Source organism: Terrabacter sp. RAF57, assembly GCF_052113925.1.
Classification (GTDB): domain Bacteria; phylum Actinomycetota; class Actinomycetes; order Actinomycetales; family Dermatophilaceae; genus Terrabacter.
In genome coordinates, this window is record NZ_JBFRDT010000012.1 from 1 (window position 1) to 57200 (window position 57200).

Below are 57200 nucleotides of genomic sequence, written 5' to 3' on the forward strand. Positions count from 1 at the left end.
GCCTCGGGCAGCCTCGGGCACGGCGGGCTGGCGCTCGCCGCCGCGACGCCCGACGACGTCGCCGGCCTGGACGCCGCGCGCGACCGGCTGCGGGGCGTCGACCTCGTCATCGCCAGCGACGTCGACTCGCCGCTGCTCGGCCTCAAGGGGGCGAGCGCGGTCTTCGGCCCCCAGAAGGGCGCGTCCGAGGAGGACGCCCAACGGCTGGAGAACGCGCTGGGCCACTTCGCGAGTGTCRTGGCCCGGGTTCGGCCGCCGGCCAGGGACCTGCTGACCGGCACCCTCCTCAAGCCGGAGCGCGAACCCGGAGCCGGAGCAGCAGGTGGGCTCGGCTACGCCCTGCACCTGCTCGGTGCGCGCCGCGTGTCCGGGGTCGAGGCGGTGCTCGACGCCGTCGGGTTCGTCGACCTCGTGGCCTCCGCCGACCTCGTCGTCACGGGCGAGGGCAGCTTCGACTGGCAGTCGCTGCGCGGGAAGGTCGTCGTCGGCGTCGCCGAGGCGGCCGCGCGCGTCGGTGTGCCGGTCATCGCCGTCCCCGGTCAGTCGCTCGTCGGCCGGCGGGAGGCCATGACGGCCGGCCTCTCCGGGGTGTATGCCGTGGCGGAGCGTCCCGACCAGGTCGCCGCCGCCCTCGCCGAGCCCGCCGCGCGCCTCGCGGACCGCACGGCACGCGTCGCGCGCACCTGGTCGCCGTCCACATCCTGAGCCGCCGGACGGGGGGAGGATGCACGATTCGGGTGGGGGGCGACGTATCCTTGGAGACGTCGGGAACACATCCGGCGCGGCATGGGTTCTCTCTTCCGACCCATGCTCCACGACGTGAAGGACCAACACATGAGTGTCGAGACGAACGCATCTCCCGCCGAGGTTCAGACCGAGGCTCCCGCCCACGGTGTCGTCCTGACGGACGTCGCGGCCACGAAGGTCAAGAGCCTGCTCGAGCAGGAGGGTCGTGACGACCTCCGCCTGCGCGTCGGTGTCCAGCCCGGCGGATGCTCGGGCCTGATCTACCAGCTCTACTTCGACGAGCGCAGCCTCGACGGTGACCTCGTCCGCGACTTCGACGGTGTCGAGGTCGTCGTCGACCGCATGAGCTCCCCCTACCTCGAGGGCGCCACGATCGACTTCGCCGACACCATCGAGAAGCAGGGCTTCACCATCGACAACCCCAACGCGGGCAGCAGCTGCGCCTGCGGCGACTCCTTCAGCTGAGCCGCCCGCGCCACGGCGCACGCCGCACCGCACGTCCGAAGGGCCCGACCGTCACGGTCGGGCCCTTCGCCGTCACCGGGCCGTCATCGGGGCGGCGTCGAGCCGGCGTCGGGCCGGCGTCGGGCCGGCGTCGGTGGGGCAGCGATCCCGGGTAGGTTCGTGCTGTGCAGATCGCCATCACCGGTTCCATCGCCACCGACCACCTCATGACCTTCGACGGACTCTTCGCCGACTCGCTCGTCGTCGAGCAGCTCGACAAGATCTCCCTGTCGTTCCTCACCTCGGACCTGCAGGTCCGCCGGGGCGGGGTCGCCGCGAACATCGCGTTCGGCATGGCCAACCTCGGTCAGCGTCCGCTGCTCGTCGGCGCGGTCGGCGAGGACTTCACCGACTACCGCAGCTGGCTCGAGCGCCACGGCGTCGACTGCGGCGCGGTGCACTACTCCGCGTCCCAGCACACGGCGCGCTTCATCTGCACGACCGACCGCGACATGGCCCAGATCGCGACGTTCTACGCGGGGGCCATGACCGAGGCGCGCGACATCGAGCTCGCGCCGGTCGCCCAGCGGGTCGGCGGCCTCGACCTCGTCGTCGTGGGCGCCAACGACCCGGAGGCGATGCTGCGCCATTCGGACGAGTGCCGCTCGCGCGGCATCCCGTTCGCGGCCGACCCCTCGCAGCAGCTCGCGTTCTGCGACGGGCCGACCATCGCACGCCTCATCGACGGGGCCGAGTACCTCTTCACCAACGAGTACGAGAGCCACCTCGCCTGCCAGAAGACCGGCTGGAGCGAGGACGAGCTCGCCGACCGCGTCCGGGTGCAGGTCAAGACCCGCGGCAAGGACGGCGTCACCGTCCGCGTGCGCGGCGAGGAGCCCGTCGAGGTGGGGATCGCCCGCGAGGTGCGCAAGGCCGACCCGACCGGCGTCGGCGACGCCTTCCGGGCCGGCTACCTCACCGGTCTCGCAGCCGGTCTGCCGGTCCGCCGCTGCGCCGAGCTCGGCTCGATGCTCGCCACCTACGTCATCGAGACGGTCGGCACCCAGGAGTACGCCCTGGGCAAGGAGCGCTTCCTCGAGCGGCTCGCCGAGGCCTACGGTGCCGAGTCCGCCGACGAGATCGGGCCCCACATCACCTGTCCACGGCCATGACGCCGCCGCCGGCCCGGCGCTGACGGTCATCGCGAGCCGCTGAGCAGCCCACCCCCACGAGAGCCGGAGCCCGTCAGTGCCCACGCCGCCGCCGTCCACCCCCTGGGACTTCGCGCTCGACCGCGTCCCCCCGGGCGAGGACCTCATCGGCATCGGCGCCGACCTCGACGTCGCGACCCTCTTCGAGGCCTACTCCGTCGGTGTGTTCCCCATGGGGATCGGCGACCACGGCGCCGAGCCGATCGGGTGGTGGTCACCGGACCCCCGCGGCATCCTGCGGCCGCGCGAGCTGCGCGTCAGCCGGTCGCTGCGCAAGGCCGTGGCCCGGTTCGAGGTGCGCGTCGACTCCGACTTCCGCGCGGTCGTCGAGGCCTGCGCGGCGCCGGACCGGGACGGTCGCTGGATCACCCCCGAGATCGTCGACGCCTACGTCGAGCTCCACGACGCCGGGTGGGCCCACTCGGTCGAGACGTGGCAGGACGGCGAGCTCGTCGGCGGCCTCTACGGCGTCGCCATCGGCGGCCTGTTCGCGGGCGAGTCGATGTTCCACCACGAGCGTGACGCCTCGAAGGTCGCCCTCGTCGGTCTGCGCGACCTGCTCATCGCCGACGGGGACCCCCGCCGCCTCGTCGACGTCCAGTGGCAGACGCCGCACCTGGCCACGCTCGGCGTGCGCGAGGTCCCGCGCGACGAGTACCTCGCGATCCTGCCGACCGTGCTCAACGCGCCGCTCCCGGCCCGCTGGGCCTGACCACCTCGACGAGGTATGCCGTGTGGTCGCCCTCCGCACGCGCCTCGACGAAGCGGTGGCCCCGCATCCGGCACCAGGCCGGGACGTCGTGGGCGGCGGCCGGGTCGGTCGCCAGGACCGTGACGGTCGCGAGGTCCGGCCGGTCGCGGACGAGGCGGGCGAGGCGGATGACGGGCAGGGGGCAGCGTTCGCCGCGCGCGTCGACGACGGACGGGTCGTCGGTCACAGGTCACCGACCCCGAGCTGGTCGCGCACGGCGCGGACGGTCGGGGCGAGGGCGGCCGTGAAGACGCTGACGTCGTCGGCGAGAGACGGGGAGACCGCGGGCAGGGGCAGGGTGACGCGCACGTTGCCGTGGGTCAGGACCCCCATCGCCGCGAGCACGTGGCTCGGCTCCAGCGTGCTCGACGTGCAGGCCGACCCGCTCGCCACCGCGAAGCCGGCAGCGTCGAAGGCGCCGACGACGGCCTCCCCGTCGACGTAGAGGCTGGAGAAGGTGACGACGTGGGGGAGCCGGTCTTCCGGATCGCCGACGACCTCGGTGTCGGGCACCACGGAGGCGGCGCGCCGGATGTCGTCGACGAGCGCGCGCGTCACCTGCGTGTCCGCGGCACGAGTGGCCGTCGTCTGCTGCCACGCCTCGGCCGCGGCGAGGGCCAGCGGCACCCACGGCGTGACGTCCGCACGGCTGTGCTCGACGTCGGCGCGGGCCTCGGACCAGTGCCAGCGCACGCCCTCGCGGACGACGAGCACACCGAGCGGTGGTCCGCCCCACGACCGTGCGTCACCGACGAGGACGTCCCAGTCCGCAGGCACGTCGTCGCGTCCGAGGGACGCCGTGGCGTCGACGACGAGGGGTGTGCGATGGGCCGCGGCGGCATCACGGGCCGCCCCGAGAGGCTGGCGTGTGCCCACCTCGCCGTTGGCGCTCTGCAACGCCGCCACGACGGTGCCGGGGACCGCGAGGGCGCTCCGCCACGCGTCGAGGTCGAGCCGCCCCAGGGGGTCGACGGCGACCTCCGCGAACAGGGACGCGTCGTCGGCCGCGGCCGCTCGGGCCCGTCCGGGGACGAGGACGGCGGAGTGCTCCACCGCGGAGGCCACGGTGCGCGCCCCACGCCGGCGGGCGGCATACGCCACCCCGTCGACGGCCCGGGCCAGCGCGGTCGGCCCGCTGGGCAGGAAGCTCACCTCGGTGGGTCGCACCCCCAGACCGGCGGCGACGATCTCGCGGGAGCGGTCGAGCAGGGCCCGGGCCCGGCGCCCCTCGGCGTGCAGCCGGGCCGGGTCGGCCCAGCCGATCTCGACCGCGGCCTGCAGGGTGTCGCGTGCGACGGGGTGGAGCGGGCCTGACGAGGCGTCGAGCAGCCGCCGCACGCCCGGTGACCGGGTCGGCCCGGGCGTCGGCACCGGTGCCGGCTCGCGGTCGTGCTGACGGTCGTCCGGGAGCCCGCCGGACACCCGCTGGGAGCCTCCGGAAGGGGCGGACGGACGGGGTCCAACGTTCGTGCCCGGATCGTGACTGACCACTCCGCAACGTTAGCCGCCCCCTGCGGACAGCGTGACAAGAGGGACGGTAGGGTTGCGCCGTGGGCCTTGGTGCCCAGACGGTTTGACGTGAACACGTTCGACGCGCGCCCTGCGCGCCCACGTACGGAACGAAAGGTGCACCTGGTGCCTGAGCACGAAGACACCCCAGCGGCAACGCCGGTGGTGACGAGGGTGGTGGGGGAGACCGGGCGGCGACGCACCGGGCTGCGCCTCGCCGGGATCGCCGGCCTCGCCGCACTGGCCCTCAGCGGTTGCCAGGGAAAGGTGTCCAACGGATACCTGCCCCCGGTGGTCTCCGACAGCGGCCAGCGGGTCACCGACCTGTGGATCGGCAGCTGGATCGCCGTCCTCCTGGTGGGGGCCCTCACGTGGGGCCTGATGCTCTACGCCGCCATCCGCTTCCGCAAGCGCAAGGGCGACGAGACGCTTCCCGTCCAACTGCGCTACAACGTGCCGATGGAGATGCTCTACACGGTCATCCCCGTCTTCATGGTGGCCGTCTTCTTCTACTACACCGCGCGTGACGAGGCCAGGCTCGTCGACACGAGCACGAAGAAGGACCTCACGGTCAGCGTCGTCGCGAAGCAGTGGAGCTGGGACTTCAACTACGTCGACTCGAACGTCCACGAGACGGGAGTCCACACCGAGCTCGACGGCACCGAGGGCAAGCGCGCGCAGATGCCCGTGCTCTACCTGCCGGTCAACAAGCGCGTCGAGTTCGTCCTCAACGCCCGCGACGTCATCCACAGCTTCTGGGTGCCGGCGTTCATGATGAAGATGGACATGCTCCCGGGCAAGACGAACAAGTTCCAGCTGACACCCACGCAGGTCGGCACGTTCCAGGGCAAGTGCGCCGAGCTCTGCGGCGCCTACCACTCGCAGATGCTCTTCATGGTCAAGGTCGTCCCGCAGGCCGAGTACGACCAGGAGATGGCCCACCTCAAGGCCATCGGCCAGGAGGGCCTCATCCCCGTCGACGTGAGCCGCGAGAAGATGGTCCAGGCCGACATCGACAAGATCCCCGCACCGGCTCGCACTGGGAGCAACTGATGACCTCCGCAACGTACAACCGTGAGGCGCAGGCCCCGAACATGACGACCGCGGCCCGCCCGCGCATGGCCAAGGGCCAGACCTTCGTCAAGTGGGTGACGACGACCGACCACAAGGTCATCGGCAACCTCTACTTCATCACGTCGTTCATCTTCTTCCTGCTCGGCGGCCTCATGGCGCTGCTCATCCGCGCCGAGCTCATGGCCCCCGGCCTGCAGATCGTGGACAACCCCGAGCAGTACAACCAGCTCTTCACGATGCACGGCACGATCATGCTGCTGCTCTTCGCCACGCCGCTCTTCGCCGGCTTCGCCAACGCCGTCATGCCGCTGCAGATCGGTGCGCCCGACGTCGCGTTCCCGCGCCTCAACATGTTCGCGTACTGGCTCTACCTCTTCGGTGGCCTCATCGCGTCCATCGGCTTCCTGACGCCCCAGGGTGCTGCCGCGTTCGGCTGGTTCGCCTACGCGCCGCTGTCCGACGTCAGCTACTCGCCCGGCGTCGGCGGTGACCTGTGGGTCTTCGGTCTCGCGCTCGCAGGTTTCGGCACGATCCTCGGTGCCGTCAACTTCATCACGACGATCATCTGTCTCCGCGCGCCCGGCATGACGATGTTCCGGATGCCGATCTTCACGTGGACCGTGCTCATCACCTCGCTGCTCGCGATCCTCGTGTTCCCGATTCTCGCGGCTGCCCTCTTCGCCCTCGGCGGTGACCGGCGCTTCGGGATGCACATCTTCGACGCCGAGAACGGTGGGGCCATGCTCTGGCAGCACCTGTTCTGGTTCTTCGGGCACCCAGAGGTCTACATCATCGCGCTGCCGTTCTTCGGCATCATCAGCGAGGTCCTGCCGGTCTTCTCGCGCAAGCCGATCTTCGGCTACAAGACCCTCGTCTTCGCCACGATCGCCATCGCGGCCCTGTCGGCGAGCGTCTGGGCGCACCACATGTACGTCACCGGACAGGTGCTCCTCCCGTTCTTCGCGGTCATGACGATGCTCATCGCCGTGCCGACCGGCGTGAAGTTCTTCAACTGGATCGGCACCATGTGGGGAGGCAAGGTCGTCATGGCCACGCCGATGCTGTGGGCGATGGGCTTCCTCGTCACGTTCCTCTTCGGCGGTCTGACCGGCATCATCCTGTCCAGCCCGGCGCTCGACTTCCACCTGTCCGACAGCTACTTCGTCGTCGCGCACTTCCACTACACCGTCTTCGGCACGGTGGTGTTCGCGATGTTCGCCGGCTACTACTTCTGGTGGCCCAAGCTCACCGGTCGGATGCTCGACGAGACGCTCGGCAAGATCCACTTCTGGATGCTCTTCATCGGCTTCCACATGACGTTCCTCATCCAGCACTGGCTCGGTGTCGAGGGCATGGCCCGTCGCTACGCCGACTACCTGCCGGAAGAGGGCTTCCAGCTCGCGAACATCGTCTCGAGCTTGGGCGCGTTCCTGCTCGGTGCCTCGATGATCCCGTTCGTCTACAACGTCTGGAAGACGTGGCGCACGGCGCCGCTCGTCGAGTCCGATGACCCGTGGGGCTACGGCGCGTCGCTCGAGTGGGCCACCTCGTGCCCGCCGCCCCGCCACAACTTCACGTCGCTGCCTCGCATCCGGTCCGAGCGCCCCGCGTTCGACCTGCACCACCCCGAGTCCGCAACGGGTGTCGCGCCTGTCGCCGACCAGGGCACCCTCGTCCAGGTCATGGGCCCGGCCGACGTGGCCGGATCCGAGAAGGCCACCGCCAGCACCCAGAAGCGTGAGGACTGATCCCGATGCGCGTCGAGACCAAGCTCTTCCTCTACCTGTTCGTCTTCTTCGTCCCCGTCGTGCTCATGTACGGCTTCTGGTCCAAGTGGGAGGAGCCGATCGGCGTCACGGCGCTGATCCTCACCGCACTGCTGTTCGCGCTCACCGGCTTCTACCTCTGGATGACCGGCAAGAAGCTGCCGCTGCGCCCCGAGGACAATGCCGCCGGTGAGATCGAGGACGCCGAGGGCAACTACGGCTACTTCGTCGCGAGCTCCTGGACGCCGCTGTGGCTCGCCGGCTCCGGCGCCATCATGTTCGCCGGCCTCGCGATCGGCTGGTGGCTCTTCATCATCGGCGCCGTCTTCGCGGTCGTCGCCGTGTGCCTGTGGGTCTTCGAGTCCTTCTCGGGCGAGTACTCCATCTGATCTCGAGCCTGACGTCGCAGGGCCCCGGTCGTCGACCGGGGCCCTGCGACGTGGTCGGCCGGAGCTCGTCGGGCCCACGAGAGCCCCCACGCCGGCCGTACGACGTGCTGCGGTGAGGACGTCATCGCCCGACCCTGCCGACGGGGCCCCCGGGTCCGGACAGCGCGAAGGGGAAGGCCGTGGCCTTCCCCTTCGATCCGACCCTGACCTTCACGGTCCGAGCGGCTCGCAGTGCGATCGTGTGGGAGAGAACATCTGACGCACCTCCATCCGATCGGTTGAACGGTTCCTCGACGGTATCCCCGGCAGGCTGCGACGACAAGGGGCGCTCGGGGTGGACCGGACAAACTGTCCCGCGTGCGAGACGTCGCGCGCCCACGGCCACGCCGCAGGTGGCCGCGCCGTGGCCGCGCTATGGCCCGACGGGGGCCCGACGGTGGACCCCCGTCACGTAGCCCGGTGCGGGAGCTCAGCCCCAGCCCAGCTCGTGGAGATGGTCGTCGTCGATGCCGAAGTGGTGGGCCACCTCGTGCACGACGGTGATGGCGATCTCCTCGCGCAGGGTGGCCGCGGTGTCGCACATCCGCTCCAGGGGGCCCTGGAAGATCGTGATGCGGTCAGGGAGCGAGCCAGCGTCCCACCAGCCGTCCCGCTCGGTCAGCGGGGTCCCGTCGTAGACGCCGAGCAGGTCGGGATCATCGGGCGGGGGCTCCTGCTCGACGAGGACGACGACGTTGTCCATCGCGCGGGCGAGCTCCTCGGGGATCGAGTCGAGGGCGTCCCCGACCGCCTCCTCGAACTCGGCCTCGGACAGGTGCATGGGCCGAGTCTGTCACGCGGGGCCGAACGGCCTCGAGGGGTGGCCGTGGCCCGCTGCTGCGCGGACCAYGGCCGCGTCCTCAGTTGCCGTCGTCCCCGCCGGCCGGCGCCGGGGTCTGGGACACGGAGTCGGACCAGGCGGCCTGCGCGCCGCTGTGGCCGATGCGCACGACCTGCACGGTCGTCCCGAGGGCCGCCACGAGGCCGACGACCGCGCCGGCGACGAGGAGCAGCGCGGCACGAGCGAGGTGCGGGCGGGCGTCTCCTCGGTCGGGTCGGCGGCCGAGTCGCTCGGCGCGACGGTGGGCACGGCCCGACGCTCCCCGCGGGCCACGACGAAGAGCAGGACCGCCGCGGCGGCGAGTCCGATGACCCAGGGAAGCAAACCCTCGGCGAGCTGTGAGTGTGTCTCGATGAGGTCGCTGTGCTCCAAGTGTCGTTCGAGGTACTCACCCGACTCGGTCGACAGGGGAGTGAGCACCACCGCGAGGACGGACAGCGCGAGCGGCATCCAGGCGGCCCACCGACGGAAGCGCGGCCACACGGCGCAGAGCAGCACCGTGACGGCGGCGGCCGGAACGACGACGGTCGTCGCGTGGACGATGAGGGGATGGACGGGGAGGCCGAAGATCGTGTCGAGCATGGAACCTGCCTGTCGTTGGGGGACGGGGGTGCGGCCGTGCCCAGATGCTCTAGACGACATCTCACAAAGTTCTCATAACCGACATCTCGGGTCACGGTGCGTCGCCGGRCGCCGAGAGGGACCTCCCGCACCGGGAGATCCCTCTCGTGTGGCTGTCGCCGGAGGCGACCAGGCGTCAGCCGTGCTGCTTGTCGGCCTTGATCGTCTCGCGCTCCTGGCCGGCCCCTGCGGGCTCGATGGCCTCGTGTCCGCCCTCGGGCGCGGCCGCGTGGTCCTCGTGCTCGTGGTGGGCCGCCTCGAGCTCGGACGGGGTGGCCGGGGCGACGCGGTCGCGGAAGTAGAGGTTCGAGAACTTCGCCCGGAGGCGCTCCTTGCCGGCGATGGGGCTGTCGACGCCGTTGGCGTCCTTGCCCGCTGTGAGCTCGAGCGGCTCGTGGGACTCGTGCTGGACCAGGGCCCAGCGCTCGTCGGGGGTGAGCGGAGCGTGGATCTCCTCGAAGCGACCGTCGGCGTGCCGCCAGATGGTGCCCGTCTCACGACCGTGGAGGACCTTCTGGCGGTCGGCGCGCTGCAGGCTGAGGCAGATGCGCTTGGTGATCCAGAAGGCGACCGGCGGCGCGACGAAGAAGAGCACGCGCAGCGTCTGCGTGATGTCGTTGATCGACAGGTGCAGCTTGATCGCCATGAGGTCGTTGCCGGCAGCGAGGAAGAGCACGACGTACATCGAGATGCCGGCGATGCCGATGGCGGTGCGCGTCGGCGCGTTGCGCGGGCGGTCGAGCAGGTGGTGCTCGCGCTTGTCACCGGTCACCCACGACTCGACGAAGGGGTAGACGCCGATGATCGTCCACATGAGCGGCAGCAGGATGAGCGAGCCCGGGAAGATGTTCATGCTCCACGTGAAGCCGAACGTCTCGAACTCGAGGAAGCCGGGCAGCAGTCGCAGCGCACCGTCGGCGAAGCCCATGTACCAGTCGGGCTGGGAGCCCGCGGTGATGGGGGAGGGGTCGTACGGACCGTAGGCCCAGATCGGGTTGATCGTCACGACCGCCGAGATGAGGGCGATGACGCCGAAGACGATGAAGAAGAAGCCACCGGCCTTGGCGATGTACACCGGCAGGAGCGGGTAGCCGACGACGTTCTTGTTGGTGCGGCCCGGTCCGGGGAACTGCGTGTGCTTGTGCAGGAAGACGAGCAGGATGTGCGCCGTGAAGAGGCCCACGAGGATGGCCGGGATGAGCAGCACGTGCGCCGAGTAGAGGCGCGGGATGATCGCCTCTCCGGGGAACGCGCCGCCGAAGATGAAGTACGACAGGTAGGAGCCGATGACCGGCGCCGACTGGATGAAGCCGTTCATGGCGCGGATGCCGGTGCCCGAGAGCAGGTCGTCGGGGAGCGAGTAGCCCGCGAAGCCCTCGATGCACGCGAGCAGCGACAGGATGGTGCCGAAGACCCAGTTGATCTCACGCGGCTTGCGGAACGCGCCGGTGAAGAAGACGCGCGCCATGTGGACGAAGACCGACACGACGAAGATCAGGGCGGCCCAGTGGTGGATCTGACGGATGAGCAGACCGCCGCGGATGTCGAAGGAGATCCCGAGCGTCGAACGGTAGGCGTCCGACATCGTCACGCCCTGCAGCGGGACGTAGGAGCCGTCGTAGACGACCTGGCTGGCGCTGGGCACGAACCAGAAGGTGAGGAACGCACCGGTCAGCAGGCAGACGATCATCGAGTACATCGCGATCTCGCCGAGCATGAACGACCAGTGGTCGGGGAAGACCTTCTTGGCGAGGAAGGAGACACCCTTCGCACCGCCGAGGCGGTCGTCCATCCAGCCGGCGATGCCGCCGAGCGGCTTGGTGGCGGACGCGCGCTCGTCGGCCTGGCGGTCGCCGGCGCGGAGTGCGTCCGCGGGACGAGTCTCGTTGATGGTGCTCATCGCGCACGCTCCCAGAAGCTCGGTCCCACGGGCTCTGCAAAGCCTGCGGGGGCGACGAGGTAGCCCGCGTCGTCGACGGTGATCTTGAGTTGCGGCAGCGGCCGCTTGGCCGGGCCGAAGATGACGGCGCAGTCCTCGGTGAGGTCGAAGGTCGACTGGTGGCACGGGCAGAGCAGGTGGTGCGTCTGCTGCTCGTACAGGCCGACCGCGCAGCCCACGTGGGTGCAGATCTTGGAGTAGGCGACGACGCCGTCGACGCCCCAGTCCTTGGCCTTCTGCACCTTGATCAGGTCGGGGTCGAGGCGGATCAGGATGACCGCCGCCTTGGCCTTGGCCTCGAGGACGTGCTTGCCCTCGTCGATGTACTTCTGGAGCGTCTCGGGCATCACGTGGAAGACCGAGCCGGACGTGACCTCGTCGAAGCGGATCGGCGTCATCTCCGGGTCGCGCATGAGCCGGATCGGCTTGCCGCCGTTGTCCTTCGGGTCCCAGATGGTGTGCTTGAGCTCCTCGACGTTGGTCGGGCCGAGCGAGCCGGCGACCTGCAGGCCGAGGGGGAGGGCGAAGAGGCCGAGCGCCCCACCGAGGGAGTACTTCAGGAGCGGACGGCGGTTGAGCTGCGTCGACGCGACGCCCTCGTTGACGACGGCGACGGCCTTGGCGCGCTGCTCGGTCGTCGAGGCCTGCTCGTGGCGCTCCTCGACGATCTCCTCGTCGGACATCAGCGTCTTGGCCCAGTGCACGGCGCCGATGCCGATGAGGAAGATGGCGAAGCCGAGCGACAGGCCGAGCACGACGTTCTGGGTCTTGGCGATGCCGATACCGGGGAAGAAGAAGGTCGCCTCGTCGGGGATGGCGAAGTAGCTGACCAGGAAGACGAGCGTGGCGAGCATCGACAGACCGAACATCGTCGCGACCTGGCGCTCGGCGCGCTTGGCCGCCGCGGGGTCGTCGTCGGCGGCGCGGTGCACGTGTGCCGGCAGACCGGGGTTCTCGAACTGGTCCACCCCTCTGATCAGCGACGCCGGGAGTCGCTCGGTTCCGGCGTCGGACGCCGGGACGAGGGACGTGCTGGTCCCGTGGTCCGTGGTGTCGTTCTCGTTCATCGGGTCGTGGTCCTGTCGTCGTTCGTGATCGAGGCGATGCAGCGCGGGCTCATGCTGCCTTCTTGCCGAGCCAGACGGCGCAGCCGATGAGGATGCCGAGCGCGAACACCCACGCGAAGAGCCCCTCGGACACCGGGCCGAGGTTGCCCAGCGTGAGGCCGCCGACGTTCGTCTCGTTCTCCTGCGCCTTGAGGTAGGAGATGACCTTCTGCTTCGCCTCGGGCGTGAGGTTCATGTCGTTGAAGACCGGCATCGACTGCGGCCCGGTCACCATTGCCTCGTAGATGTGCTTCGGTGTGGTGCCCTCGAGCGCCGGGGCGTACTTGCCGCGGGTCAGGGCGCCGCCCGCACCGGCGAAGTTGTGGCACATCGCGCAGTTGACGCGGAAGATCTGGCCACCTTCGGCGATGGCCTTGTTGTTCTCCGGCGTGCCGGGCTCGATGACCGTCGTGTACTTCTCCTCCGGGATCGCCGGGCCGGGGCCGAGCGAGGCGACGTAGGCCGCGAGGGCGGAGATCTGGGCGTCGTCGAACTTCACCTTGTTCTGGGGCGCCTGGACGTTCGGGCCGGCGAGCGGCATACGTCCGGTGCCGACCTGGAAGTCGACCGAGGCGGCGCCCACGCCGACGAGCGACGGGCCGGACTTCGTGCCCTGGGCACCGACGCCGTGGCAGGTGGCGCAGTTGGCGATGAAGAGGTCCTTGCCGTGGGCGACGTCGTCGGCGGCCGCCGTGGGAGCCGACGCGTTGGCGTCCTTGGGGGCCAGGAAGGAGTAGGCGCCGCCGGTCACGAGGAGGCCGAGCAGCAGCAGCACCGCGATCGCGGCGGGGTGTCGGCGTCGGGCGGCCAAGGCGTTCACTGTGGGTTCCTGTCGTCCATGGAGGTGGGGGTCGGGTGCAGCTGCGCGATCATGCCGGGGTCAGCGCAGGATGTAGATGGTCGCGAAGAGCGCGATCCACACGACGTCGACGAAGTGCCAGTAGTACGAGGTCACGACGGCGCCCGTGGCATTGGCGTGCGTGTAGCGCCGCGTCGTGAAGGTGCGGGCGATGATGAGCAGGAAGGCGATGAGGCCGCCGGTCACGTGCAGACCGTGGAAGCCGGTCGCCATGTAGAAGACCGAGCCGTAGGCGTCGGAGCTCAGCGTGACGTTCTCGTGGACGAGCTCGGAGTACTCCATGACCTGGCCGGCGATGAAGAAGGCGCCGAAGAGGTACGTCAGGACGTACCACTCGCGCATGCCCCAGCCCTTGATGTCGAGGAGCTTGCCGGTGCGGGCCTTCTGGCCGCGCTCGGCCTTCCAGACGCCGAGCTGGCACCACACGGAGGAGATGACGAGCACGAGGCAGTTGACGCTCGCGAAGGGCAGGTTGAGCTTCTCGGTCTGCACCGCCCAGAGGTCACCGCGGACCGACCTGAGCTGGAAGTAGACCGCGAAGAGACCCGCGAAGAACATGAGTTCGCTGGAGAGCCACACGATGGTGCCGACGGCAACCATGTTGGGGCGGGTCGCCGGCCCGTGATGGGCCGGATTCGCTACTGCGCTTGAAGGAACTGCCGATGCTGTCGCCACGTTGGACATTATTCCCACATTCCTGTCCGGCTGTGCGAGGGACCCCCCGCTTCGGGGCCCTTTCTCGCGCGGGTGTAGAGGATTCGTGACCATTCCGACATGAACCCTGAACAGCCGGGTCGTGGGCCGTCCGGGACCACCCTCCCACGTCGGTCTGAGGCGTCGTCTCGCGGGTGGGGAGGTCGGTGCGGTCGGTCGCGACCCGCCCGGTAGCATCGGTCGCATGACCGCCTCGAACGACAGCGCAGCACAGGGCACGTCCACCGACATCGCGCCGACGACCGGCGGCCAGCGGCCGGTGGCGCGGGTCAGCGTCCTGCTCTACAGCGACGACATCACGACCCGTGACGCGGTGCGCGCGGCGGTCGGCCGTCGCCCCGCCAGGGACGTCGAGGTGGTCCGCTGGCACGAGTGCGCGACGGCCGACGCCGTGATCAGCTCGGTCGAGTCCGAGCGCTTCGACATCCTCGTCCTCGACGGCGAGGCCGCCAAGGTCGGCGGCTTGGGCCTGGCCAAGCAGCTCAAGAACGAGATCTTCGACTGCCCCCCGATCGTCGTGCTCACGGGCCGTCCGCAGGACAGCTGGCTCGCCGCCTGGTCCCAGGCCGACCTGGCCGTCCCGCACCCGCTCGACCCGATCGCGCTGACGTCGGCCATCGCCACGCTCGCGCGTTCGGGCGTGCCCACGGCCTGACGCATGGCGCCCGACGCGACGACCTGGCCTGCACTGCTGACCGACCTCATCGCCGGTCGTGACCTCGACCGGCCGACGGCCGAGTGGGCCATGGGGCAGATCATGAGCGGGGAGGCCACGCCCTCTCAGGTCGCGGGCTTCCTCATCGGCCTGCGTGCCAAGGGCGAAAGCATCGAGGAGATGCGGGGCCTGGCCGAGCAGATGCTCGCCCACGCGCGGCGGATCGAGGTGCCGGGGCCGAGCCTCGACATCGTCGGCACCGGCGGCGACCGGGCCCACACGGTCAACATCTCGACGATGTCCGCGATGGTGGCGGCGGCTGCCGGCGTGCGTCTCGTCAAGCACGGCAACCGGGCCGCCTCGTCGTCGTCCGGCTCGGCGGACGTGCTCGAGGCCCTCGGTGTCGACCTGTCCCTGCCTCCCGAGCGTGTCGTCGAGGTGGCGTCGGAGGCCGGCATCACCTTCTGCTTCGCACAGACCTTCCACCCCTCGTTCCGTCACACGGCGGTGCCGCGCCGCGACCTCGGCATCGGGACGGCGTTCAACTTCCTCGGTCCACTGACCAACCCGGCACAGCCGACGTATGCCGCCGTGGGCTGCGCGGACGCCCGCATGGCCCCGTTGCTGGCCGGCGTCTTCGCGCACCGTGGCAAGGACGCCGCGGTGTTCCGCGGCGACGACGGTCTCGACGAGGTCACCGTCTCGACGACGACGCACGTGTGGTGGGTCCGCGAGGGGTCCGTCACCGAACGCTCGCTCGACCCCACCCGCCTCGGCATCGAGCTGCACCCGATCGAGGAGCTGCGCGGCGGCGACGCGGCGCACAACGCCGGCGTGGTCCATGACGTGTTCGCCGGCGCGATGGGAGCCGTCCGGGACGCCGTGCTCCTCAACGCCGGGATCGCGCTCGCGCTGACGCGTCCGGACACGGGGGCGTCGGAGGGCGACTTCGACCGTGACGTGCGTGCCGGGATGGACCTCGCGGCGCAGGCCATCGACAGCGGAGCCGCGACCGGCCTCGTCGAACGCTGGGTGGCCGCGACCCGACGCTGAGCCGGTCGGACGGTCAGGCGGGCGGCTCGCTCAGTCGTCCACTCGGTCGGCTCGGCCGGGATCTGCGACGAGCCGAGGGTCTGTGTCGACCTGCTACTCGCCCTCGAGCCCGAGGCTGAAGGCGGCCTCGAGGTCGTGCGACGAGTAGGTGCGGAAGGCGATGTGCGTCGACGTTCCGACGATGCCCTGCACCTTGTTGAGCCGGTCGGCGATGACGTCCGCGAACTCCTCGTGCGCCTTGACCCGCACCATGGCGATGAGGTCGGCGTCGCCCGTCACCGAGTAGACCTCGGACACGGCCGGGATGTCGGCGATGGCCTCGGCCACCTCCGGGATGCGGTCGACCTCGCAGCTGATCATGACGATGGCGGTGATCACGGGACCACCCTAGCCGGGCCTACCCCGCGCGACGCAGGCCGCCGCCTCGGCCCGGGCGACCGGCGCGGCCGGGCCGGTCGCCGTGCGGGGAGCCGGCACGCGGTCCGGGCACGTCGTGGTCGAACCCGACGACCTCGTGCGCCGATGCGACGGCGGGCTCGAGCTCGCTGCGCACCGAACCGGCACCGCCGACGGGGCACGTCCAGGTCCCCTCGAGCTCGACGATGCGCACGCCCGGCGCCTCGAGCCACCGGAGCAGGATCTCCGTCTCCTCGGTGAGCGCGGACGGACGGTCGGGCGTCGGTGCGGGCACGACCTCGGCCGTGGCCTGCATCGACTGGACGTAGGGCATCGGGTCGGCGCCCCGCGGGCTCACCACGACGCCGGCGAGGCGCCCGTGGCGGACGGAGACGAGCTCCCACCCACCGACGTCGCTGCGGCGCGCGGCGATGATCTCGGGAGAGCGGACCAGCGGGGCCAGCCGCTGGGCGCGAGCGGCTCCGCGGACGAGCTGGAGGAAGCGGTCGCGCACCCGCGCCGCATCCTCGAACCGCTCCTGCGAGGCCAGCTCCTCGAGGCGGACCCGGAGCAGCTCGGCGCTGGGCCGGGCGTTGCCGGTGAAGATGGCGCGGCACTCGGCGACGACGACGGCGTAGTCACCCTCGGACTGCGCGCCGGTGCACGGGGCGCCGCACCGGCCCATGTCGGCGAGGGCACAGGCGGTGCCTCGGCCGGTGAGCCGGCCGGTGCACTGACGCAGGGGGACGACCTCGTGGACGGCGTCGATGGCCRCCTGGGCCGTGGCCCGGGACCGGAACGGCCCGATGTAGTGGGCGTCGTCGTCGCGGACCTGCTTGACGATCGACAGGCGAGGAAAGCGCTCCTGGGTGAGCTTGACCCAGATGACCTTGCGGCCGTCCTTGGACCGGCGGTTGAACCGCGGCTTGTGCTCGTCGATGAGCCGCAGCTCGCGCACCTGGGCCTCGAGCGAGGTCTGGCAGACCACGGGGTGGACGACGTGGGCGAGGCGCACCATCTCGGCCATCCGGCTGCGTTGCTCCGAGGCCGTGAAGTAGGTGCGCACCCGGGTGCGGATGTCGCGGCTCGTGCCGACGTAGAGGACGCGGTCGCTGCCGTCCTTGAAGAGGTAGACGCCGGGGGCGCTGGGCAGGGGATCGGCGAGGAAGCGCTTGCGTCGCTGCGACGGCGTGACCCGAGAGCTGTAGCTCGACAGCTCCTCGAGCGTCTGCACGCCGAGGTTGCCGACACGTTCGATGAGTCCGTGGAGGACGTCGACCGTGGCGCGGGCGTCGTGCAGGGCCCGGTGGTCGGGTGCCGTCGTGGAGCCGAAGACCTGGGCGAGCGACGAGAGCCGGTGGTTGGGCGACTCGTCGCGCACGACGAGCTGCCGGGCCAGCTGGAGCGTGTCGAGGACCGGGAAGCCGGGCCACGGCGCGCCGACCCGGGCGGCAGCGGCCTTGAGGAACCCGATGTCGAACCCGGCGTTGTGGGCGACGAGGACGCTGCCGGCGGCGAACTCGAGGAAGGCGGGCAGGGCGCTCTCGATGCGCGGCGCGTCGCGGACCATGGAGTCGGTGATGCCCGTGAGGACGGAGATGAACGCCGGGATGGGCTCGGCCGGGTTGACGAGGGTCTGGAACTCGCCGAGCACCTCGCCGCCGCGCACCTTGACGGCGCCGATCTCGGTGATGCCGCACTGGGCGGGTGAGCCACCCGTGGTCTCGAGGTCGACGACGACGAACGTGACGCCGGCAAGGGGGGTGCCGAGGTCGTCGAACGTCGCCTGGATCGCCTGCATGACCTCGACGGTATGCCGGGGCGCCGACAATGCCTCGGAGGCGCGTTGGTCGCAAGCCCTTCTGGCACAAGGGGGCCGGACGCCGTCCGCGAATCATGGGCCCCCGGTGCGTTGCCCTCCCGTGCGGCTCGACGCCGGTCCGCCGTCCCCCGGAGGAGGCCGGGGGGCGAGTCGACGACCGAGTGTCCCGGGGCAGTGTCAGTGGGGCCACCTAGCGTCTTTCACGACAGATCGCAACGAGAGACGAAGGGGTTGGACCACGATGATGCTCGTCGACTGCGAGACCTGCCCGGTGCGGGACGTCCACTGCGCAGACTGCATGGTGACCGCGCTGGCGGCGATCCCGCTGCGTCCGGGCGCCACCGCACCCGGCGCCGACACGCGACCCGGCCGCCCGCGGCGGGTCGACGACCGCCGGGAGGTCGACGGGGTCATGACCGCACCCCTCGACCGCGCGGAGCGACGGGCCGTGTCTGCCTTCGTCGCGGCAGGGCTCGTCTCCGTGTCCACGGCCAACACGGCTCGCGCCGACCTCGAGCCCGCCGAGGTCGTGACGCACCACCGAGCGCGCCACGCCGTCTGACCCCACGGGCCACGGGACGGGCCACCGCAACAGGTCCGCATGACACGATGTCGCGGTGTCGGGCACCCGTCGTCGTGGACCTGCGCGGGAGGCCGCCTCGGCGGCGTTGGCCGCGCTGCTGGTCCTGACCCTGACGTCGTGCACGACGGCCGGTCCGCACTCGGGACCCCCGGCGACGGCAGCACCGGGCGCGACCTCGCCCAGCGGCGGGGTGCCCGCAGACGTCGAGGTCACTCCGGAGATGTGGGCGTCGGCCCGTCAGCGTGCGGTGACGGAGCTGCTGCGCGCCCGCTTCGCCGCTGCGGAGCGGTCTGACGAGAGCGGGTGGCTCGCACCCTTGCAGGGGGCGTCATCCGCGGCGCTGCGCCCGACACAGGCCGCCGTCCTCGACCGCATGACGCGCATGGCGGTGGAGAGCATCCGGCTCGTCGGCGTCCGCGAGACCACCGCGCCGGTTCCGGCAGCCCGGGGGACCACGGTCGAGTGGGACGTCAGGGCGAGCCTCACCTACCGGCTTCGGGGCTTCGATGCTCGTCCGCGGTCCTTCGACCTCGACCTCACCTTCAAGGCTGACCCCAGTCGGCCCGCAGGCCTGGTCATCACGGCGTCGGCTCCCTCCGGGCGCCCGCAGCCCTGGGATCTCGCGGGCCTCGTCGTCCGGAGGTCGCACACCGCGCTGGTGCTGGGCGTCGGCGACGACGACCGGATCGAGGAGGTCGTCCGTCGGGCGCGCACGGCGGCCTCGCGGGTCGCGAGCGTGTGGGGAGAGGTGCGCCCCGCGGTCTGGATCGCCCCGGCCACCGACGTCGACGCCGCCCGGTTGCTCGGACGCACGGCCGGCGACCTCGACGGCGTCGCCGCGGCCACGGACGGTCCGCTGACGCCGGGGGAGAGAGCCGGTGCAGACCGCATCGTGCTCGTCCCGGGAGCGTGGGCCTCACTGCGTCCCGACGGTCGCGACGTCGTCATGACGCACGAGCTGACCCATGTCACCGTGCGGGCCTCGACGACACGGGCCGTACCCGTCTGGCTGTCCGAGGGCTTCGCCGAGCTCGTCGCCTATGAGCCGATCGACCTGCCGGAGGCGACGATCGTCGCTCCGGCGCTCGAACGTGTGCGAGCGTCCGGCCTGCCGCAGGCACTGCCGGCCGACGCGGACTTCGACCCAGGCACCCACGCGCTCGCGGCGGCATACGGCCTCTCGCTGCTGGCCCTGCGGACCCTCGCCGACGCATACGGCACCCAGGCCGTCGTCCGTCTCTACCGGGCCGCGGCCGGCGGACTCGACGTCCCGACCTCCCGGCTCGACGACCGCGAGGCAGCCGTCGACGCCGCACTGCGCAGCACGACCGGAACCACCCGGGCAGCCCTCGTCACGGACTGGCAGGCGCGCATCCGCCACCTGCTCCGCTGAGCCCTCAGGCGTAGAGCTTCTCGACCTCGTCGGCGTAGTCCTTCATGACGACGTTGCGCTTGAGCTTGAGCGACGGCGTCAGGTAGCCGTTGGCCTCGGTGAAGTCGCCGGGCAGCACCGCGAACTTGCGGATCGACTCGGCCTTGGAGACCGCCTCGTTGGCCCGGTCGACGGCCTCCTGCAGCGCCTCGAGGACCTTCGGGTCGGTGCGGGCCTGGTCGAGTGACACTCCCTCGATGCCGTGCGTCTTGGCCCAGAGCGGCCACATCTCCTCGTCGAGCGTCACGAGGACGGCGACGAAGGGCTTCTGGTCACCGACGACGATGCACTGCGAGACGAGGGGGTGTGCGCGGAGGCGGTCCTCGAGCACGGCCGGGGCGACGTTCTTGCCACCCGCCGTCACGAGGATCTCCTTCTTGCGGCCGGTGATCCGCAGGTAGCCGTCCTCGTCCATCTCGCCGATGTCGCCGGTGTGGAACCACCCGTCGGCGATGGCGTCGGCCGTCGCGGTCGGGTTGTCGTGGTACGCGTTGAAGACGCCGACACCCTTGAGCAGGATCTCGCCGTCCTCGGCGATCCGGATGCCCGTGCCCGGCAACGGCGGTCCGACGGTGCCGATCTTGATCTTGTCCGGCGTGTTGACCGCGACGGGCGCGGTCGTCTCGGTGAGGCCGTAGCCCTCGAGGATGACGACCCCGATGCCCCGGTAGAAGTGGCCGAGGCGCGTGCCGAGGGGCGCCCCGCCGGAGACGGCGTAGCGCACGTGCCCGCCCATGGCTGCGCGCAGCTTGCCGTAGACGAGACGGTCGAAGACCGCGTGCTGGATCCGCAGTCCGAGGCCGGGTCGGCCGGCGTCGAGGGCCTCGCTGTAGGCGATCGCGACGGTGGCCGCGCGCAGGAAGATCTTGCCCTTGCCCTCGGAGGACGCCTTGGCCTCGGCCGAGTTGAAGATCTTCTCGAAGACGCGGGGGACGGCGAGCACGAAGGTCGGCTGGAAGCCGGCGAAGTCGTCGAGCAGCGTCTTGATGTCGGCCGAGTGGCCCATCCGTGCGCGACCCTCGACGCAGAGCACCTCGATGAAGCGGGCGAAGACGTGCGCGAGGGGCAGGAAGAGCAGGGTCGAGGCGTTCTCGGTGAGGACGACCTGGCCGAGCTTCTCGATGGCATTCTCGGCGAGGTCGAGGAAGTTGCCGTGGGTCAGCTCGCAGCCCTTGGGTCGGCCCGTCGTGCCCGAGGTGTAGATGATCGTCGCGACCGCCCGTCGGTCGAGTCCGGCCCGGCGCGCGGCCAGATCGGCGTCCGAGACCTCGCGGCCCTTCTCGCGCAGGGCGTCGAGACCACCGGCGTCCATGGTGACGACGTCGCGAAGCGACGGCAGGTCGCCCCGGACCTGCTCGACGACCGAGCGGTGTGCGTCGGTCTCGACGACGACGACCTGGGCGTCGGAGTCCGAGAGGATCCACTGGACCTGCTCGGCCGAGGAGGTCTCGTAGATCGGCACGACCACGGCGCCCGCACTCCACGCGGCGAAGTCGACGAGGGTCCACTCGTAGCGCGTGCGCGACATGAGGGCGACCCGGTCGCCGGGCTGGAGCCCCTCGGCGATGAGGCCCTTGGCGACGGCGGCGACGTCGTCGGCGAACTGGGCCCACGTCACGTGCGTCCAGCCCCCGGAGGGCGTCTTGCGGGAGAACGCGGTCTCGCTCGCGTTCTCCGCGGCGTTGCGCACGGGGAGGTCGGCGAGGCTTCCCTCCGTCGTGACGGGGGCGAGTGGTGCGACGACGTTGTCCTTCACTGTCACTCCTGATGGCGGGGCCGGGGAACTGTGCTGCACCTTACCGATCGGTAACCGCGCAGACCACGTCAGCATCATCACAGGGTGGGCTCGGCGGTCGGGCGCGCCGCCCCGCGGCGCAGGGCTGCCGTCGTCCCCATCTTGGCACGCGGCCGACGCGGGATGACACCGGCGGGGACAACCGCGGTCGGCCCGCTGACGACGCGATAGCCTTCGGCGCATGGCCGATCGCACCGAGTCCTCCATCGTCATCGACGCCCCGCCCGGCGAGGTGCTCGACGTCATCGCGGACTTCGAGGCCTACCCCGAGTGGGCGGGCGAGGTGAAGGACGTCACCGTGCTCGCCGAGGAGGGTGACGGCTGGGCCGACCAGGTCCAGTTCACCCTCGACGCCGGCGCCATCAAGGACACCTACGTCCTGGACTACGAGTGGGACGTCGTCGAGGACGGCACGGGCGTCGTCTCGTGGTCCCTCGTCTCCGCGCAGGTGCTCAAGGCGATGAACGGCTCCTACACCCTCGCCGGTGACGGCGACGGCACGAAGGTCACCTACCGCCTCTCCGTCGACGTCAAGATCCCCATGATCGGGCTGCTCAAGCGCAAGGCGGAGAAGGTCATCGTCGACACCGCGCTCAAGGAGCTGAAGAAGCGCGTCGAGGCCTGACCGACCGTGACACCGAACGACGGTCCCGACGCGGCACCCGCCGCCCCCGACCAGCCCCACCGGCTCGACGCCGACGGGTCGACGCGCCCCGACGACGCGCCTCCCGGCAGCGTCGCGGCAGAGGCTGCGCTGCTCGTCGACCTGCTCTCGCGCCGCACCTGGTCGGGAAGCTCGCGTATGCCGTCCGGTGACTCCAGGGGTGAGCGTGCGGGCGGCGCAGCGCACGGCCACGACCACGCCGCAGGCCCGGCCTCGCCGGCGGGTGACTCCGCGGGCCCGGACGCAGCGCGTCGACCCGACGGGTCGCCGGGGGAGTGCACGTGCGGGGGCACGACGCCCGCTGCGTGCCGCGTGTGTCCCGTCTGCCAGCTCATCGCCTTCGTCCAGCAGGTCGACCCCGACACCATCGAGAAGGTCGCCGACTTCGTCGGCTTCGCGGCCACGGCCCTGCGCGACCTCGCGACGGCGCAGCGGGAGCGGCGCGCCGAGCCTGCGCCCGACGGTGACACGGACCGCGACGACGCCCACCCCAGCGCCGACGCCGACGACATCGACGCCGACGACATCGACGCCGACGAGAACGGCCCCGGAGGCAGCGCATGAGCAGGCGTCTCGCGATCGGCATCGACATCGGCGGCACGAAGGTCGCGGGTGGTGTCGTCGACGAGTCGGGCGTCATCACCCATCGCACCCGTCGTGACACCCCCCACCGCTCGACATCCCCGGCGGTCGTCGAGAACACCATCGTCGAGTCGGTCGAGGAGCTGCTCGGCCACGTCGACGCCGACGACGTCGTGGCCGTCGGCATCGGCGCCTCGGGCTTCGTCGCCGAGGACCGCGCGACCGTCGTCTTCGCGCCGCACCTGTCCTGGCGCAAGGAGCCGCTGCGTGACGCGCTGTCGCAGCGCATCGCCCTGCCGATCACCGTCGACAACGACGCCAATGCCGCGGCCTGGGCCGAGGCGACCTTCGGTGCCGCCCGGGGAGAGTCGCACGTCGTCGTCATCACGCTCGGCACGGGCATCGGCGGCGCCCTCATCATCGACGGCAACGTCCAGCGCGGGCGGCACGGCATCGCCGGCGAGTTCGGCCACATGCAGATCATGCCGGGCGGCGCGCGCTGCGAGTGCGGCAACCGTGGCTGCTGGGAGCAGTACGCCAGCGGCAACGCGCTCGTGCGCGAGGCCCGCGCCATGATCGAGGCCGGGTCTCCCGTCGTCGCCGACCTGCTCGCCCGTCTCGGCGGCGACGCCAACGCGCTGACCGGTCCCTTCATCACCGAGGCCGCCCGCGACGGCGACCCCACCGCGCGCGAGCTGCTCGCCGACATCGGCGAGTGGCTCGGTATCGGGCTGGCCAACCTCGCCTCGGCCTTCGACCCCGGCCTCTTCGTCATCGGCGGTGGCGTGAGCGCGGCCGACGAGATGCTCATCGGCCCGGCCCGTGAGGCCTTCCGCCGGCAGCTCCCCGGGCGCGGCTACCGTCCGGAGGCGCGGATCGTGCGCGCCGTGCTCGGCAGCGATGCCGGTCTCATCGGGGCCGCCGAGCTCGCGCGGGCCGGCCGCTGAGCCCGTGGCCGTGCGGCCCGGTGGCCGACCGGAGCACGTGCTGCGGGTCATGAGCTACAACGTCCACGACCTGCTCGACGACCGGGCAGCAGCGGCACGCGTCGTGCGTGCCGTCGCCCCCGACGTGCTGTGCCTCCAGGAGGTCCCGCGCCGGCTCACGACGGAGCTCCGCCTCCCACCCTTCGCACGTGACTGTGGTCTGCACTGGCGCCGAGGCCGCCTCGGCACGGGCGGGACGGCGGTCCTGACGGCCGCACGGGTGGTCGTCCACGGCACGTCGCGTGGCCGTCTGCCGGTCCGCTTCCCCGACCGCACGCGGGGGTATGCCGCCGCGACCGTCTCGCTCCCGACCGGCGGTCCGTCGCGTCGTGCCGTCACCGTCGTCAGCGTGCACCTCGGGCTGCGCGCCTCCGAGCGGGCGAGGCACGCGGCCACCGTCCTCGCCGTCCTCACCCGGCTCGGTGGGCTCGACGACCGGGCCGTCATCGCAGGGGACCTCAACGAGGGACCCGGCGGGACGGCATACGCGATGTTCGCCGAGCACCACCCGCCGGTGTCCGGCAACGCGCCCACATTTCCCGCGCTCGACCCGAGGACCGCCCTCGACGTCGTCTTTGCCGGGCCGGGACTGCGGGTCGTCGAATCGGCCGAGACCGTCGTGGACGAGGGTGACCTCGTAGCGGGGTCGGACCACCGGCCGGTCTGGGTCGACATCGACCTCGGGTCCGACTGACGCGTCGGACCGCCTCGCGACCGGCTAGAGGCGGGTGCCGTCGTCGAACGGGTCCCGCTCGGTGCCGCCGCGCAGGACGAGCAGCACGAAGCCGACGACGACCATGGTCAGGGCCGTCACGACCCACCAGCCGCTGCCGTCACGGTCGAAGAAGAGGACGTAGAGCAGCAGCAGGGGGCCACCGGCGAGGCCGCCGACGATCGCCCAGAACATCGGGTCGGTCTCGGCCGACGGGAGGTCGATCTCGGAAGGGGGGACGAAGTGGTCGTCGCCGTCCGATGCAGCGTCGGCGTCGTCGCGGCGGGACGTCGGGCCGCGCCACTCGTGGGACGTCGTCGGGGCGATCGGCAGCTCGAGCAGACCGGACGACCCCGACGGGGTCGACGCGCCGGCTCCGGGCTGCTGGGGCGGTGCCGTGGGGTCGGTGCCCCGGCCGGCCTGCGGGCGTTCCACCGTCGAGGGTGAGGCGTCCGGGGCCGACGTCGGACCGGGCTGGTCAGCCGTGTCGGCCGTGTCGGCCGTGTCGGCCTCGGTCGGCGAGACCGACGGTGGCGCAGGGTCGGCGACCTGCTCGGCCGCCTGGTCGGTCGACGCCGTGGCGTCCGGACGCTGTGGCTCGGGTGCCTCGTCGTCCCATCCCGCGATGATCCGCGCGAACTCCGCGTCGAGGTCGCGGTCACTCATCGTCCGCCCCCGGCGAGGGTCGTGCGGAGGGGCGGGGAAACATGCCGAAGCCCGTTGCGGCGTCGGGACGGACCGTCACGGTGGGGCTCCTCGGGCGAAGCGGCTGGACCTGCTGATCCTCGCATGCGCCGCTGTCAGTGCGCGAGTGTCGTAGAGTTCGAGCCGTCACAGACGGAAGGCGGACACGGTTGTTCTACTGGTTCCTCAAGACGATCGTCATCGGGCCGATCATCAAGCTCCTCTTCCGTCCGTGGGTGGAGGGGGAGGAGAACATCCCCGAGGAGGGTGCCGCGATCTTCGCGAGCAACCACCTGTCCTTCTCCGACTCGATCTTCCTCCCGCTCGTCGTGTCCCGCCGCGTCACGTTCCTCGCCAAGAGCGACTACTTCACCGGCCGAGGCATCAAGGGCCGGCTCACGGCTGCCTTCTTCAAGGGCGTCGGGCAGCTGCCCGTCGACCGGTCGGGTGGCAAGGCGAGCAATGCCGCCCTGACCTCGGGCCTCAAGGTGCTGCGTCGCGGTGAGCTGCTCGGCATCTACCCCGAAGGCACCCGGTCACCCGACGGCCGCCTCTACCGCGGCCGCACCGGCGTGGCCCGGATGGCGCTCGAGGGCAAGGTCACCGTCATCCCCGTGGCCATGATCGGTACCGACAAGGCCCAGCCCACCGGCAAGGTCATCCCACGGATCATGCGGGTCGGGGTTCGGGTCGGCAAGCCGCTCGACTTCTCGCGCTACGAGGGCATGGAGGACGACCGCTTCGTCCTGCGCTCGATCACCGACGAGATCATGTACGAGCTGATGCTCCTCTCGGGCCAGGAATACGTCGACATGTACGCCACGTCGATGAAGGACCGGCTCGTCTCCGCGGCTCGGGCCAAGGCCCGTGAGCTGCAGGAGGCTGCCAAGCCCGGCAGTGCCGCGCCCGAGCTGGAGAAGGCTCTCGACGCCGCCGAGGGCAAGGCCCGCCCCGCCCCGGCCTCCGAGTCGTCCGGAACGACCTCGGCCTCGACCTCCGAGGACGACAGCGACGGCGACGCTCCCGTCGTGGCGGCGTCCTGACGTCATGGCTCGCACGCGGCACGGCGCGGGCCCGGAGCACGACGGTGTTCCCGACGGTGAGCCGGGCGATGTGCCGGGCGGCCCTGACACCGAACTGATCCCGGCTCCGGCGCCGCTGTCCGACGACGAGCTCCCCGCCGCCGTCTCGGCGCCCACGGTGGCCGTGCTCGACGACGAGCACGCCATCGTGCGCGGGCTATGGCGCGGCATCGACGTCTTCCGCTGCCTCGCCCTGGCGTATGCCGTGTGGTCGGTCTGGGAGCGGCACGAGCAGATCGCGCACCTCGTCGGGGCGGTCGCCATCCTCGGAGTCCTCGCCGGCTGGACGCTCGCGGTCACGTTGCGACCGGTGCGCACGGTCCGCGCCTACACCATCGAGCTCGCCATCGGTTGCTCCGCGATCCTCGCGACCCGGCTCGTCGACGACCCCGACGTCATCACTGCCGGGGCCAAGACCATCCCCTCGATCTGGCCCACCGCGGCCGTCATCGGGTTCGCGGTGCTGCGCGGCTGGCGCGGTGGTCTCGCAGCCGCCTCGCTCGTCGCGGCGTGCTCCTTCGTCGAGGTGGTCGAGCCGACTCCCAACACGATCAGCAACTCGATCTTCGGGCTCCTGCTCGGCGGCTGCATCGGCTACTGCGTCGACCTCGCCCGCTCGAGCCACGCGGCGCTCGCCGAGGCCATGCGGCTCGACGCGGCCCGCGCCGAGCGCGACCGGCTCGCCCGCACCGTGCACGACGGCGTCCTCCAGACGCTCGCCTTCATCAACCGGCGCGCGAGCGAGATCGGCGGGGAGGCGGCGCGGCTCGGTGCGATGGCCGGCGAGCAGGAGCGGATCCTGCGGACGCTCGTGAGCCAGACGGACCTCGCCGAGGTGGGCCGAGCCGTGAGCGGTGACGCCGACCTGCGGGGCCTGCTTCGCCATGTCGAGGGCGACGGCGTCCAGCTCGTCTCGCCCGCCGACGCCGTGCTCCTGCCACGAAGGGTCGCCGACGAGGTCGTCGCCGCCGTCGAGGCAGCCCTCGACAACGTCCGCAAGCATGCCGGTGACGACGCACGGGCGTGGGTGCTGCTCGACGACGACGGCGACGAGATCGCCGTCACGATCCGCGACTCCGGTCGTGGCCTACCGGAGGGTCGGCTCGAGGAGGCCGTCGGCCAGGGTCGTCTCGGCGTCTCGGCGTCCATCCTCGGACGCCTCGCCGACCTGGGAGGCACGGCCACCATCACGTCCGGGCCCGCCGGCGGCACGACGGTCGAGCTGCGGATCCCCAATCGCCGTACGACACGTCTGACCAACCGGCACCATGGTCGGCGGACGCCCGCGACGACCGAACGCGGGCCGCAGGTCGGCACCCAGGGACGAGGAGCACCGTGACGGAGCAGGAGGACGCCATGCCGCAGCAGGGGAGCAGCACGCCGCCCGAGCCCATCAGGGTCGTCGTCGCCGACGACCACCCGATGTGGCGCGACGCCGTCGCCCGTGACCTCGCCGACGCCGGCTTCGAGGTCCTCGCGACCGCGGACGACGGCCGGTCGGCGGTTGCGAGGACCCGGGCCACGGTGCCGGACGTCCTCGTCCTCGACCTCAACCTCCCGGGCCTGTCCGGCGCCCAGGTCTGCGCCGCCCTCACCGCGGCCCAGGTGCCGACCCGCATCCTCATCCTCTCGGCGAGCGGCGACCACCAGGACGTCCTCGACGCGGTCAAGGCCGGCGCGCTCGGCTACCTCGTGAAGTCGGCCGGACGTGAGGAGTTCCTCGCTGCCGTGCGGGCCACGGCCGCGGGGGAGCCCGTCTTCACCGCCGGCCTCGCCGGCCTCGTCCTCGGCGAGTTCCGGCGGGTCAAGGCCGCGGGTGGAGGCACCCCGGAGCGACCCATCCCCGAGCTGACCGACCGCGAGACCGAGATCCTCAAGTACGTCGCGACGGGCATGGGCTACAAGGAGATCGCGTCGACACTGTTCCTCTCGCACCGCACCGTGCAGAACCACGTGCAGAACATCTTCGGCAAGCTCCAGATGCACAACCGCGTCGAGCTCGTCCGCTTCGCGATGGAGCGCGGCCTCGACCTCGCCGACCCGACGTGACCCGCCTCGACCCGAGCTGACCGCGCTCCGCCGGCCGGACGGCATACGTCGTCGGTCGCGCGACCGCCGCGCTCGAAGGTTTCGGGATGCGGACCCGGGCGGGGGCACCCCCGTGCGACGTCTACTCTGGCGGGGTGAACACGAGGACCGCCACCGCCGATGCCGGCCTCGAACCCGTTGACGGGTCCGAGGCCCTCGCCGCCCTCACGGCCGCGGCCACCGAGCTCGAGGCCCAGCAGCAGCCTGCCTGGCCCGACACAGCGGCGCTGGCCGAGGTGATCGAGACCCTCGCCTCGTATCCTCCGCTCGTCTTCGCAGGCGAGTGCGACATCCTCACCGACCGGATGGCCAAGGCCGCAGTGGGTGAGGCCTTCGTGCTCCAGGGTGGCGACTGCGCCGAGACCTTCGCCTCCGCGACCGCCGACAACATCCGCGACCGCATCAAGACGATCCTCCAGATGGCCGCGGTGCTGACCTACGGCGCATCGGTGCCCGTCATCAAGATCGGGCGCATGGCCGGGCAGTACGCCAAGCCGCGCAGCTCGACCGTCGAGACCCGCGAGGGCGTCACCTTGCCCGCCTTCCGCGGCGACATGGTCAACGACTTCGCGTTCCACGAGACCGCCCGCATCCCCGACCCGCAGCGCCTCGTCCGGGCCTACCACGCGAGCTCGGCGACCCTCAACCTCGTGCGCGCCTTCACGACCGGTGGATTCGCCGACCTGCGGCACGTCCACGACTGGAACCGTGGCTTCGTCGCCAACTCGGCCAACCAGCGCTACGAGAAGATCGCCAAGGACATCGACAAGGCGATGCGCTTCATGTGGGCCTGTGGTGCCGACTTCGACGCCATGCGCACCGTCGAGTTCTACGCCGCCCACGAGGCGCTGCTGCTCGACTACGAGCGGCCCCTGACGCGCATCGACTCGCGCTCGGGGCGTCTCTACGACACGTCCGGCCACTTCGTCTGGGTCGGCGAGCGCACCCGTCAGCTCGATGGCGCCCACGTCGACTTCGTCTCGCGCATCAGCAACCCCATCGGCGTCAAGCTCGGGCCCAAGGCCGACATCGACGAGGTGCTGCGCCTCATCGACACGGTCGACCCGAACCGCACGCCGGGCCGCCTGACCTTCATCACCCGCATGGGCGCGGGCACGATCCGCGACGCCCTGCCGGCTCTCGTCGACAAGGTGACGGCGTCCGGTGCCACCGTGACGTGGATCTGCGACCCGATGCACGGCAACACCTTCGAGAGCCCGTCCGGCTACAAGACGCGTGACTTCGAGGACATCGTCGAGGAGGTGCGCGGCTTCTTCGAGGTGCACCAGTCGCTCGGCACGATCCCCGGCGGCATCCACGTCGAGCTCACCGGCAACGACGTCACCGAGTGCCTCGGCGGCGCGGAGAAGATCATCGACTCCGACCTCGAGAAGCGCTACGAGTCCGTGTGCGACCCCCGCCTGAACCACCAGCAGTCACTGGAGCTCGCGTTCCTCGTCGCCGAGATGCTCGGCCAGGCCTGAGCGGTGGCGGCGACGAGTCCCTTCCGGGCAGACCTGCTCAGCGACACCCTGACCCAGCCCTCCGAGGCCATGCGCGATGCCATGGCGCGAGCGGAGGTCGGCGACGACGTCTTCGGTGAGGACCCGACGCTGCGCGCCCTCGAGGAACGCGTCGCCGGGATGCTCGGGCACGAGGCCGCGCTCTTCACGCCCTCGGGCTCGATGGCCAACCAGCTCGGCGTGCGGCTGCACGTCAAGCCGGGCGAGGAGCTCATCGGTGACTCGCTCGCCCACGTCGTGCGGGCCGAGCTCGGTGCCGCCGCGGTGCTCTCGGGCATCTCGTCGCGCACCTGGGTCTCCGAGCGCGGTCGCTTCCGCGCCGACGACGCCGCGTCCCTCATGGTCACCGGTGTCGGGCCGTACCAGGTCTGCACGTCGCTCGTGATCGTCGAGAACACCCACAACTTCGGCGGCGGCACCGTGCAGTCGCTCGACGAGATCCGCCGGGCGCGGGAGGTCACGCGTCAGCGCGGGGTCGCCATGCACCTCGACGGGGCGCGGCTCTTCAACGCGCACGTCGCCTCCGGAGTGCCGGTCGGTGACTACGGCCGTGAGTTCGACACCGTCTCGATCTGTCTGAGCAAGGGTCTCGGCGCCCCGGTCGGCAGCGTGCTCGTCGGCTCGGCCGATGCCATGGCCGAGTCGCGCATCTGGCGCAAGCGCTTCGGCGGAGGCATGAGGCAGGCCGGGATCCTCGCTGCCGCAGGCCTTTTCGCGCTCGACCACAACGTCGAGCGCTTGGCCGACGACCACGCCCGGGCGCGACGAGCCGCCGAGGCGATGGCGGAGGCCGCACCCGGCGCCGTCGACCTGGCCACCGTCGAGACCAACATCGTCATCGTCGACGTGGCCGCGGTCGGCTGGACCTCCGCCGCCTTCGTCGACGCAGCCCTCGCCGCCGGGGTGAGGACGTATGCCGTGGGGCCGGGTGCCGTGCGTCTCGTCTGGCACCTCGACGTCGACGACGCCGGCACCGACGTCGCGATCGACGTCCTCACCGGCCTGCTGCGCGCGGCGCCCGAGGCCGCCTGACCCGGACGCACGCCGCCCTGTCCCGTTCGAGGTGATGTCGACGCCCTCGGGCGTGCCGCGATGACCTCGAACGGACGTCCGTGGTCGGGGTCAGACCTCGTGGTGGAGGGCCTCGGCGGGCAGCTCGCCCGGGCGCCGCCGCGCGAGGAGCTCGACGGCGTACATCGCGGTGAGCACGAGCGCGCCGCCGATGACCATCCGCAGCGTCGCGGTCTCGTCGCCCAGGGTCACGGCGAAGAACGCCGCGAAGACCGGCTCGAGCGTCATGACGATGGCCGCCCGCGTGGCCGGCATGTGCGCCTGCGCCCACGTCTGGACCCACAGGGCCAGGATGCTGGCGAAGACGACCATGTAGAGCACCGACGCCCACTGGCCCGGCCCGCTCGGCAGGACGACGCCACCGGGCAGGGCGCCGACGACGCAGAGCACGGCGATGACGACCATCTGCACGACGGACAGACCGGTCGCGATCTCCGAGGCGCTGTAGCGGCCGAGGCCGACGATGTGCAGGGCGTAGAGAGCGGCGGCGAGCAGGGTGATGGCCTCGCCGACCCCGACGGAGAAGCCGTTGAGCGAGAGCAGGGCCAGGCCCACGGTCGCGAGCCCGACCGCCGCCCAGGTGGATCCGGCCACGCGCTCGCGCAGCAGGACGGCGGTGAAGACCGGGGTGAGCACGACGTAGGTGCCGGTGATGAAGCCCGACACGGAGGCCGGTGTCGTCGCGAGGCCCTGCGTCTGGAAGATCTGGGCCAGACCGTAGAGGGCGCCGAGACCGACTCCGACGAGGACCTGACGACGGCTCAGGGCCCGCACCGGTCGCCAGAACACGAGGAGCATGATGACCGCGGACAGGCTGAAACGCACCGCGAGGAAGTCGACGGGCGGGACGGTCTCGACGAGATCGCGGATGAGGAAGAACGTCGAGCCCCACACGGCGGTGAGGGCGACGAGGAGCAGGGTGCCCAGGCGCGTGCGCGCCGCAGGTGTCACGGACGGCCTCAGACGATCGTCAGGTGGATCGTCGTGCCCTTGGGCACGGGCGTGCCCGCTGCGGGGTCCTGGGCCCGGACCTTCTTCTCGAAGAGCTCACCGAAGGGGTACTGCTTGTCGACCGTGAAGCCGAGATCGGTCAACGTCTTCTCGGCGGCGGTGTCCTGCTGGTCGGAGACGTTGGGCACGGGCACCAGCACCGGCCCCTTCGACACGACGACCGTGACGGCGTCGCCCCGGTGCAGCGTGCCCTTGTCGGGTGACTGCGAGACGACCTGGCCGGCGGGCACGGCGTCGCTGTTGACGTCCTCGCCGCGCTGCACCGTGAGCCCGGCCCTCGTGATGGCTGCCGAGGCCGCGTCGAACGGTGCGCCGGTGACCGTGGGCACCTCGATCGGCTCGCGCCCCTTCGAGACGACGACGGACACCGAGGTGCTGCGCTTGACGGACTCGCCGGGTGCGGGGTCCTGGGAGATGACGACTCCCTTGGCCACCGTCTCGCTCCACTCCTCGGAGCGGCCGCCGAGCCGGAGCGTCAGGGGTGACAGGGTCGCCCCGACGTCGCCGAGCCGGGCGCCGACGAGCTTCGGGACGGCATACCGCTCCTTGCCCTTGGAGACGACGAGACGGACGGTCGACTCCTTGCCGAGCTCGCTCCCCGCGCCGGGCTCGACGCGGAGCACGACGCCCTTGGCCCTGCCCTCGGAGAACTCCTCGACGGTCTCGACCGTCAGGGCGGCCTGTTCGATCGCGCCCTCGGCCTGAGCGACCGGCTGACCGACGACGGCCGGCACGACGGTCGAGCCTCCCGGTCCGGCCGTGAACCACCAGCCTCCGAACGCGACACCGCCGACGACGAGGACGGCCGCGAGCCAGAGCGGCCACCGTCGTCGGCGGCCGGCCCGTCGGTCGATCGGCATGGCTGCGGTGTGCTCGAGTGCGGGACCGTCGTCGTGGACGGGCATCCTGGCGAGGGCCGCGCGTCCGACCTCGTTGGGTCGGGTGCGGTGGCGCTCGGGGGAGCTCGGCAGGTCGGCCCGCTCCGGCCGAGCCGGGGCGGGCAGGTGCGTCGTCGACGAGACGGACGGCAGCACCGAGGTGGTGCCGGGGTCGGTGGCGACCGCGCTGCCACGTCGGTCGAGCTCGTCGGCCGTGAGGCCGCGGCGCACCCCCCGCAGCGCAGCGACGAACGCGGCGGCCGACTCGAAGCGGTCCTCGGGCTCGAGTGCCGTCGCGCGGGCGACGAGCTCGTCGAGCTCGGTGGGGACACCGGGGACGACCGAGCTCGGCGTGACGATCGAGCCGTGGACGTGGTTGTACGCGATCTGGATCGGGGTGCCACCGGTCACGGCCTTGCGACCGGTGAGCATCTCGAAGAGGAGCAGGCCGGCGGCATACACGTCGCTGCGGGTGTCGGCGACGCCGCGCTCCACCTGCTCGGGGGAGAGGTAGGAGACGGTGCCCAGCAGGACGCCCGTCTGGCTCGTCGCGGCCTGGTTGGTGATGGCGCGGGCGAGGCCGAAGTCGGCGACCTTCACCTCACCGTCGCGTCGCACGATGACGTTCTCGGGCTTGACGTCGCGGTGGATCATGCCGGCCACGTGGGCCGCCCTGAGCGCCAGGAGAATGGGCTCGAGGATGGCGAGCGCCTCACGTGCCGTGAGGGGCGCCTCCTCGTGGATGACGTCACGCAGGGTCTTGCCCTCGACGAGCTCCATGGCGAGGAAGACCTCGCCGTCGTCCTCGCCCTGGTCGAAGACGGCCACGACGTTGGGGTGGCTCAGGCGGGCCGCGGACCGGGCCTCGGCGCGGAAGCGCTCGACGAAGACGTCGTCGGTGGCGAGGCCGGGGCGCATGATCTTGAGCGCCACCTCCCGGTCGAGCCGTCCGTCCAGCGCCACGTAGACAGAGGCCATGCCTCCGTCTGCGAGGTGGGAGAGGATGCGGTACCTGCCGTCGATCACCCGACCGACGAGGGCGTCCGCCACGCTGGACGTCACGCCCCGCAGTTTACGGGCTGGGTCTGCGCATCCCGTGCAGGCCAGCCGCGGCGGGGTCTCGCGGTGCGGGCGCGCTGCCCGCCCCGATGGGCGCGCCGGTCAGGCCCACCGCGAGACCTCCGCCTGCGCTCCGCGCCCGAGGGGCCGTCCGGCGACCTCCCCGTCGGGCGGCCCGGGACGCGGAGCGGCACCCCGTCAGAGCCGGTCGTAGACGGCCATGACGTTGGCCACGTAGCGCTTCGTGTCCTCGTACATGCCCTTGGTGCGGACCGAGTAGAGGCCCTGGTAGTAGCCGGCGATGGCCTGCTCGCGCGAGTCCGCGCTGGCCTGCAGGGCGCGGATGATGAGGACGCCTCCGGTGATGTTGTCCTGCGTGTCGTAACGGTCGAGCGTCCGGCCCGCGAGCTGCGAGGCCCATGTCTGGGCCACCGGCATGAGCTGCATGACGCCGACGGCGTTGGTGTAGGAGACGGCGCGCTGGTACCACCCGGACTCGAGGTAGCCGATGGCGAGAGCGAGCTTCGGGTCGACGCCCTGGCGGGTCGCGGTCGCCCGGATCATCGCGGCGGTGTCGGTGCGGCTCGGCACGTCCATGGCCGCGAGCTTGGCCTTGCTCTCGGCGACGGCCTGCGCGGTCTTGCTGGGGTACTGGTAGCCGGGCGCGGGGGCCGGGGCGGGTGCCGGTGTCGTGGGCGCGGGGGCCGAGACGGTGCCGGGGATGACGATCTTCTGGCCCACGTAGATGCGGCTCGCGTCGGCCAGCTTGTTGGCCGCGAGCAGCTTGGTCAGCGAGACGCCGTAGCGCTGTGCGATGACGCTCATGCTGTCGCCGGCCTTGACGACGTAGATCGTGCCGGCACCGCTCGGGGTCGTCGGTCCCGTCGCCGGCTTCGAGGGCGTCGGGGTGGAGGGCTTGGGCGCCGACGGCGTCGGGGTGGCCGGTGCCTTCGCTCCGGGCACGCTGATCCGCTGCCCGACGAAGATGAGTCCTGCGTTGGCGAGCCGGTTCGCGGCGAGGAGCTTGGTCAGCGAGACCCCGTAGCGCTTGGCGATCCCGCTCATCGTCTCGCCCGCACGCACGACGTGGATGACGGTGGCGGTCGTGCTCGCCGGGCGGACGCTTGACGCCGTCGACGCGGCGGACCGGGCCGGGGTCGCCGAGGGGCGACCGGGCACGAGCAGCTTCTGCCCCGGGTGGATCACCGAACCGCGTGCGGTCAGCCGGTTCTTCTCGACGATCGCCTGGACGGTCGTGTGGTTGGCGAGGGCGAGGTGCCAGATCGTGTCACCCGGGCGGACCGTGACGGTCTTCCACGGGGTGGCGGCCACGGGGGCCACGGCGGCGTGTGCGGGTAGCGCGAGCGCGGCGACGTCGGCGAAGGGCATGGGGTGGAGTCCTTTCCTGGAGCCCGAGCTGAGTTCGAGAAGCGTGGAGGGGCGTTCGGAAGGGGTTCGGTGAGGTGCTGGAGGGTGCTGTGGTGCTGCTGCAGTGTTGTGAGGTGCTATGTGACGCTTGTGAGCGGAGTGGCGCCTGTGACGATAGCGCATAATTGAGCACTAAAACATAAATACACCCGTGTAATTCGCCCCGTTCTGCTCCAGCCCGCCTCGGTCGGCGGGGTGCGCGGACCGGTCGGGACGGTGGCAGACTCTCGTCCTGTGAGCGAGACCCCTGAGCTGCAGCCCGACGTGCCCACCACCCGTGACCTCGAGTCGCTCGTCGGGGAGTGGCTGACCGTTCCCGACGTTGCCGAGCGGTTCGGTCTGCAGCTGTCGCAGGTGCGCCAGCTCATCGCCGACCGCGAGGTGCTCGCGGCCCGCATCGGTGAGCGGCGCGTCGTCGCGATCCCGGCGAAGTTCTTCGACGAGACCGGCCCGCGGCCCGAGCTGCGCGGGACCTTCACCGTGCTCGCCGACGGCGGCATGGACGACGACGCGATCATCGAGTGGCTGCACACCCCCGACGAGACGCTGCCCGTCGAGGGCGCTCCCATCGACGCCATGCTGGCCGGCCACAAGACCGAGATCCGGCGCCGGGCGCAGGAGCTCGCTTTCTGAYGCGTCCGACGGACCGAGGGCGTATGCCGTCCGGCCGATTCGTCAGGACCGGCGGGTCGTCAGGACCGGCGGGCCGTCGAGACCGCGACGAGCGCCTCGAGGACGTCGAGCGCCGACGTGTCGTAGGAGCCTGTCGCCCGGGCCCGGTCGACGGCGCGGCAGGACTCGTCGGCCAGGGTCGCGATGAGGCTCTCGACCCGGTCGACCGCTCCGGTGTCGAGCAGCACCCTGCGGATCGCCTCGACGCCCGCGAGCTCGAGGTCGTCGCGCCCGAGGAGGCTCTCGACCGTGTCGCGGTCGGTGTCGGACGCCGCGTCGAGGGCGTGGGCCACGAGCACGGTGCGCTTGCCCTCGCGCAGGTCGTCACCCGCGGGCTTGCCGGTGGCCTCGGGGTCGCCGAAGACGCCGAGCAGGTCGTCGCGCAGCTGGAACGCCTCCCCGAGGGCGAGGCCGTAGTCCGACAGGGGAGCGAGCGACCCGTCCGGCGCGCCGCCGACGAGCGCCCCGATGAGCAGCGGGTGCTCGATGGTGTACTTCGCGCTCTTGAAGCGGATCACCTTGCGCGCCGAGGCGACCCGGGCGTCGAGGTCGAGCCCGTCCCAGCCGCGGGCGGACTCGAGCAGGTCGAGGAACTGGCCGCCCATGAGCTGCGTGCGCATCGAGTCGAAGAGCTGACGGCCGCGGGCCAGCTCGTCGGCGGGCAGGCCGCACGTCGCGTACAGCTCGTCGCACCACGTGAGGCACAGGTCGCCGGCCAGGATCGCGGTGCCCTCGCCGAAGCGGTCGGCGTCACCCGCCCAGCCACGCGCCTGGTGCAGCGAGGCGACGGCACGGTGCGCGGACGGCATACCCCGTCTCGTGTCGCTGCGGTCCATGACGTCGTCGTGGAGCAGGGCGGCGCCCTGGAAGAACTCCATGCTCGCGGCCAGGCGCACGAGGGCGTCGGAGTCGGCGCCACCGGCGGCGCGGTAGCCCCAGTAGAGGAAGCCGGCGCGCAGACCCTTGCCGCCGGTCAGCAGGCCGGACACGGCCGCGACGAGCGGGGCTGTCTCCTCTCCGATCGCGGCCAGCGACTGCGTGGCCCCGGCGATCTGCCCGTCGATCGCCTGCTGCACCCGACGGCGCAGCACATCGAGGTCGGTGGGGGTCTGCACGGGGTCCTCCATCGAGTCGCGGGAATCGGGGTCAGCCTACGCGGCGCGCGGGTGCGCCCGTGAACAGCCCGGACACCGCGGACGCGCGCGGCTTATGGTGTGCGGCATGGCACACGGCACGGCATCCTCGATGGCGCGGGCGGAGCGGTTCACGCGGTCCATCCCGGCGATGATCGAGGCCGACACCCCGACGTACAGCTTCGAGTTCTTCCCGCCCAAGGACGACGCGTCCGAGGCGCAGCTCTGGGACGCCATCCGACGCCTCGAGAAGGTGTCGCCGAGCTTCGTCTCGATCACCTACGGCGCCGGCGGCGGCACCCGCGACCGCACCGTCCGGCTCACCCAGCGCGTCCTCGAGGCGACCTCGCTGACGCCCATGGCGCACCTGACGTGCGTCGGGCACTCCGTCGCCGAGCTGCGCAGCATCGTCGGGTCGTATGCCGCCGCTGGGGTCCGCAACATCCTGGCCCTGCGCGGTGACCCCCAGGGCGGCCTCGGCCAGCCGTGGGTGGCGCACCCCGAGGGCCTCGACCACGCCGACGAGCTCGTCGCACTGGTCCGGGGGCTCGGCGACTTCACCGTCGGTGTCGCGGCCTTCCCCGACGGCCACCCCGAGTCGGGCGACATCAGCGAGGACGCAGAGACCCTGATCCGCAAGGAGCGCGCCGGCGCCGAGTTCGCCATCACCCAGATGGTCTTCGACGTCGACCACTACCTCCGGCTGCGCGACGAGCTCGCCCGGCGCGGGTCGCGGCTGCCGGTCGTCCCGGCGATCATGCCGATCACCAACGCCCGTCAGGTGGTGCGCATGGCGCAGCTGGCAGGGCAGCCGATGCCGACCGCGGTCACCGACCGTCTCGAGCGACACGGCGACGACGCCGCCGGGGTCCGCGCCGAGGGCATGGCGATCGCCACGGAGTCGTCGCGCCGCCTGCTCGACGAGGGTGCTCCCGGCATCCACTTCATCACGATGAACCGGTCGTCGGCGACGCTCGAGGTCTTCGGCAACCTCTGACCGGCGCGGAGACTCGGAGGACGAGGGGCCCCCCCGGCTGGAGGTGCGGCCAGCCCGACGACACGAGGACGACCGGCCCCCAGGGAAGGGCCGGCCGTCCGGTGCGTGGGCCGGGTCGGTCAGGTGGTGCTCGGCGGGGTGGCCGTGCCGTTGGGGGAGGCCGGGGCCTCGCCCGATTGGCCCGACTGGCCCTGGGGGCCGTCGCCGTCGTGGTCACCGCCACGGCCACCGGGTCCGCCCGTCCCGCCAGGTCCGCCCTCCTGGACGGCCGTCACGGCGAAGGACGCGTCGACCTGCACCGTGATGTGGGTGCCGTCGGTGCGCACCATGTGCGCCTCGTAGACGCCGTCCGAGTCGGTCTCGACGCGCTCGATCGTCGCGGTCGGCTCCTTGGCCTTGGCGGCCGCCGTCACCGTGGCGGCGACGTCGCCCGTGAGCAGCGTCTCGTCGAAGCGCATCGGCTTGCTCGGGTCGGTGTTGCCGTCGGTCTTGCCGTTGGTGTTGCCGTTGGTGTTGCCGTTGGCCCGGGGGCCCTCGCCGAGCTGGCCGTAGCTGGTGGTGGTGCGGGTGGCACCCGTCTCGTCCGCGCTCGCGAGGGCGGCCCCACCGAGCGCGAGCGCCGACGCGGCCACGATGCCGGCGCCTGCCAGCGCGATGGTCTTGTTCTTCATGCGTTCCCACTCCTTCGATGGGCTGGCCTCGTGCCAGCCGTGTCCACCGTCGGCAACAGCCCTGTGTCCCCACCCTCGTCAGGGTGGGGAGGTCCTGTGAGAGGACTGCGGACCTGTGGGGACCCAGGTCCGGGGGTGGCGGCGCTCACCGGGCGGGCCGGTCAGGTCTCCTGGTCGAAGGGTCGCTCGAGACGCTCGTCGGCCCGGGCCGACGGCGGCGGTGGCGCAGCGGTCCCGCGGCGCTCCCGGCGCTCGGAGGGCACGGCGATGCCGACGCGTTCGCCCCAGGCGTCGTAGCGGCGCTTGTAGCGGCGGATGCGTGCGGCCAGCTTGTAGACGAGGAACGCGCCGAGCACGAGGAAGAGCAGGGCGATGGCAGCGGCCCACCACGGGTGCGCGATGGCGAGGGCGGTGACGCCGGTGACGGTCACGTCCTCGGTGGTGCTGACGAGGACGTTGCTCGCCGGTTCGGGGGAGGTGTTGACGGCAGCGCGCAGCCCGGCCTTGATCCCGTGCGAGATGAGGGCCGTGACACCACCGGTCGCCGCGCCCACGGCGGCGTCGAGGCTCGCCGTGTCGTGGCCGATGAGGTAGCCGATCGTCGCCCCGACGGCCGGTCTGACGACGGTGTGCACGGAGTCCCAGGCGGAGTCGACGTAGGGGATCTTGTCGGCGAACATCTCGACGACGAAGAGGACGGCCGCCCCGATGAGCACGTCGGTGCGAGCCAAGGCGTTCGGGATCTGGCTCAGGTTGAAGACCTTGTCGGCCAGCCCGAGGACGAGCACGACGGCGTACGCGTTGATGCCGCTGCCCCACCCGGTGGTGAAGGCCATGGGGATGAGCTCGGCGCCCACGACACCCCTTCGGTCGTGCGCCGGTCGCGGTGCGCCGGTGCGGCTGTGGCCCGACCGGTCGGCCGAGCCCAGGTCCAACGTCCCTGACGCTCCCGTATTCCCGGGGGTGGCGCAACGGGGCGCGCTGCAGGCGGCGGAGGGGGCAGCGGAACGGGCCCGATCCGTGAGCGGACAGGACCCCTGCGCCCCTCCGTTCGCGGACCGAACCCGCGCCATCACTCTGTCGCCGGGGACGCCGCACGGACCTGAGCACGGGTACTCAGATCGGTCCGGAGCGGGGCGAAACGGACGCGTGCGGAGAGGTCGGCTGCGGCGGCTCGGGATCGCGTGGACGTGACCCGCGGACCGTCTTGACAGGCTGTCGGCGCCAGGGGTTAGGCTTCGAGTATAGAACAGGTGTTCGAACGTCGTCTCTTCGGGTGAGGTGCCCGGGAGGTGAGGTCCGAGCCGGTGTCCGAGCCAGTCAGTTGTCAGTCAGTTGTCAGTTCAAGTCGTCGGTTGGTGTCGGACCGCTCGTGTGGGGCGCGGGTGGTCTGGGTCGTGATGTCCGGCCTCGACGTGTCCGAGGGAGACGTGTCGTGGTGCGCAGGTTCAGTGACGCCGTGCAGGTGAGAGTGCGCGAGCGGGAGCAGCAGGAGCAGTCCGTCGTGGGCTCCGGTGGTCCGGTCGGAAGGTCGACCCGTCCGCCCGGGTCCTCGAGGTCCTCACGGGACTCCGGGTCGTCGGGACCCTCGGGTTCCGAGGCCGGGTCCCTCGAGGCGCCACCCGAGGCGTTCATCTGGCGCGRGCGCCTCTACGTCGTCCGAGGCGTCCTCGCCCAGTGGCGCGAGCGGCGGGCCTGGTGGCACGACGCGCTCGAGGCCGACGAGGCGCAGGTCCGTCCCGGCGAGACGCTCGTCGCCGCGGCGAGCGAGCAGCACGTCTGGCGCGTCGAGGCGAGCCCGGGATGGTCGTTCACGCCCGGGGTCTACGACCTCGCCCACGACGAGTCCCCGCGCGGCGACCACTGGTCGCTCGTCCGGGTCGCCGACTGAGCCCATGAGACGAGAGAGGAGAGGAACCACCATGACCACCGCCCACGACCTGCGCCGCCCACCCATCTCGGTCGCCGTGCTCGACCTGCTCGAGCGGGGCCGGACCACCCTCGAGACCGCGTGCCGCACGAGCGACGCGTCCGAGCGCTATCGCGACGCCCACCTCGGAGCCCTGCGCGCCGCCGCGGCCCTCGTCGCCGCCCGCACCGTGCCGTCGCCACGTTCGCGACCGCGCAGCGTGTGGCAGGTGCTGCCCGGGGTGGCCCCGGAGCTGGGGGAGTGGGCCGCCTTCTTCGCCGCCTGCTCGGCGCACCGGTCGGTCATCGACCGCGGCGGTCACATCAGCGCACGCGAGTCCGACGACCTGCTGCGCCAGGCCGAGATGTTCCTCGAGATCGTCCAGGACCTCCTCGGTGTCCCCGCGACGATCCCGCTGCCGCAGTCGATCACCCCGGTCTCGAGGAGCCGGGCGAGCGGGTGACGACCGGCATGACCACCACCATCACCAGCGGCCGCACGAGCAGCGCGGCCGGCAGCACCGAGAGCTTCGTGCACCTGCACGTCGCGTCCGGCTACTCCATGCGCTACGGCACGGCCAAGCCGCACCAGCTCGTCGAGCGTGCCGCGGCGTTCGGGCAGCCGGCGCTCGCCCTGACCGACCGCGACGGGCTCTACGGCGCCGTGAAGTTCGTCCGCTCCTGCATGGAGCACGACGTCGCGCCGGTCCTCGGCGTCGATCTCGCCCTCGGCCCCGAGCACCCCGAGCGCCAGCGCAGCCGTCCCGTGCGCACCCCGGTCCGTGGCGGCGCCCTCGTCGACCCGCGGCTCCCGCGGGTCACGGTGCTGGCCCGGGGCAGCAGCACCGGCCTCGCCCCGGGTGCCGGGTGGGCGGCGCTCTGTCGCCTCGTCACCGCCACCCACCTGCACGGCGAGCGCGGCAACCCGGTCACGTCCGCGGCCCTCGTCGCCGAGCACGCGCGCCTGCTGCCCACCCCGCCCGTCCCGTCCGCAGCGGAGGACGACCGGCCCGGCCGGTCCGAGGGCCGGGGTCGACCCGATGGACGAGGCGGACGGCATACGCCATCGGGGGCGGACGGTGGGCCGTCCCCGCTCGTCGTGCTCCTCGGGCCCGACTCCGACGTCGGTCGTGCGGTGCTCGCCAAGCGACGCGACCACGCCCGGGCGGCGMTCGAGCGCTGGGTCGCGCTGCTGCCGCGGGGCGCCGTCGTCGTCGAGGTCGTGTGCCACGGCGGGCCCGAGCACCAGCCCGGCAGCCTCGGCCAGGCCGGACGCATGCTCGCGCTCGCCCGCGAGGTCGGCGTGCCGAGCATCATCACGGCCGCGGTGCGCCACGCCGACCCGCAGGACGCCGCCATCGTCGACGTCCTCGACGCCGCCCGGCGGCTCGTCGCGCTCGACGCGCGCCACCTCGACCGCGTCACGACGGCCGGGCACCTCTCGCCGACGCCCCTCATGCACGCGCTCGCCCTCGACGTCGTCCAGGTCTCCGGCCCGGGGCTCGTCGGCGGCGGGTCGCTGGCCCGCGAGCAGGCCCGCGAGCTGCTCGCCCGCACGACGGCGCTCGCCGCCGAGTGCGTCCAGGACCCACGGGCCGACCTCGGCATCGGCTCGGTCCACCTGCCCGAGCCGGGTGTCCTCGGCATCCGGCCCGGCACCAACCCGCACCGCGTCCTCGCGCGACGGTGCCGCGAGTCCATCCCGACCCGCTACCCCGGCCGCACCGAGAGCGAGCTCGTCGCCGTCAGCGACCGTCTCGAGGACGAGCTCGGCGTCATCGAGACGCTCGGCTACGCGACGTACTTCCTCACCGTCGCCCAGGTCTGCGACCTCATCCGCGAGATGAGCGTGCGGGTCGCCGCCCGCGGGTCCGGGGCCGGGTCGCTCGTCAACTACCTCCTCGGCATCTCGGGCGTCGACCCGATGCGGCACGGGCTGCTCATGGAGCGCTTCTGCTCGCCGCTGCGGGCCGAGCTGCCCGACATCGACATCGACGTCGAGTCGGCCCGGCGCACCGAGATCTACGAGCGCATCCTCGACCACTTCGGCGGCGACCGGGTCACGTGCGTCTCGATGATGGACACCTACCGGGTGCGCCACGCGATCCGCGACGCCGGGGCCGCGCTCGGGCTCCCGCCGCCCGAGGTCGACGCCATGGCCAAGGCCTTCCCGCACATCGCCGCCCGCAACGTCCGCAACGCCCTGGCCGAGCTGCCCGAGCTCCGGGCGAGCGGCCTCGACGTGCCGCGCCTGCAGCTGATGTTCGACATCGTCGAGCGCCTCGACGGCCTGCCCCGGCACATCGCGCTGCACCCGTGCGGGGTCGTGCTGTCCGACTCCGTCCTGCTCGACCGCACCCCCGTCGAGGCGAGCTGGCTCGGCTTCCCGATGAGCCAGTTCGACAAGGACGACGTCGAGGAGATGGGGCTGCTCAAGCTCGACGTCCTCGGCATCCGGATGCAGTCCGCGATGGCGCACGCGATCGAGGAGGTCGAGCGCGTCGACGGCGACCACGTCGACCTCGACGACGAGTCGCAGGTGCCCTTCGACGACGAGCCGACCTTCGAGCTCGTCCGCTCGACAAAGACCCTCGGCTGCTTCCAGATCGAGAGCCCCGGACAACGCGAGCTCATCGGCAAGTTCGGGCCGCGCACCTTCGACGACCTCATCATCGACATCTCGCTCTTCCGGCCCGGCCCGGTCAAGAGCGACATGATCATCCCGTTCCTCAACGCGAGGCAGGGGTGGAAGGACCCGTCCTACCTCCACCCGTCGCTCGTCCCCGCGCTCGAGGAGACCGAGGGCGTCGTCGTCTTCCACGAGCAGGTGCTCATGATCGTCGCCGAGACCACCGGGGTGACCCTCGCCCAGGCCGACGAGGTGCGCCGTACGCTCGGCACGCCCGACGGGCAGAAGCGGATCGAGGCGTGGTGGCGACCGGCGGCCCGGGACCGCGGCTACGCGCCCGAGGTCGCCGACAAGATCTGGGAGGTCCTCAAGGCGTTCGCCTCGTTCGGGTTCTGCAAGGCGCACGCCGCGGCCTTCGCGCTGCCCACCTACCAGTCGGCCTGGCTCAAGACGCACCACCCGGCAGCCTTCCTCGCCGGGGTGCTCACCCACGACCCCGGGATGTACCCCAAGCGCCTCATCCTCGACGACGCCCGCACCTTCGGCATCGCGATCCTCGGGCTCGACGTCAACGTCTCGACCGGCGCCTACCGCTTCGAACGCACCGACGACGGCGGCGAGGCCATCCGGCTGTCGCTCGCCGACGTCCACGGCATCAGCGAGGCCGAGGTCGCGCAGATCGTCGCCGGACAGCCCTACTCCAGCCTCTCCGACTTCTGGCAGCGCGCCCACGTGTCGCGGCCCGTCGCCGAGAAGCTCGTGCTCGCAGGGGGATTCGACTCGTTGCACGACATCGACCTCGGTGGTCCGTCCCGTCTCGACGAGAGCGGGGCCGGGGTCGTGGGCCGGGCGCGGGGCGGCCTCGGCCGTCGTGGCCGGGTCACCCGGCGCGACCTGCTGCTCCACGTCGCCGAGCTCGACCGCTGGTCCTCCTCGCAGCGGTCGTCACGCCGCTCCTCCCATCGGGTCTCGGCCGCGAGCCGGTCGTCGGGACCGGGCTCCTCACGGGGTCGCGTCACGTCCGTCTCCGCCACGGGAGACATCCGAGCCCTCGCCGCAGCCCAGTCGCAGGGCTCCGCCGGGGCGCCCGAGCAGATCGCGACCCAGCTGACGCTCGACCTCGGCGACACGCCGCGGCTCTCCGCGACGAGCGGCCTGCCGGAGATGACCGGCCCGGAGCGGGTCCGGGCCGAGCTCGAGGTGCTCGGCCTCGACGCGAGCGGTCACGTCGTCGACTTCTACGGCCCGCTGCTCGACGCGCTCGGCGTGACCCGGGCGCGCGACCTGCTCTCCGGGCGCAGCGGCCGCGAGGTCCTCGTCGCCGGGGTCAAGGTCGCCACCCAGACCCCGCCGATCCGCACCGGGCGCCGCGTCGTCTTCCTCACGCTCGACGACGCCACCGGCCCGGCCGACCTCACCTTCTTCGAGGACGTCCAGGGCCCGTATGCCGCCACCGTCTTCCACTCGTGGCTGCTGCTCTGCCGAGGGGTCGTGCGGCGCACCGGTCCACGCGGCGTCTCGATCCGGGCGACCGGCGCGTGGGAGCTCTCGGGCCTGCAGGACGCGTGGACGTCCGGGGGCATCACCGCCGTCCGCGACGCGCTCGAGGCCGCCGACCGGTCGGCGTGGGAGCGCGCCACCGCGCTCGCCGGACCCGATGGGGCACGGGCCGGCGTCGGCGAGGGGCCGGACGGCCGGCGGGTGCTCGTCCACGCCTCGGGGTTCAAGCAGTCGCCGTACGCCGACATCAAGCCGGCGGGCGACGACGTCCGGGGACCGCGCGGCACGAGCGGGCTCGTGCCCACCGAGACGGTGGGCGGCCCGCCACGCAAGCTGTGGCACGCGAGTCCGGGAAGCTCGGGGCACTAGGGTGATGACGCACACGAACCACACGCGGCACCACGCGTACCACGTTCCCAGACGGAGGATCCCGTGCCCGACGAGCAGCGCCCCCAGCGACGTGGAGGGGTCCGGCCGTCGGCCGTCGTCTCGGCCGTGGGACACCTCGCCGACGAGTGCTCGCAGCGCCTCGGCCGGCCGCTCGAGGTGCTCGACCTCGGTGGCGGCACCGGTGGTGTCGCCGTCCCGCTCGCCGAGGCCGGTCACCACGTCACCGTCGTCGACCCCAGCCCCGACGCCCTCGCCTCGCTCGGTCGCCGGGCCCGCGAGGCCGGCATCGTCGACCGCATCACGGCCGTCCAGGGCGACGGCGACTCCCTCGGCTCCGTCCTGGCCGGGCGCCACGTCGACCTCGCCTGCTGCCACGGCACGCTCGAGTTCGTCGACGACCCCGCGGCGACGCTCCACGCCATCGCGCAGGCGCTGGGTGCCGGCGGCGTCCTGTCCCTGCTCGTCTCCGGCCGGCTGTCCGTCGTCTTCGCCAAGGCCATCGCCGGTGAGTTCGGCCAGGCCCGTGCGGCCCTCGTCGACCCCTCCGGTCGCTGGGGGAGCACCGACCCGCTGCCGCGCCGCTTCGACGTCGAGCAGCTCGAGACGCTCCTCGCCGACGCCGGCTTCACCGACGTCCGGGTGCGTGGCACCAACATCCTCGGCCACCTCGTCCCGGCCTCGCTCATCGACTCCGAGGCCGACCGCGTCGCCTTGGCCGAGCTCGACGAGCTGCTCGTCACCGGTCCGGGGCGCGAGTTCCTCCGGACCCTCGGCAATGCCCTCCACGTCGTCGCGCGCCGCGACTGACCGCGCCCTCGTGAGCGCGTCGACCCGTCCGACGGGCCGACGATGAGCCGCCGCCAGTTCACCGCGCCGACCCGGGCCGGCTCCGAGCCACCCGACGACACCGGCTGCACCGTCCTGCACGTCGACATGGACGCCTTCTACGCGTCCGCCTCGCTCATCTCGCGGCCTGAGCTGCGGGGGAGACCCGTCATCATCGGCGGCGCGAGCGGGCGGTCCGTGGTGCTCTCGGCCACCTACGAGGCGCGGGCCTTCGGGGTCACCTCGGCGATGCCGATGGCCCGGGCCCAGCGGCTGTGCCCGCAGGCAGTCATCATCGAGCCCGACCACCGCCGCTACGCCGCCATCTCCGAGGCCGTCATGGCGACCTTCGCGACGATCACCGACAGCGTCGAGCCCCTCTCGCTCGACGAGGCCTTCCTCGACGTCTCCGGGGCCGTGCGCCGTCTGGGCCGTCCGACCCAGATCGCCGAGCAGCTGCGCGACACGATCGCCGACGAGCAGGGCATCACGTGCTCCGTGGGGGTGGCCTCGACGAAGTTCGTCGCCAAGCTCGCCTCCAACCTCGCCAAGCCCGACGGGCTCATCGTCGTGCCGCGCGAGGAGGTCGTCTCGTTCCTGCACCAGCTGCCCGTCGGCGCGATCTGGGGCGTCGGCGACAAGACCGAGGAGCACCTGCACCGCCTCGGCCTGCGCACCGTCGCCGACCTCGCGCACACGCCCGTCGAGACCCTCCAGCGGGCCCTCGGCGACGTCTCCGGCCGGAGCCTGCACGACCTCGCGTGGGGTCGTGACCCCCGGTCCGTCGTGCCGGAGCGACGCGAGAAGTCGATCGGTGCCGACGAGACCTTCGCGCACGACATCGACGACCCCGTCCGCATCCACCGCGAGCTGCTGCGCCTCGCCGACCGCACCGCGGCCCGGGCCCGGTCCGCCGGCATGACGGGGCGCACCGTGTCGATCAAGGTCCGCTTCGCCGACTTCACGACGATCACCCGCGCCAAGACGCTGCGCCACCACACCGACGTGTCACGCGACATCTTCGCGACGGCCCGCGAGCTCTACGACCGCCTCGGCCTCCAACGCGCCCGCATCCGGCTCGTCGGGGTCCGCCTCGAGGGGCTCGTCCCGTCGGCCGTCGCCCCCATCCAGGCCACCCTCGACGAGCCCGAGCACGGGTGGCGCGAGGCCGACCGCGCGGTCGACCGCGCGAGCGCCAGATTCGGAGCCGGGTCGGTGCGTCCGGCGTCACTCATGCCCGAGCGACCCTCGGGTTCCCAACGCGCTCGGCGAGACCTATCCTGAGGGAAAGAAGTCCGCGTCGGCCGTTTCCGACATACGATTCGGGCACAGTCGATTTCGCACCAGGGAGGTGCCCGGTGGCGCTCTCGGAACACGAGGAAGCACTTCTCCAGCAGATGGAGGAAGCCCTCTACGCCGAAGACCCTCGATTCGCCTCGCGGATCGAGAAGACGAAGTCGCGCGGTCTCGGCCGTGGACGCCTCGTCGCCGGCGTGGTGGCCGCGGTCGTCGGCCTCGCCCTGGTCGTCTTCTCGGCGATGAGCAGCAGCATCTGGCTCGGTGCGGTCGGCTTCGCCATCATGGTCGCGGGCATCGTCTACGCGATCACCCCGTCGAAGACGAAGCTCGCAGCCGTCGCCAGCGACGGCACCACCAAGCCGCGGGCCGGCGGCAAGGCCAAGGCCGCCTCAGCCAAGCAGGGCACCTTCATGGAGCGCCTCGAGGAGCGGTGGGAGAAGCGCCGCCGCGACCAGTGGTGACGCGCCGCTGACCGGCTCCACACCCACGAACGCAGACAGGACCCCGACGGAGACCGTCGGGGTCCTTCACCTGTCCAGACCGTGTCTGACGAGAGCCTCGCGGGTCAGGGGCGCGTGGCGTAGACGCCGAGAGCCCACGTCGCGATCATCGCGAACGCCGTGACCAGCTCGATGCCGATGTTGAGGGCCACCGCGCGGATGGCCTGGGTCGTCGCGTGCCAGGCCGGTGCATGCCCCCGGTGCTTGGCCAGCTCGAGGACGTAGATCGTCAGGACGAACCCGAGGGGCCCGCCCACGACGGGCACGACGAAGAAGCCCACCACGGCGACGACCAGCGCCACCGCGACGATGACCCCGTCGACGCCCGCGGTCTTCATCCGCCGCCCGGGGACGAGGTACTGCGCGACGAGGCCCACGGCATACAACAGGGTCGCGATGCCGAAGACGAGCCAACCCGGCCCGTCCTGACGTTCGAACGCCCACACGAGCGTCGCACCCCAGACCAGCAGCAGCCCCGGCAGCACCGGCACGATGATGCCGACGGTGCCCACGATCATCGCGAGCAGAACGAGGACGTTCGTCGCAGTGATCACGGGGCAGCCGTCGGCGGCGTGCGGATCAGGATGGGGTCAGGAGGGGCCGGGTCGGAGATCGCCTCTGGACTCAGTGTTCGTCCACGGGAGCAGATCCCGGGACCTCGGTGAGTCGTTCCGTCTCGTCGCGGATGTCGAGAGCCTTGTCCTTCAGCGCCGGGAGGTGCTCCCGTCCGTGGTGCGCGCAGAAGAGCAGCTCTCCGCCGGAAACGAGGCGGGCGCGGATGTAGGCCTGAGCCCCACATCGGTCGCAGCGGTCAGCAGCAGTCAGTTCGGGTGCCAGTGCTGTCGTCATCGTATTTCGCCTCTTTCCTCCCTCGGGGGTCCCCCGGAGGGAAACCCTGCCATGTACCTACGACGCCCGATCGGTCCATCCGGTGGACCTCTCGCGCCTCGTGGACGTTCCAACAGTGAATCACGTCGAAACCTTCCCGATGGTGAGGCTCGGTCAGTGAGACGCCCGCCGGAGCAACATCGTTACGTGTCAGTGATTCGCCGCGCCGCCCAGATACGGATTGGAACGCGTCTCCCGACAGGGCTCGCGGGGCTGCCGGGGCTGGTGACCGACTCGTCCGTGAGGTCCGTCACCCGGGGGAGCCGCGAGCCTCCCGAGGGCGGTCGGTGGCGGTGGCTAGGCTTCCCCTGCCAGCCCTCCACAGCCCGACCGCTGGCCGCACACCGACGGAAAGAGAACGACACACCGTGGCCTCCGCCTCACGACCCGCTCCCTCCGGCAACGGCGACTACACCGCCCGCCACCTCCAGGTCCTCGAGGGCCTCGAGGCCGTGCGCAAGCGCCCCRGCATGTACATCGGCTCGACCGACCAGCGCGGCCTCATGCACTGCCTCTGGGAGATCATCGACAACGCGGTCGACGAGGCACTGGCCGGCGTGTGCACCGACATCGAGGTCATCCTCAGCGGCGACGGGTCCATCGAGGTCCGTGACAACGGTCGCGGCATCCCCGTCGACATCGAGCCCCGCACCGGACTGTCCGGTGTCGAGGTCGTCTTCACCAAGCTGCACGCGGGTGGCAAGTTCGGTGGCGCGTCGTATGCCGCCACCGGTGGTCTCCACGGGGTCGGCGCCTCCGTCGTCAACGCCCTGTCCGCGCGGCTCGACGTCGCGGTCGACCGCGGCAGCAAGACGTACGGCATGAGCTTCCGGCGCGGCGAGCCCGGCACGTTCGCCGACCGCACGGCGGTCCACTCGCCCGACTCGGAGTTCACGCCCTACGAGAAGAAGAGCGCGCTGCCCGTCGTCGGCAAGGCCAAGCGGGGCGTCACCGGCTCGCGCGTGCGCTTCTGGCCCGACCGGCAGATCTTCCTCAAGGACGCCGAGCTCGACTACGACGCCATCCTCGGACGCGCCCGCCAGACCTCCTTCCTCGTCCCCGGCCTGCGCCTGGTCATCCGCGACGAGCGACGCCTCAAGGGCACGCCCGGCGAGGAGGGCACCGTCGAGGAGGTCTTCCAGCACGACGGCGGCATCACCGACTTCGTCGAGTTCCTCGCGCCCGACACCCCCATCACCGACGTGTGGCGCCTCGAGGGCTCCGGCACGTTCACCGAGACCGTCCCGGTCCTCGACGTCAACGGCCACATGACCCCGACCGAGCTCGAGCGCGAGTGCGGTGTCGAGGTCGCCCTGCGCTGGGGCCAGGGCTACGACACGAAGGTCCAGTCCTTCGTCAACATCATCACCACGCCCAAGGGCGGCACCCACGTCACCGGCTTCGAGCAGTCCATCGTCAAGGTGTTCCGCAAGCAGCTCGAGGTCAACGCCCGTCGCCTCAAGGTCGGCAACGACAAGCCCGAGAAGGACGACATCCTCGCGGGCATGACCGCCGTCGTCACGGTGCGCCTCGCCGAGCCGCAGTTCGAGGGTCAGACCAAGGAGGTCCTCGGCACCAACGCCGTGCGCGCCATCGTGGCCAAGGTCGTCGAGACGGAGCTGACCGACCGCCTCACGTCGACCAAGCGCGGCGACAAGGCGCAGGCGGCCCTGCTCCTCGAGAAGGTCGTCTCCGAGATGAAGTCGCGCATCAGCGCCCGGCTGCACAAGGAGACCCAGCGGCGCAAGAACGCCCTCGAGAGCTCGACGCTGCCGTCGAAGCTGCGCGACTGCCGCACCACCGACGTCGAGCGGTCCGAGCTGTTCATCGTCGAGGGCGACTCGGCCATGGGCACGGCCAAGGAGGCCCGCAACTCCGAGTTCCAGGCGCTGCTGCCGATCCGGGGCAAGATCCTCAACGTCCAGAAGGCGTCGGTCTCCGACATGCTCAAGAACGCCGAGTGCGCCTCGATCATCCAGGTGATCGGCGCCGGCTCGGGTCGCAGCTTCGACCTCGGCGCGGCGCGCTACGGCAAGGTCATCATCATGACCGACGCCGACGTCGACGGCGCCCACATCCGCACGCTGCTGCTGACGCTCTTCTTCCGCTACATGCGTCCGCTCGTCGACGCCGGTCGCGTCTACGCCGCCATGCCGCCGCTGCATCGGCTCGAGGTCATCAACGCCGGCGCCAAGAAGAACGAGCTCATCTACACCTTCAACGAGCCGGAGATGCGCCGCACGCTGGCCCGCCTCGAGAAGTCGGGCAAGAAGATCAAGCAGCCGATGCAGCGCTACAAGGGTCTCGGCGAGATGGACGCCGACCAGCTCGCCGACACGACGATGGACCCGCGTCACCGCACGCTGCGCAAGGTGACGATGCGTGACCTCGAGGCCGCCGAGCGCGTCTTCGAGCTGCTCATGGGCAACGAGGTCGCACCGCGCAAGGACTTCATCATCGAGTCCGCGGCCGAGGTCGACCGCGAGCGGATCGACGCCTGAGCGCAGCGATCCAGGCCCCCGACGTGTCCGTGGGGTGACGGGACCACCGGCGCGGCACAGCATGCCGTGCTTACGATGTGTCCCTGCCGGCGCGACTCCCTCCGCCGGTACGCGTCGAGAAGGGGAATCGATGGTGGGCAACGTCAACGCCGAGGAGTCGGTCGCCGACGAACGGTCCGGCGCGCTCGACGCGCTCGACGAGCCGGGCGCGCAGCCCGACACGGGTCAGGGCGCCCCGTCGGACGAGGTCGACGGCACGAGCTTCACCGTCGCGCTCCCGAGCCCGGCCGCACCGGACGACGCTGCCGTCCCCGACGAGCCGGACCAGCTCTCGGGCTCGCCCGACGCCCCCGACGAGGACGTCGCCGTGGCCGGCATCGACATCGCTCCCGACCGCACCGCACCGGGACCGACGCGCTACCTCACGCCCGACGAGCTGCACTGGGCCGCCGAGACGATCGAGGCCATCTCGACGGCCTTCGCCTCGAAGGTGGTCGGCCAGGCACGTCTGCAGGAGACCCTGCTCATCGCCCTGATGACTGGCGGCCACGTCCTCCTCGAGAGCGTGCCCGGGCTGGCCAAGACGACCGCGGCGCAGACGATCGCGCAGGCGGTGGGCGGGTCGTTCCACCGCATCCAGTGCACCCCGGACCTGCTGCCGAGCGACATCGTCGGCACGCAGGTCTACAACCAGCACTCCGGCACGTTCGAGACCCAGCTCGGTCCCGTCCACGCCAACTTCGTCCTCCTCGACGAGATCAACCGCAGCAGCGCCAAGACGCAGTCGGCGATGCTCGAGGCGATGCAGGAGCGCCAGACCTCCATCGGTGACCGCAGCTACGCGCTGCCCGACCCGTTCCTCGTCCTCGCCACCCAGAACCCCATCGAGCAGGAGGGCACCTACCCGCTGCCCGAGGCGCAGATGGACCGCTTCATGCTCAAGGACGTCCTCGACTACCCGTCGCCGGCGGAGGAGGCCGAGGTGCTGCGGCGCATCGACTCCGGCATCTTCCTCACGGCGTCCGAGCCGGTCGTGTCCGTCGCCGACGTCAAGCGGCTGCAGGGGCTCGTCGGCCGGGTCTACATCGACCCGGCGATCGTCAACTACGTCGTCGGCATCGGCTACGTCACGCGGCACCCGCGCGACTACATCGAGCCGCGCCTCGCCGGCTACGTCGACTTCGGGGCGAGCCCGCGGGCGAGCATCGCCTTCACGAGTGCGGCGCGGGCCCGCGCCCTCGTCGACGGCCGCAACCACGTCGTCCCCGACGACGTCAAGGCGCTGACGCACCGGGTGCTGCGGCACCGCGTCACGCTCGGCTTCGAGGCGGCTGCCGACGAGGTCGCCGTCGAGAGCATCATCGACGCGATGGTCAACGGGATCCGCACCCCCTGACCGGGGAGCCGGACGACGGACGCGACATGACGACGACGCTGCTGACGAGGGTGAAGAGCAAGCTCTTCGTCCACGCGCGCCGCAAGTCACGCAGCCTCCTCGAGGGGGAGTACGCCTCCGTCTTCCACGGTCGCAGCCTCGACTACGACGACCTGCGCGACTACGTCCCGGGCGACGAGGTGCGCGACATCGACTGGCGGGCCACCGCCCGCAGCCAGTCGCCGCTCGTCAAGCGCTACGTCGCGACGCGCAAGCAGAACCTCATGCTCGTCATCGACACCGGCCGTGGGATGGCGGCCACGACCCGCAGCGGTGAGCCGAAGAAGTCGGTGGCCATCGCGGCGGCCGGCCTCGTCGGCTACCTCGCGCAGCGCCACGGAGACCTCGTCGGGCTCGTCCGCGGCACCGCCGGCTCGACGGTCGCGCACGACCTGCGCGGCTCCGAGGCGYACCTCGAGCTGTTGCTGCGCGCCGTCGACGCGGCGACCGTCCTCGACGGCGACCAGAGCAACCTCGCGACGCAGCTGCGCTGGATCGTCCGCAACGTCCGCCGCCGCCTCGTGCTGCTCGTCGTCGCCGACGACAAGGAGCTCGACCCGGCGCTCGACGAGCTGCTGCGCCGTCTCCACGTCCAGCACGAGATCCTCTGGATCACCGTCGAGGACGCCGACCCCACGGCCATCGAGGGGGACCGGACGGCATACGACGTCGCCGACACGTACACGCTGCCGACGCTGGTGCGGCTCGACCCGCGGGTGCGCGCAGCGTATGCCGCCTCGGTCGCCGAGCGCGTGCAGCGCACGACCGAGCTGCTCGACCGCCGCGGGATCAACCATGCCCGTCTCGGGTCGTCCGACGAGGTCGTCGCGACGGTCTTCGCCCTGCTCGAGAGGCAGCGTCGTGCGCGCCGCTGACGCCCCACCGCCGGGCTTCTACGCTCCCGACCCGTATGCCGCGACGTGGCTCTGGATCGGGGTCGGCGCGCTCGTGCTCGTCGCCGCCTGGTACGTCTGGGTGTGGTGGTCGACGCGCGAGAAGAAGGTCGTCGTCCCGCCACGCATCACGTCGGACCGGCTCTCACGCCTGCGCGCCGACTACACCCGGCAGATCGACCTCGTGCTCGACCGGGCCGCGGCCGGCGAGATCAGCCAGCGCCGGGCGCACCAGCAGCTCAGCGTCCTCGTGCGCCACTTCGTCCAGGAGGTGTCGGGGATCCACGCCCCGACGATGACGCTCACCGAGCTCAACGCGACGGGATCCCGGCTGACCCCGGTCTCGGAGGTCGTCGGATCGCTCTATCCCGGTGAGTTCGGCCCGCGTGAGACGGCGACCCTCGTCGGGGCGGGCACCGTCGCCAAGCAGGTGGTGGCGCGATGGAGCTGAACGGCCTCGACCTCAAGTGGCCGGGCGTGCTCAGCCTGGGGACGCTCCTCGCGGCCCTGCTCGCGTATGCCGTCTACCGGCTCATGTCCCGCCGGCAGGCACGTGCGTCGGCGGCGGTCGCCAACTCGAGCGCGCTGACCGAGCTGCCGGAGTACCGCCGGGCGCTGCGCCTGCACCGGATCCGGATGGCCGTGCTCGTGTCCAGCGCCGTGCTCCTCGGCGGGGCGGCCCTCGTGGGCGCAGCCCGACCGCTCGACACCACCATCGACAAGCCCCAGACCCGCAGCCGCGACATCATGCTGTGCCTCGACATCTCCGGCTCGATGGCCGCCTACGACGCGACCCTCGTGTCGACGTTCAAGACGCTCGTCTCGAGCTTCGAGGGCGAGCGGATCGGGCTCGTCATCTTCAACTCGTCGGCCGCCACGGTCTTCCCGCTCACCGACGACTACGACTTCATCAACGGGGAGCTCGACTCCGCGGGACGTGCGCTGACGGGCGACCCGGAGTACGACTCCTTCTTCGCCGGCACCTTCAACGGCCGCGGCACCTCGTTGATCGGCGATGGGCTCGCGACCTGCGTCTCCAGCTTCGACAAGGTCGACGTCCAGCGCGCCCGCTCGGTCGTCTTCGCCACCGACAACCACCTCGCCGGGCGGCCGATCATCGACGTCGACGAGGCCGGTGCGCTGGCCAAGGCCAAGGGCGTCCGCGTCTACGGGCTCAACCCGGAGGAGGACGGGGCCGACCAGGAGGCGGTGGAGATGCGCGACATCGTCACCGGCACCGGCGGACGCTACTTCGCGATGAGCGACCAGGCGGCCATCAAGGGCATCGTCGACGCGGTCCAGGCCCAGGAGGCGACGCTCATCGACGCCGCCTCCCGCGCCCTCTACTCCGACAACCCGACGCTGCCGATCACGCTCGCCGGGATCGGGCTCATCGGCGTCATCGGTGCGAGTCGGAGGTGGGCGTCGTGACTCTCCTGCCCGTCGCCCCGTGGCCCGTGCTGCTCGTCCTCGCGGTCGGGGCGCTCGCCGCCGTGTGGTGGAACCCGTCGTCGCGCTCGGTGCCGGGGGAGTCGCGGGCGACGCACTGGCGCCTCACGGGTGCCGTCGTGCTCCTCGGGGTCGCCGCGCTGCGTCCGGCCGTTGCGGGTGAACAGGTCGACACCACCGCCGCCAACCTCAACGTCTACTTCGTCGTCGACACGACGAGCAGCATCATCGCCGAGGACTACGGCGACGGTCGCCCGCGCATCGACGGCGTCTCCTCGGACATCTCCGCCATCGCGAAGGCTCTTCCGGGTGCCCGCTACTCGGTCGTGACGTTCGACCAGGACGCTCGGGTGCGGCTGCCGCTGACGACCGACACGACGGCCCTCGACGCGGCTGTCGAGACGTTGCTCCCGGAGTCCTACGAGGTCTCCAGAGGCACGTCCGTCAGCGAGGCGAACGACCGCCTCAAGACGCTGCTCCAGCAGGCCGACGCGCGCACTCCCGAGCGCGGGCGGGTCGTCTTCTACTTCGGCGACGGCGAGCAGACGGCGCAGGACCCTCCGGCGCCCTTCGACATCGACAAGCGGCTCATCAACGGTGGAGCCGTCCTCGGCTACGGCACCACCGAGGGCGGCCGGATGAAGGCCACGCGGTCGCGTTTCGACACGACACGCGACTACATCAAGGACCCCGCGACCGGTGAGGACGCCCGCTCCGTCGTCAGCGAGGACACGCTGCGCACGATCGGCGACCAGCTCGGCCTGAGCTACGTGCACCGCGAGGCGGGCGACGCGATCGGCCCCGCCGTGGCCGGCATCGACCTCGAGCGCTTCGGCACGAGCGAGCAGATCGAGAAGCAGAAGGTCATCGCCCGCCGCGAGCTCTACTGGCCGCTGCTGCTCGGTGTGGCCGGGATCGCCGCGTGGGAGGTCGGCGCCGGCATCACGGCGCTCGCCCAGACCCGCCGCCGGAGGGAGACGCGCCCATGACGATCCTCGACGAGCGACCGGCACGCGCGGACAAGGTCCCCGCGGAGGGCGTACGCCGCCGGTTCCGCCTGCGCCGACGTGACCGTCGCCCACTCCCGCCGCACCTGCGTCGGCGACGCCGGCGGCTGCTGCTCGCGTCCGCTCCCGTCGTCGTCCTGCTCGTCCTCGTGGCGCTCAGGCTCATCTCGCTCAACCTCGTGCATGCACAGACGCTCGACGCCTACGAGGCCGGCGACAAGCCGCGCACCCTGACCTGGGGCGAGCGGCAGGGGTGGGTGAACGTCGTCGAGCAGTTCCGGTCGCCCTTCGCGATCGGGGACGCCCACGTCCTCTCGGGGCACTTCGAGCTGGCGCGTCCGTGGTTCGAGCAGGCCTTCGAGCAGGTCCCCAAGGGCGGGATCGACGACTGCAAGGTGCGCGTCAACCTCGGCCTGACCTACGAGGCCCTGGGCGACGCTGCGAAGGCGCGCGAGCGCACCGACGAGTGGAAGCAGTACTACGACAAGGGCATCACGATCACGAAGGAGAGGCCCCGGCTCTGCGATGCGCCCGAAGGCGGCCAGACCGGCGAGCAGCTCCAGCAGGCGCAGCAGCGGATGGAGCAGAAGAACTCCGACGCACCCCCTGACCAGCAGCCCCCCGACAACCCGCAGCAGCAGCCGGGGCCGGGTCAGCAGCCCGCACCCACGCCCGACCCCGGGAACACCCCGAGCCAGGAGGAGCAGGACTACCTCCAGGAGCAGCAGCGGCAGAACACCATCGAGCGCAACCAGCAACAGCAGCAGGGCAACGACGACACCGTGCCCGGCGACGGGTCGCAGACCGTCCCCAAGCCCTGGTGAGCGATCCCGTCCCGATGCGTGGTTAGAACCACGCCTCGACGATCGTCGCTCGGTGCTCGTGCACCTCGACCGCCTTCTTGCCGCAGGACTCGGGGCGCGTGCGACCGGCGGGCTCGCGCGTCACGCGAACGTGCCAGCGGCGCCCGTCGGCGTGGGTGACGGTGA

Annotated in this window: 56 protein-coding genes (1 of these 56 running past the window's edge); 35 read left to right on the forward strand and 21 right to left on the reverse strand. The window is 71.6% G+C overall.

Annotated features, from left to right (window positions below; all coding sequences use genetic code 11):
* From AB4Y83_RS14390 to aat, 4 genes are all read left to right on the forward strand, one after another.
* A partial coding sequence (locus AB4Y83_RS14390) for a glycerate kinase (RefSeq protein WP_442297304.1) occupies positions 1-705 on the forward strand: 705 nt, incomplete at its 5' end.
* Positions 706-834: 129 nt separating this feature from the next.
* Complete coding sequence (erpA, locus tag AB4Y83_RS14395) at positions 835-1212, forward strand: iron-sulfur cluster insertion protein ErpA (protein WP_020145450.1); 378 nt, start codon at positions 835-837, stop codon at positions 1210-1212.
* Between the two features lie 164 nt (positions 1213-1376).
* Positions 1377-2363, forward strand: coding sequence for a carbohydrate kinase family protein (locus AB4Y83_RS14400; RefSeq protein ID WP_442297305.1), 987 nt, complete (start codon positions 1377-1379; stop codon positions 2361-2363).
* A 76-nt stretch (positions 2364-2439) separates the two neighbouring features.
* Positions 2440-3114 (forward strand): leucyl/phenylalanyl-tRNA--protein transferase, encoded by a 675-nt coding sequence (gene aat, locus AB4Y83_RS14405; RefSeq protein ID WP_442275905.1) that lies wholly within the window; start codon positions 2440-2442, stop codon positions 3112-3114.
* Here aat and AB4Y83_RS14410 read toward each other — a convergent pair.
* Both AB4Y83_RS14410 and AB4Y83_RS14415 read right to left on the reverse strand, forming a co-directional pair.
* Positions 3083-3340: a sulfurtransferase TusA family protein gene (locus tag AB4Y83_RS14410; RefSeq protein ID WP_056781144.1), complete on the reverse strand. Its 258-nt coding sequence runs from the start codon at positions 3338-3340 to the stop codon at positions 3083-3085. The genes aat and AB4Y83_RS14410 overlap by 32 nt on opposite strands.
* On the reverse strand, positions 3337-4575 hold the full coding sequence (locus AB4Y83_RS14415; protein WP_442297306.1) for a cysteine desulfurase family protein: 1239 nt from the start codon (positions 4573-4575) through the stop codon (positions 3337-3339). The genes AB4Y83_RS14410 and AB4Y83_RS14415 overlap by 4 nt, the downstream gene beginning before the upstream one ends.
* 204 nt (positions 4576-4779) lie before the next feature.
* Between AB4Y83_RS14415 and ctaC the strand changes: the two genes are divergently transcribed.
* From ctaC to AB4Y83_RS14430, 3 genes are read left to right on the forward strand one after another with little or no spacing between them, the layout of a single operon-like run.
* On the forward strand, positions 4780-5715 hold the full coding sequence (ctaC, locus tag AB4Y83_RS14420; protein ID WP_442275907.1) for an aa3-type cytochrome oxidase subunit II: 936 nt from the start codon (positions 4780-4782) through the stop codon (positions 5713-5715).
* 41 nt (positions 5716-5756) lie between these two features.
* Complete coding sequence (ctaD, locus tag AB4Y83_RS14425; RefSeq protein WP_442275999.1) at positions 5757-7484, forward strand: aa3-type cytochrome oxidase subunit I; 1728 nt, start codon at positions 5757-5759, stop codon at positions 7482-7484.
* A gap of 5 nt (positions 7485-7489) precedes the next feature.
* Positions 7490-7891: a cytochrome c oxidase subunit 4 gene (locus AB4Y83_RS14430; protein WP_056781137.1), complete on the forward strand. Its 402-nt coding sequence runs from the start codon at positions 7490-7492 to the stop codon at positions 7889-7891.
* Between the two features lie 469 nt (positions 7892-8360).
* Here the strand turns inward: AB4Y83_RS14430 and AB4Y83_RS14435 are convergent, their stop codons facing one another.
* The 6 genes from AB4Y83_RS14435 to ctaE all read right to left on the reverse strand — a co-directional run bounded on the left by AB4Y83_RS14435 (position 8361) and on the right by ctaE (position 13980).
* Positions 8361-8711 (reverse strand): metallopeptidase family protein, encoded by a 351-nt coding sequence (locus tag AB4Y83_RS14435; RefSeq protein ID WP_442275908.1) that lies wholly within the window; start codon positions 8709-8711, stop codon positions 8361-8363.
* Positions 8712-8723: 12 nt separating this feature from the next.
* The gene (locus AB4Y83_RS14440; protein WP_442297307.1) at positions 8724-9353 is read right to left on the reverse strand and encodes a DUF2231 domain-containing protein; all 630 of its coding nucleotides are present in this window, start codon (positions 9351-9353) and stop codon (positions 8724-8726) included.
* A 175-nt stretch (positions 9354-9528) separates the two neighbouring features.
* Entirely contained in the window at positions 9529-11292 is a 1764-nt protein-coding gene (gene qcrB, locus AB4Y83_RS14445; protein ID WP_442297308.1) for a cytochrome bc1 complex cytochrome b subunit, read from the reverse strand.
* On the reverse strand, positions 11289-12398 hold the full coding sequence (gene qcrA / locus AB4Y83_RS14450; RefSeq protein WP_056781123.1) for a cytochrome bc1 complex Rieske iron-sulfur subunit: 1110 nt from the start codon (positions 12396-12398) through the stop codon (positions 11289-11291). The genes qcrB and qcrA overlap by 4 nt, the downstream gene beginning before the upstream one ends.
* Before the next feature lie 49 nt (positions 12399-12447).
* On the reverse strand, positions 12448-13257 hold the full coding sequence (gene qcrC / locus AB4Y83_RS14455) for a cytochrome bc1 complex diheme cytochrome c subunit (protein WP_442275911.1): 810 nt from the start codon (positions 13255-13257) through the stop codon (positions 12448-12450).
* Positions 13258-13317: 60 nt separating this feature from the next.
* Positions 13318-13980, reverse strand: a complete 663-nt coding sequence (gene ctaE, locus AB4Y83_RS14460; RefSeq protein WP_081633962.1) for an aa3-type cytochrome oxidase subunit III — start codon at positions 13978-13980, stop codon at positions 13318-13320.
* 214 nt (positions 13981-14194) lie between these two features.
* Here ctaE and AB4Y83_RS14465 point away from each other — a divergent pair, with 214 nt between their 5' ends.
* Positions 14195-14665, forward strand: a complete 471-nt coding sequence (locus tag AB4Y83_RS14465) for a response regulator transcription factor (protein WP_442297309.1) — start codon at positions 14195-14197, stop codon at positions 14663-14665.
* Between the two features lie 3 nt (positions 14666-14668).
* Positions 14669-15718 carry an anthranilate phosphoribosyltransferase gene (gene trpD, locus AB4Y83_RS14470; protein WP_442297310.1) on the forward strand — a complete coding sequence of 350 codons (1050 nt, stop codon included), beginning with the start codon at positions 14669-14671 and terminating at the stop codon, positions 15716-15718.
* 93 nt (positions 15719-15811) lie between these two features.
* Here the strand turns inward: trpD and AB4Y83_RS14475 are convergent, their stop codons facing one another.
* On the reverse strand, positions 15812-16096 hold the full coding sequence (locus tag AB4Y83_RS14475) for an Lrp/AsnC family transcriptional regulator (RefSeq protein ID WP_020145466.1): 285 nt from the start codon (positions 16094-16096) through the stop codon (positions 15812-15814).
* Between the two features lie 19 nt (positions 16097-16115).
* Positions 16116-17915: a DEDD exonuclease domain-containing protein gene (locus tag AB4Y83_RS14480; protein ID WP_442297311.1), complete on the reverse strand. Its 1800-nt coding sequence runs from the start codon at positions 17913-17915 to the stop codon at positions 16116-16118.
* 319 nt (positions 17916-18234) lie between these two features.
* On the opposite strand from AB4Y83_RS14480, the gene AB4Y83_RS14485 reads away from it, so the two are divergent.
* Positions 18235-18498, forward strand: a complete 264-nt coding sequence (locus AB4Y83_RS14485; RefSeq protein ID WP_442297312.1) for a hypothetical protein — start codon at positions 18235-18237, stop codon at positions 18496-18498.
* A 55-nt stretch (positions 18499-18553) separates the two neighbouring features.
* Positions 18554-19912: a hypothetical protein gene (locus AB4Y83_RS14490; RefSeq protein WP_442297313.1), complete on the forward strand. Its 1359-nt coding sequence runs from the start codon at positions 18554-18556 to the stop codon at positions 19910-19912.
* A 4-nt stretch (positions 19913-19916) separates the two neighbouring features.
* Here AB4Y83_RS14490 and AB4Y83_RS14495 read toward each other — a convergent pair whose 3' ends face one another.
* The gene (locus tag AB4Y83_RS14495; RefSeq protein WP_442297314.1) at positions 19917-21707 is read right to left on the reverse strand and encodes an AMP-dependent synthetase/ligase; all 1791 of its coding nucleotides are present in this window, start codon (positions 21705-21707) and stop codon (positions 19917-19919) included.
* A 220-nt stretch (positions 21708-21927) separates the two neighbouring features.
* On the opposite strand from AB4Y83_RS14495, the gene AB4Y83_RS14500 reads away from it, so the two are divergent.
* From AB4Y83_RS14500 to AB4Y83_RS14515, 4 genes are read left to right on the forward strand one after another with little or no spacing between them, the layout of a single operon-like run.
* The gene (locus tag AB4Y83_RS14500; protein ID WP_056781101.1) at positions 21928-22371 is read left to right on the forward strand and encodes an SRPBCC family protein; all 444 of its coding nucleotides are present in this window, start codon (positions 21928-21930) and stop codon (positions 22369-22371) included.
* 6 nt (positions 22372-22377) lie between these two features.
* The gene (locus AB4Y83_RS14505; RefSeq protein ID WP_442297315.1) at positions 22378-22974 is read left to right on the forward strand and encodes a hypothetical protein; all 597 of its coding nucleotides are present in this window, start codon (positions 22378-22380) and stop codon (positions 22972-22974) included.
* Positions 22971-23939: an ROK family glucokinase gene (locus AB4Y83_RS14510; RefSeq protein WP_442297316.1), complete on the forward strand. Its 969-nt coding sequence runs from the start codon at positions 22971-22973 to the stop codon at positions 23937-23939. The genes AB4Y83_RS14505 and AB4Y83_RS14510 overlap by 4 nt, the downstream gene beginning before the upstream one ends.
* Before the next feature lie 49 nt (positions 23940-23988).
* Complete coding sequence (locus AB4Y83_RS14515) at positions 23989-24672, forward strand: endonuclease/exonuclease/phosphatase family protein (RefSeq protein ID WP_442297317.1); 684 nt, start codon at positions 23989-23991, stop codon at positions 24670-24672.
* Between the two features lie 24 nt (positions 24673-24696).
* Here AB4Y83_RS14515 and AB4Y83_RS14520 read toward each other — a convergent pair whose 3' ends face one another.
* On the reverse strand, positions 24697-25356 hold the full coding sequence (locus AB4Y83_RS14520) for a hypothetical protein (RefSeq protein WP_442275921.1): 660 nt from the start codon (positions 25354-25356) through the stop codon (positions 24697-24699).
* Positions 25357-25544: 188 nt separating this feature from the next.
* Here AB4Y83_RS14520 and AB4Y83_RS14525 point away from each other — a divergent pair, with 188 nt between their 5' ends.
* From AB4Y83_RS14525 to AB4Y83_RS14545, 5 genes are all read left to right on the forward strand, one after another.
* Complete coding sequence (locus AB4Y83_RS14525) at positions 25545-26417, forward strand: lysophospholipid acyltransferase family protein (protein WP_442297318.1); 873 nt, start codon at positions 25545-25547, stop codon at positions 26415-26417.
* 4 nt (positions 26418-26421) lie between these two features.
* Positions 26422-27795, forward strand: a complete 1374-nt coding sequence (gene macS, locus AB4Y83_RS14530; RefSeq protein WP_442275923.1) for a MacS family sensor histidine kinase — start codon at positions 26422-26424, stop codon at positions 27793-27795.
* Positions 27792-28505 (forward strand): response regulator, encoded by a 714-nt coding sequence (locus AB4Y83_RS14535; protein WP_442297319.1) that lies wholly within the window; start codon positions 27792-27794, stop codon positions 28503-28505. The genes macS and AB4Y83_RS14535 overlap by 4 nt, the downstream gene beginning before the upstream one ends.
* 86 nt (positions 28506-28591) lie before the next feature.
* On the forward strand, positions 28592-30028 hold the full coding sequence (locus AB4Y83_RS14540; protein WP_442275925.1) for a class II 3-deoxy-7-phosphoheptulonate synthase: 1437 nt from the start codon (positions 28592-28594) through the stop codon (positions 30026-30028).
* A gap of 3 nt (positions 30029-30031) precedes the next feature.
* Entirely contained in the window at positions 30032-31099 is a 1068-nt protein-coding gene (locus AB4Y83_RS14545) for a threonine aldolase family protein (protein WP_442275926.1), read from the forward strand.
* Between the two features lie 90 nt (positions 31100-31189).
* Here AB4Y83_RS14545 and AB4Y83_RS14550 read toward each other — a convergent pair whose 3' ends face one another.
* From AB4Y83_RS14550 to AB4Y83_RS14560, 3 genes are all read right to left on the reverse strand, one after another.
* Positions 31190-32089, reverse strand: a complete 900-nt coding sequence (locus tag AB4Y83_RS14550) for a DMT family transporter (RefSeq protein WP_442297320.1) — start codon at positions 32087-32089, stop codon at positions 31190-31192.
* Between the two features lie 8 nt (positions 32090-32097).
* Entirely contained in the window at positions 32098-34089 is a 1992-nt protein-coding gene (pknB, locus tag AB4Y83_RS14555) for a Stk1 family PASTA domain-containing Ser/Thr kinase (RefSeq protein ID WP_442297321.1), read from the reverse strand.
* Positions 34090-34284: 195 nt separating this feature from the next.
* Positions 34285-35475 carry a LysM peptidoglycan-binding domain-containing protein gene (locus tag AB4Y83_RS14560; protein WP_442297322.1) on the reverse strand — a complete coding sequence of 397 codons (1191 nt, stop codon included), beginning with the start codon at positions 35473-35475 and terminating at the stop codon, positions 34285-34287.
* Between the two features lie 273 nt (positions 35476-35748).
* Between AB4Y83_RS14560 and AB4Y83_RS14565 the strand changes: the two genes are divergently transcribed.
* Positions 35749-36147 carry an Rv2175c family DNA-binding protein gene (locus tag AB4Y83_RS14565; protein ID WP_442297323.1) on the forward strand — a complete coding sequence of 133 codons (399 nt, stop codon included), beginning with the start codon at positions 35749-35751 and terminating at the stop codon, positions 36145-36147.
* Positions 36148-36206: 59 nt separating this feature from the next.
* Here AB4Y83_RS14565 and AB4Y83_RS14570 read toward each other — a convergent pair whose 3' ends face one another.
* Positions 36207-37313 (reverse strand): polyprenyl synthetase family protein, encoded by a 1107-nt coding sequence (locus AB4Y83_RS14570; protein WP_442275931.1) that lies wholly within the window; start codon positions 37311-37313, stop codon positions 36207-36209.
* Between the two features lie 94 nt (positions 37314-37407).
* Here AB4Y83_RS14570 and AB4Y83_RS14575 point away from each other — a divergent pair, with 94 nt between their 5' ends.
* Positions 37408-38316, forward strand: coding sequence for a methylenetetrahydrofolate reductase (locus AB4Y83_RS14575; protein WP_442275932.1), 909 nt, complete (start codon positions 37408-37410; stop codon positions 38314-38316).
* 119 nt (positions 38317-38435) lie between these two features.
* On the opposite strand, the gene AB4Y83_RS14580 is transcribed toward AB4Y83_RS14575, so the two are convergent.
* Both AB4Y83_RS14580 and AB4Y83_RS14585 read right to left on the reverse strand, forming a co-directional pair.
* A complete protein-coding gene (locus AB4Y83_RS14580; RefSeq protein ID WP_442297324.1) occupies positions 38436-38987 on the reverse strand; it encodes a hypothetical protein in 552 nt (183 codons plus the stop codon).
* Positions 38988-39148: 161 nt separating this feature from the next.
* Positions 39149-39844 carry a DUF4126 domain-containing protein gene (locus tag AB4Y83_RS14585; RefSeq protein WP_442297325.1) on the reverse strand — a complete coding sequence of 232 codons (696 nt, stop codon included), beginning with the start codon at positions 39842-39844 and terminating at the stop codon, positions 39149-39151.
* A gap of 578 nt (positions 39845-40422) precedes the next feature.
* On the opposite strand from AB4Y83_RS14585, the gene AB4Y83_RS14590 reads away from it, so the two are divergent.
* The 6 genes from AB4Y83_RS14590 to AB4Y83_RS14615 all read left to right on the forward strand — a co-directional run bounded on the left by AB4Y83_RS14590 (position 40423) and on the right by AB4Y83_RS14615 (position 47999).
* Positions 40423-40878 carry a DUF6504 family protein gene (locus tag AB4Y83_RS14590; RefSeq protein ID WP_442297326.1) on the forward strand — a complete coding sequence of 152 codons (456 nt, stop codon included), beginning with the start codon at positions 40423-40425 and terminating at the stop codon, positions 40876-40878.
* Positions 40879-40909: 31 nt separating this feature from the next.
* Positions 40910-41359, forward strand: coding sequence for an SAV_6107 family HEPN domain-containing protein (locus AB4Y83_RS14595; protein ID WP_056781063.1), 450 nt, complete (start codon positions 40910-40912; stop codon positions 41357-41359).
* A gap of 8 nt (positions 41360-41367) precedes the next feature.
* Positions 41368-45393, forward strand: coding sequence for a DNA polymerase III subunit alpha (locus AB4Y83_RS14600; protein WP_442297327.1), 4026 nt, complete (start codon positions 41368-41370; stop codon positions 45391-45393).
* 63 nt (positions 45394-45456) lie between these two features.
* A complete protein-coding gene (locus AB4Y83_RS14605; protein WP_442275937.1) occupies positions 45457-46221 on the forward strand; it encodes a class I SAM-dependent methyltransferase in 765 nt (254 codons plus the stop codon).
* Between the two features lie 42 nt (positions 46222-46263).
* A complete protein-coding gene (gene dinB, locus AB4Y83_RS14610) occupies positions 46264-47523 on the forward strand; it encodes a DNA polymerase IV (protein WP_442297328.1) in 1260 nt (419 codons plus the stop codon).
* A 74-nt stretch (positions 47524-47597) separates the two neighbouring features.
* The gene (locus AB4Y83_RS14615; RefSeq protein WP_082620078.1) at positions 47598-47999 is read left to right on the forward strand and encodes a DUF3040 domain-containing protein; all 402 of its coding nucleotides are present in this window, start codon (positions 47598-47600) and stop codon (positions 47997-47999) included.
* 104 nt (positions 48000-48103) lie between these two features.
* On the opposite strand, the gene AB4Y83_RS14620 is transcribed toward AB4Y83_RS14615, so the two are convergent.
* Both AB4Y83_RS14620 and AB4Y83_RS14625 read right to left on the reverse strand, forming a co-directional pair.
* Entirely contained in the window at positions 48104-48592 is a 489-nt protein-coding gene (locus AB4Y83_RS14620; RefSeq protein WP_442297329.1) for a DUF456 domain-containing protein, read from the reverse strand.
* Positions 48593-48662: 70 nt separating this feature from the next.
* Positions 48663-48887, reverse strand: a complete 225-nt coding sequence (locus AB4Y83_RS14625) for a DUF7455 domain-containing protein (RefSeq protein ID WP_028785799.1) — start codon at positions 48885-48887, stop codon at positions 48663-48665.
* Between the two features lie 407 nt (positions 48888-49294).
* Between AB4Y83_RS14625 and AB4Y83_RS14630 the strand changes: the two genes are divergently transcribed.
* The 7 genes from AB4Y83_RS14630 to AB4Y83_RS14660 all read left to right on the forward strand — a co-directional run bounded on the left by AB4Y83_RS14630 (position 49295) and on the right by AB4Y83_RS14660 (position 57035).
* The gene (locus tag AB4Y83_RS14630; RefSeq protein ID WP_442297330.1) at positions 49295-51427 is read left to right on the forward strand and encodes a DNA gyrase/topoisomerase IV subunit B; all 2133 of its coding nucleotides are present in this window, start codon (positions 49295-49297) and stop codon (positions 51425-51427) included.
* 382 nt (positions 51428-51809) lie between these two features.
* Positions 51810-52823, forward strand: coding sequence for an AAA family ATPase (locus AB4Y83_RS14635; protein WP_442297374.1), 1014 nt, complete (start codon positions 51810-51812; stop codon positions 52821-52823).
* A gap of 26 nt (positions 52824-52849) precedes the next feature.
* A complete protein-coding gene (locus tag AB4Y83_RS14640) occupies positions 52850-53737 on the forward strand; it encodes a DUF58 domain-containing protein (RefSeq protein ID WP_442297331.1) in 888 nt (295 codons plus the stop codon).
* Positions 53724-54206, forward strand: coding sequence for a hypothetical protein (locus tag AB4Y83_RS14645; protein WP_442275941.1), 483 nt, complete (start codon positions 53724-53726; stop codon positions 54204-54206). Before AB4Y83_RS14640 ends, AB4Y83_RS14645 begins: the two co-directional genes overlap by 14 nt.
* The gene (locus AB4Y83_RS14650; protein ID WP_442275942.1) at positions 54197-55186 is read left to right on the forward strand and encodes a VWA domain-containing protein; all 990 of its coding nucleotides are present in this window, start codon (positions 54197-54199) and stop codon (positions 55184-55186) included. Before AB4Y83_RS14645 ends, AB4Y83_RS14650 begins: the two co-directional genes overlap by 10 nt.
* Positions 55183-56193, forward strand: a complete 1011-nt coding sequence (locus AB4Y83_RS14655; protein WP_442275943.1) for a vWA domain-containing protein — start codon at positions 55183-55185, stop codon at positions 56191-56193. Before AB4Y83_RS14650 ends, AB4Y83_RS14655 begins: the two co-directional genes overlap by 4 nt.
* The gene (locus AB4Y83_RS14660; RefSeq protein WP_442275944.1) at positions 56190-57035 is read left to right on the forward strand and encodes a tetratricopeptide repeat protein; all 846 of its coding nucleotides are present in this window, start codon (positions 56190-56192) and stop codon (positions 57033-57035) included. The genes AB4Y83_RS14655 and AB4Y83_RS14660 overlap by 4 nt, the downstream gene beginning before the upstream one ends.
* Before the next feature lie 22 nt (positions 57036-57057).
* Here AB4Y83_RS14660 and AB4Y83_RS14665 read toward each other — a convergent pair whose 3' ends face one another.
* Positions 57058-57200: the final stretch of a sucrase ferredoxin gene (locus AB4Y83_RS14665; protein ID WP_442297332.1), read on the reverse strand. Its footprint extends 1075 nt past the window's final position; the window shows 143 of its 1218 coding nt (coding positions 1076-1218); its start codon lies off the right edge, out of view; it ends in the stop codon at positions 57058-57060.

Coding starts and splice junctions, on each gene's coding strand:
- erpA (WP_020145450.1), top strand. CDS start 835: ATGAGTGTCGAGACGAACGCATCTCCCGCCGAGGTTCAGACCGAGGCT.
- ctaD (WP_442275999.1), top strand. CDS start 5,757: ATGACGACCGCGGCCCGCCCGCGCATGGCCAAGGGCCAGACCTTCGTC.
- AB4Y83_RS14430 (WP_056781137.1), top strand. CDS start 7,490: ATGCGCGTCGAGACCAAGCTCTTCCTCTACCTGTTCGTCTTCTTCGTC.
- AB4Y83_RS14435 (WP_442275908.1), bottom strand. CDS start 8,711: ATGCACCTGTCCGAGGCCGAGTTCGAGGAGGCGGTCGGGGACGCCCTC.
- qcrB (WP_442297308.1), bottom strand. CDS start 11,292: ATGAGCACCATCAACGAGACTCGTCCCGCGGACGCACTCCGCGCCGGC.
- qcrA (WP_056781123.1), bottom strand. CDS start 12,398: ATGAACGAGAACGACACCACGGACCACGGGACCAGCACGTCCCTCGTC.
- ctaE (WP_081633962.1), bottom strand. CDS start 13,980: ATGTCCAACGTGGCGACAGCATCGGCAGTTCCTTCAAGCGCAGTAGCG.
- AB4Y83_RS14465 (WP_442297309.1), top strand. CDS start 14,195: ATGACCGCCTCGAACGACAGCGCAGCACAGGGCACGTCCACCGACATC.
- trpD (WP_442297310.1), top strand. CDS start 14,669: ATGGCGCCCGACGCGACGACCTGGCCTGCACTGCTGACCGACCTCATC.
- AB4Y83_RS14485 (WP_442297312.1), top strand. CDS start 18,235: ATGGTGACCGCGCTGGCGGCGATCCCGCTGCGTCCGGGCGCCACCGCA.
- AB4Y83_RS14500 (WP_056781101.1), top strand. CDS start 21,928: ATGGCCGATCGCACCGAGTCCTCCATCGTCATCGACGCCCCGCCCGGC.
- AB4Y83_RS14510 (WP_442297316.1), top strand. CDS start 22,971: ATGAGCAGGCGTCTCGCGATCGGCATCGACATCGGCGGCACGAAGGTC.
- AB4Y83_RS14515 (WP_442297317.1), top strand. CDS start 23,989: ATGAGCTACAACGTCCACGACCTGCTCGACGACCGGGCAGCAGCGGCA.
- AB4Y83_RS14520 (WP_442275921.1), bottom strand. CDS start 25,356: ATGAGTGACCGCGACCTCGACGCGGAGTTCGCGCGGATCATCGCGGGA.
- macS (WP_442275923.1), top strand. CDS start 26,422: ATGGCTCGCACGCGGCACGGCGCGGGCCCGGAGCACGACGGTGTTCCC.
- AB4Y83_RS14540 (WP_442275925.1), top strand. CDS start 28,592: ATGCGGACCCGGGCGGGGGCACCCCCGTGCGACGTCTACTCTGGCGGG.
- AB4Y83_RS14560 (WP_442297322.1), bottom strand. CDS start 35,475: ATGCCCTTCGCCGACGTCGCCGCGCTCGCGCTACCCGCACACGCCGCC.
- AB4Y83_RS14570 (WP_442275931.1), bottom strand. CDS start 37,313: ATGGAGGACCCCGTGCAGACCCCCACCGACCTCGATGTGCTGCGCCGT.
- AB4Y83_RS14575 (WP_442275932.1), top strand. CDS start 37,408: ATGGCACACGGCACGGCATCCTCGATGGCGCGGGCGGAGCGGTTCACG.
- AB4Y83_RS14580 (WP_442297324.1), bottom strand. CDS start 38,987: ATGAAGAACAAGACCATCGCGCTGGCAGGCGCCGGCATCGTGGCCGCG.
- AB4Y83_RS14595 (WP_056781063.1), top strand. CDS start 40,910: ATGACCACCGCCCACGACCTGCGCCGCCCACCCATCTCGGTCGCCGTG.
- dinB (WP_442297328.1), top strand. CDS start 46,264: ATGAGCCGCCGCCAGTTCACCGCGCCGACCCGGGCCGGCTCCGAGCCA.
- AB4Y83_RS14625 (WP_028785799.1), bottom strand. CDS start 48,887: ATGACGACAGCACTGGCACCCGAACTGACTGCTGCTGACCGCTGCGAC.
- AB4Y83_RS14650 (WP_442275942.1), top strand. CDS start 54,197: ATGGAGCTGAACGGCCTCGACCTCAAGTGGCCGGGCGTGCTCAGCCTG.
- AB4Y83_RS14660 (WP_442275944.1), top strand. CDS start 56,190: ATGACGATCCTCGACGAGCGACCGGCACGCGCGGACAAGGTCCCCGCG.